Source organism: Streptococcus ictaluri 707-05 (assembly GCF_000188015.2).
GTDB classification, from domain to species: domain Bacteria; phylum Bacillota; class Bacilli; order Lactobacillales; family Streptococcaceae; genus Streptococcus; species Streptococcus ictaluri.
The window spans coordinates 57672-115342 of record NZ_AEUX02000007.1; the positions used below are offsets into that span (position 1 = coordinate 57672).

Genomic DNA, 57671 nt, shown 5'->3' on the forward strand with positions numbered 1-57671 from the left:
AAACTAAAACAAATTCAAAGAGAAAAAGGATTGCATGGACGTTCGTTAGACGATCCAAAGTCATGATTCTTAAGAGCCTCCGAGTGAGGCTTTTTTCTTGTTCACAAGACAAGCCCTTTTAGAGTTAGTTCTATTTTCTAATGCATATCTCTAGAAAAATAGAGCTTTTAAAATTATAGGTAGAGATGTGTCAAAGGGGAGGGCAATTCAAATATTAGAAAAAATTTAATTTTTAAGTTATAATAGAAGAAATTAAAGAAAGAAGATAGTAAGTATGACACTAAAAAAACTCTCAATGTTCGCCATAGCAAGCCTCTCTTTACTAAGTTTAGGGGCATGTGACATGGATAAAGATGATTAAGTCACTACTCAGAAACAATCAAATGTTCAAATGGACAAAACTAAAAAAGCTAAAGTTTCAGAAGAAGAAGCAAGATCGATTGCTTTGAAAGATGCTTCTGTAGCTGAAGCAGATGCCAAAATGCTTAACATCAAACAGGATAATGACGATGGCATGATGGTCTATGATGTGGAATTTGATCACGAAGATAAAGAATACAGTTATACCATTGATGCCACTTCAGGTGATATTCTTGAAAAATCATCTGAACCAATTAATGACTAGAAGAAACGGGGGATTTCCCCCGTTTTTTAGTTTTTATGGTTATCTTATCAGGAAATTTAGTCAAGTCTAAAATTTATGATAATACTTTTTCAATTTTTTTGGTTATAATAGAAACATAAAAAGAAAACGCTTACTTTTAGGAGGAATAGGCATGACAGAAGAAAAGTACATCATGGCAATTGATCAGGGGACAACGAGTTCTCGTGCGATTATCTTTAATAAAAAGGGAGAGCAAATCAGTAGTAGTCAAAAAGAATTTCCCCAGATATTCCCTCAAGCAGGTTGGGTAGAGCACAATGCCAATCAAATTTGGAATTCAGTTCAGTCTGTTATTGCAGGTGCTTTTATTGAGTCTAGCATCAAGCCAAGCCAAATTGAAGCAATCGGGATTACCAATCAACGTGAGACCACAGTGGTTTGGGATAAAAAAACAGGTATGCCTATTTATAATGCTATTGTGTGGCAATCACGTCAAACAGCCCCTATTGCTGAGCGTTTGAAACACGAAGGACATACAGAGCTCTTTCATCAAAAAACTGGTCTTGTTATTGACGCTTATTTTTCAGCCACAAAAATTAGATGGATTTTAGATCATATCCCTGGTGCCCAAGAAAGAGCCGAAAAAGGGGAGTTGCTCTTTGGAACAATTGATACCTGGTTAGTATGGAAACTAACAGATGGGGCAGTCCATGTGACTGATTATTCCAATGCGGCTCGTACCATGCTCTATAACATTAAAGACTTAACGTGGGATGATGAGATTTTAGAGCTCTTAAATATTCCAAAGGCCATGCTTCCAGAGGTTAAATCAAACTCTGAAGTCTACGGCAAAACAGCTGCCTTCCATTTTTATGGTGGGGAAGTGCCAATTTCAGGAATGGCTGGAGACCAGCAAGCGGCCTTGTTTGGACAGTTAGCTTTTGAGCCAGGTATGGTTAAAAATACCTATGGCACAGGTTCTTTCATTATTATGAATACAGGAGAAGAAGTTCAGTTATCTCAAAATAATCTTCTAACAACCATTGGCTATGGGATTAACGGTAAGGTTTATTATGCTTTAGAAGGATCTATTTTCATTGCTGGAAGTGCTATCCAGTGGCTTCGAGATGGTCTTCGTATGATAGAGTCTTCAAGTGAGTCTGAAGCCTTAGCTTTGGCTTCAACAAGTGATGATGAGATCTATGTGGTGCCAGCTTTCACTGGTTTGGGCGCTCCTTATTGGGATTCTGATGCTAGGGGTTCTGTCTTTGGATTGACACGTGGGACAAGTAAGGAAGATTTTGTTAAAGCGACCTTGCAGTCTATCGCTTATCAGGTGCGTGATGTTATTGATACCATGCAAATTGATTCTGGGATTGATATTCAACAGTTGCGCGTGGATGGCGGTGCTGCCATGAATAGCCTCTTGATGCAATTCCAAGCAGATATCCTAGGAAAAGACATTGCGCGTGCTAAGAACTTAGAAACCACAGCTTTAGGTGCAGCCTTCTTAGCAGGTTTAGCAGTAGGTTATTGGCAAGATTTAGACTCTCTTAAAGAATTGAATGCTACTGGTCAGCTCTTTAAAGCTAGTATGAACGAATCTCGTAAAGAGAAATTATACAAGGGCTGGAAGCGTGCAGTAAAAGCGACTCAAGTCTTTACCCAAGAGGCAGAATAAGAGGAGGAAAAGATGGAATTTTCAAAAGAGACAAGACGTTTAGCACTCCAAAAAATGCAAGAAAGAACCGTAGACTTGTTAGTCATTGGTGGCGGGATTACAGGGGCTGGAGTTGCCCTTCAAGCTGCCGCTAGTGGTCTAGACATCGGTTTGATTGAAATGCAAGATTTTGCCCAAGGCACGTCAAGCCGTTCAACCAAACTAGTCCATGGGGGTCTGCGCTATTTAAAACAATTTGATGTGGAGGTGGTTTCGGATACGGTTTCTGAGCGTGCTGTGGTTCAACAGATTGCGCCTCATATTCCAAAACCAGATCCTATGCTTTTGCCAGTCTATGATGAAGAAAGCAGCATCTTTAGCATGTTTCGATTAAAAGTAGCTATGGATTTGTATGACTTATTAGCAGGTGTTACAAATACCTCGGCTGCCAACAAGCTTTTAAGTAAAGAAGAGGTCTTGAAACGCCAACCAGATTTGCAAGAAGAGGGCTTGCTTGGAGGTGGTGTCTACTTAGACTTCCGAAATAATGATGCCAGATTAGTTATCGAAAACATCAAACGAGCTAACCGAGATGGTGCCTTAATTGCTAGTCACGTCAAAGCAGAAGATTTTCTTTTTGATGAGAATGGTAAGATTGAGGGACTTGTTGCCAGAGATTTACTAACAGATGAGCTTATTCACATTAAAGCGCATTTGGTCATTAATACCACGGGACCTTGGAGCGATACAGTTCGCAACTTTTCTAATAAAGGAGAACAAATCAAGGCATTACGTCCGACAAAAGGTGTCCACTTAGTTGTTGATCGTCACAAATTGAATGTTTCTCAACCCGTTTATATTGATACAGGACTGGGTGATGGACGAATGGTTTTTGTCCTTCCTCGTGAAGAAAAGACTTATTTTGGGACCACAGATACTGACTATGATGGTGACTTAGAGCATCCACAAGTGACCCAAGAAGATGTGGATTACTTGCTTGAAATTGTTAGCAGACGTTTTCCAAAAGCAAAGCTGACCATAGATGATATTGAAAGTAGCTGGGCTGGCTTACGTCCACTCTTATCAGGAAACAGCGCTTCAGATTATAATGGTGGAAATAGCGGTAAACTTAGCAACAGCAGTTTTGATCACTTAGTCGAAACTGTTCAGGCTTATCTCAATCATGATAAAAAACGTGAGGACGTGGAAGATGCTATCAAGCATGTCGAAGCTAGCACCTCTGAGAAAGCCTTAGACCCCTCAGCAGTATCTCGTGGATCAAGTTTTGAAAGAGATGACAATGGTTTGTTAACTTTGGCAGGTGGTAAAATAACGGACTACCGTAAAATGGCTCAGGGTGCCATGGAAACCATTATCACGATCTTAAAAGAAGAATTTGGCAAATCCTTTAAGTTAATCAATTCTAAAACCTATCCTGTTTCTGGAGGAGAGATCAATCCGGCTAATGTGGATACGGAAATTGAAGCTTATGCTCAATTAGGTACTTTGAATGGTTTATCTATTGATGATGCTCGCTATCTAGCTAATTTGTATGGCTCTAACGCGCCAAAAGTCTTTGCATTGACACGTCAGATTAAGGCGGCAGAAGGTCTGAGTCTCAGTGAGACCTTATCTCTTCATTATGCTATGGATTATGAAATGACTCTCAGTCCGACTGATTTCTTCTTGAGACGAACCAATCACATGCTCTTTATGCGCGATAGTCTTGAAGCAATGATAGTACCAGTCATTGATGAAATGGCAAGACACTTCAACTGGTCTCGTCAAGAAAAAGAAGTCATGGCTGCTCAGCTTAATCAAAACTTAAAAGAAAATGATTTAGAAGCCTTAAAAGAAAATGATTTAGAAGCCTTAAAAGAAAGATAATAGGAGATACAAATGGACCTTTTTGGAGAGTTTTTAGGAACAGCCCTTTTAGTTCTTATGGGGAATGGTGTTGTGGCAGGTGTCGTATTGCCAAAAACGAAAAATCATAACTCAGGATGGATTGTTATTACCATGGGTTGGGGAATTGCTGTGGCTATTGCAGCCTTTATCTCTGGTAAAATAGCACCTGCACATCTTAATCCTGCTGTTAGCTTTGCCTTTGCCTTAAAAGGAGATATTACTTGGCTACAGGCAGCCCTTTACAGTCTTGTACAGGTTTTAGGTGCCATGCTTGGTTCATTGCTAGTGTATTTGCAATTTAGACCTCACTACAATACCTCAGATAATCCTGCTGATATTTTAGCTACTTTTGCAACGGGGTCAGCCTTGAAGGACACCTTTGCCAATTTTATCAGTGAAGTTTTGGGAACCTTTGTGCTAGTCTTAGCCATTTTATCCTTTGGACTTTATGATATGCCCATGGGACTAGGGACACTAAGTGTTGGGATGGTAGTGATTGGAATTGGTCTTTCTTTAGGAGGAACAACCGGCTACGCCATTAATCCTGCTCGAGACTTCGGTCCACGCTTATTACATGCCATGTTACCTCTTAAACATAAAGGGGATTCTGACTGGTCTTATGCTTGGATTCCAGTTATCGGTCCCTTACTTGGAGCTGCTCTAGCTATCATTTTTTTTGGGGTAATAGCTTAATCAATGACAGTCATGAGAGAGTTTGGGACAATTTGCCTCAAACTCTTTTTAAACGCTTTCATTTTTGAAGAGTGATTGTTATAATAAAGACTATGAAGGATAAGAAGACAAAAATTGTTATTATCGGCGCTTCTTTTGCCGGAAGAGCCTGTGCTGAAAAAATCAGAGACTTAAGATACGATGTGGACTTAATTGTCATTGACCAAAGTCCCCAGACAGACTATTTACCAAATGGGCTCAATAAGCTTTACCGGCAAGATATCACCAATCTAAAAGAAGCTCATTGGGCTTCGACTCTTAATTCCAATTATCCGCCTCTTTCTTATCTGTTGGGTCAGGTGACAAGGATAGATAATCACTTAAAGCAAGTTACTGTCATAGATGATCACGGTCAAAAACAGCTGATTGCTTATGATTCTTTAGTTTGTGCTATGGGGTCCCACGGTCAGTCTTCTGTGATTAAGGGATCCAACCACCCGCAAGTTCTAACGACTAAGTCCTTTAAGGATAGTATAGCTGCCCATAAGCTTGTGCAAGACGCTCAGAAGGTTTTGGTAATTGGAGCTGGGCTCATTGGACTAGATATGGCTGATAGTCTGAGTCGGATTGGTAAAGAGGTTACGCTCATTGAAGCAGCTGATCAAGTGGATTCCTATCAAAGTGATCAAGACATGGTAGAACCTTTGCTTGATGCCATCAATGAATGTGGTATCCATTTGATTACCAATCAAAGGGTCAAAGCTATTGTGGAAACAGACAATGGGCAATTAAGAGTGGAGACTGGTGATAGCTATAGCTGGCAAGGAGATTTGGTTTTTCTAGCCATTAATTTTAGACCGACCAGTGATCTTTTGTCAGATCAAGTGGAGTGTTCGTTAGATCGCACGGTCATAGTTAATGACCATTTTCAAACCAGTGATCCAGACATTTATGCCATAGGTGATTTGATTGCTAGTCCTCTGACTGTCCTAGATAGCACTTATTACTTCCCTCTTATTAGTCATGCTATTAAGACGGGTCAGGCTCTTGCTTATCATTTGTCTGGCATTTCTGTTCCTAAAATCAGCCACAGTCGCTTGGTTGGAGCACATCATTTTGGCTATTTTCGTTCACGCGTGGGATTGACTGTTGAAGAAGCCTCATTTTACGATAAGGTTTATTCAGTGACTTACCAATCACAACTGTCTGAGTCTTTTGATTCCCCTCTACGGATTAAATTGATTGCGAAAAAATCAGACGGTACTTTGCTTGGGGCACAGCTTTTGTCAAAAGAAAACCATCTGTTACTAACCAATCAGCTATCACAAGCTATATTCAGTCAGCTAAAAGATCAAGACTTGGCCTCTCAAGATTTTATCTTTTCCTTAGACGACTGTCCCTTAGCCTTTCACTTACATCAAGCAGCTATTCAACTTTTTGAAAAGAGGGCTAGCTTATGAAGATAGATCACTTAATGACCAAAGATCGAAGTGCTCAATATCAGATGATGCGTTCCCTTCATAAGGTAAAAAACGGATTAGCTCTCAAAGACTTAATGACTCAGCTCAAGTTGTCTAAGGTAACCTTAATCAAGTACATTGATCAGCTTAATCACTTATTCAAAGATAAGGAGATAGTTGCTTGTCTCAGCAGTGATGAGGATTCTTTGTATTTGGAAATGTCTACTTACCTTAGCTGGACCAGCATCCAATCCCTTCTACTTGAAGATTCTCTTTCTTATCAAAATGAATAGGTTACACTAAACTAGACAGAATTTATAAAGTGTTCTACACTAAAGAAAATAGGAGAATATTATGTCTAGAAAAATACGTCGCCACTTCACCGATGACTTTAAGCAACAAATCGTTGACCTTCACAATGCAGGGATGAAACGAAGTGAGCTTATCAAAGAATATGAGTTAACCCCATCAACCTTCGATAAGTGGGTACGTCAGGCTAAAACAACTGGTTCCTTTAAAACTATTGATAATCTTACAGATGAGCAGCGTGAACTGATTGAACTCCGAAAGCGTAATAAAGAACTCGAAATGCAGTTAGATATCCTAAAGCAAGCGGCGGTGATTATGGCACGAAAAGAGAAGTAATCACTGCTAATAAAGACAAATATAGCATTTCAGCCATGTGTCGTTGGTTGAACATTCCTCGTTCTAGCTATTACTACAAGGCTGTTAAACCAGTCTCTGAAGCGGAACTTGAAGAAAATATCAAAGCTATTTTTCTCGAAAGTAAGGCCAGATACGGGGCTAGGAAAATCAAGAAATGTTTGGAAAATGAAGGCATCCAGCTGTCTCGTCGTCGGATTCGTCGCATCATGCACAAACTCAACTTAGTATCCGTTTATCAGAAAGCAGCCTTCAAGCCACATTCAAAAGGGAAGAATGTGGCAGCTATTCCTAATCACTTAGCCAGACAATTTCATCAAGAAAAGCCTCTAAATGCTTTAGTAACAGACTTAACCTACGTTCGTGTCGGTAATAGCTGGGCTTATGTTTGCTTGATTATTGATCTCTTCAATCGTGAAATCATCGGTTTGTCAGTTGGTTGGCATAAGACCGCCGAATTGGTTAAACAAGCGATTCAGAGCATCCCTTACGCTCTGACCAAGGTCAAGATCTTCCATTCTGATCGTGGGAAGGAGTTTGATAATCAGCTGATTGATGACATGTTGGAAGCTTTTGGAATCAATCGTTCTCTAAGCCAAGCAGGCTGTCCCTATGACAATGCGGTAGCTGAGAGCACCTATCGCGCTTTCAAAATTGAATTTATTCATCAAGAAACCTTTCAGTCACTGGAAGAATTAATCCTTAAAACGAAAGATTATGTGCACTGGTGGAATTACCATCGCATTCATGGCAGTCTCAACTACCAGACACCCATGACATGGAGATTAATTGCTTAAAGAAAAAAGCACTTTATAAATGTTGTACAGAAAAGTGTTGCCTTTTCAAATCTTAGTTTACCTTTTAACTAAGGAGCACTTCACAATCCCTTCTTTAGCAGAAACACTGATGATTAGTGAGGCTACTTTGAATAGGCAATTAGCTTATTTGAATCGCTTATTGGCTGAGTTTGGTTTATCCATCTCACAGGGGAAACAAGTGGGTTCTGAACTATCTTGGCGTTACTTTTACTACGAGCTATTAAGTCAGAGCATGACTAAGGAGCAAATTCAAGCCTTTTTTAGAGGAATGGACCACAGTCATCTAGCAGGTTTAGCAGAATATATTACGGGTAAGAGCCTAAGGTCAGAACAGGTGGACCAGCTGTCGCTATGGTTTTCCATATCTCAGATACGTTTCTTATTTAAAAGAGAGAAGCAATTGCCAGATGATGTAACTAAGGCTTTTATCAAAGATAATTTCTTTTTTCAAAAATTAAAGAAAGCTTTACGCCATTATTTTGGTCGTTACGCCCTTGAATTTGACGATTTTGAAGCTGAAAGTTTATTTGTCTTTTTAATTACTTATCCTGTTCTTCCTGTTTCAACCATGTCTCATGTGTTTGGTTTTGGAGGACCGATTGCGGAACATATTTCAGAGTCGCTATGGCTTTTGAAGCAAGCCGAGATGATTGCCAGTCAGACCAAGGAAGATATTATTTATGGCTTAGGAATGCTTTTTGCCAGGTCTTACTTTTTTCAAGGTTTAGTGGTTACTGGTAAAAAAGAAGTGGCTAGTTTATATGCTCTTTTAGCGGATGATAAAAAAGAACAGATGCAAGTTCTGATTAACCGACTGCTATTGGTAACTAATAAGCCATCAGCTGTTAGTGGCGATTTTTTAGCTTACTTATCTTATCATTTTTTGGAATTACTGATTTTCTCTCTTGAAAAACATCATCCGCCTTTGGCCATTGGACTTGACTTAGTCTCACAAAGGGCAGAAAATGCGATTTTAGAATTAAGAATCAAGCGTTTCTTGAAACATAATCAAAATTTTATTTTTATCCCTTATGAGGACAATCAAGTAGTGGATGGGGTAATCACTAATAAAAGAAAGTTAGATGCTTACTCTCTTCCTACTTATCAACTAAAAGAAGAAGTGGGAGCTTTTGATCTGAGACAGCTAGAACAGTTTTTAAAGACCTTGTGGCAGGAAAAAATAAGCCAAGATGGCTAACATCATAAGGACTTGGCTTGGTCTATTTTTGAACACTTAGGTGTGTGATACTTGGTCTTTATTATTATAGACAGGCAATCTATAATAAGTATTAGAGGCTTGCCGAGAGTTAATATTAGTTTTCGTTATTATTTTATAAACATACATTGGAGGAAACAAGATGAAATTTTTCTTAGATACAGCAAACGTAGCCGCTATTAGAACTATTAATGAACTTGGTGTGGTTGATGGTGTAACAACAAACCCAAGTATTATTTCCCGTGAAGGACGAGATTTTGAAACGGTTATTAAGGAAATCTGTGAAATCGTTGATGGACCAGTGAGTGCGGAAGTAACAGCTCTGAGTGCCGATGAAATGGTTGAAGAAGCAAGAGAAATTGCCAAATGGCATGACAATGTCGTGGTGAAAATTCCAATGACAACAGAAGGGTTAAAAGCTACTAACATTCTTTCTAAAGAAGGGATTAAGACCAATGTGACCTTAATCTTTACGGTTAGTCAAGGGTTAATGGCTATGAAAGCAGGAGCAACCTACATCAGTCCATTTATTGGACGTCTTGAAGATATTGGAACGGATCCTTACCAGTTAATCAGCGAATTGCGTAACGTCATTGATTTGTATGATTTCCAATCAGAAATCATTGCAGCAAGCATCCGCACAACAGCACATGTTGAGGCAGTAGCACAGCTAGGAGCACACATTGCTACTATCCCAGATCCTTTGTTTGCTAAAATGACACAGCACCCATTAACAACTAACGAAATCAAAACCTTTATGGAAGATTGGGCCTCTTTCAAAAAATAAGCCAAAAAGCTTAGCTCTTAGTAGCTAAGCTTGCTTTAACTCACTTGTATCTCTAAAGACAAAGATTTTCTTGTCTTTAACGGACTTTCTTAAATATCGTTCCTAAATTATGTTACAATAGACACTAGCAAACGATAATTTTAGTTGTAAAAAACAGAAAGGTTTTACTTATGACATTTGATGCAGTTGACCAGTTGGCAGTCAATACTGTCCGCACCCTATCTATGGATGCTATTCAAGCAGCAAACTCTGGGCATCCCGGTTTACCAATGGGAGCAGCGCCGATGGCTTATGTGTTATGGAACCATTTGATGAACATCAATCCAAAAACAAGCCGTAATTGGTCAAACAGAGACCGCTTTATTTTATCAGCAGGACATGGAAGTGCTATGCTTTATAGCTTACTTCACTTAGCTGGTTATGACTTGTCTATTGATGATTTGAAAAACTTCCGTCAATGGGGATCTAAAACACCTGGACACCCAGAAGTTAATCACACTGATGGTGTTGAAGCAACTACAGGTCCTTTAGGACAAGGGATTGCTAACGCTGTGGGTATGGCAATGGCAGAAGCTCATTTAGCAGCTAAATTTAATAAACCTGGTTTTGATATTGTAGACCATTATACCTATGCCCTTAATGGTGATGGGGATTTAATGGAAGGTGTCAGTCAAGAAGCTGCCAGCATGGCAGGCCATTTAAAACTTGGCAAATTGGTCTTGCTATATGATTCAAATGATATTTCACTTGATGGTCCAACCTCTATGGCCTTCACAGAAGATGTTAAAGGCCGTTTTGAAGCTTACGGTTGGCAACACCTTTTAGTGGAAGATGGTAATGATTTAGAAGCAATTGAAAAAGCAATCCAAGAAGCTAAAGCTGAAACAGAAAAACCAACCATCATCGAAGTTAAAACGATTATTGGATTTGGTGCTGAAAAGCAAGGAACATCTGCTGTTCACGGAGTTCCACTTGGTGCAGAAGGCATTACATTTGCTAAGAAAGCTTACCAATGGACACATGAAGACTTTGAAGTGCCAACAGAAGTGACTGAGCGATTTGCACAAGGACTTCAAGCGCGTGGTGAAAAAGCGGAGTCTGCTTGGAATGAGCTTTTTGCTAAATATGAAGCTGAGTATCCAGAATTAGCAGCAGAATATAAGGCAGCTTTTGCGAATGAGGCTTTTGAAGTAGAGCTAGCAGCTCATGATTTAGGGTCATCAGTAGCTAGCCGTGTGTCAAGCCAACAAGCTATTCAACAAATTTCTGAACAAGTAGCCTCATTCTGGGGTGGTTCTGCTGACTTGTCAGCTTCTAACAATACTATGGTAAAAGCTGAAAAAGATTTCCAACCTGGACAATATGAAGGACGTAACATTTGGTTTGGTGTTCGTGAATTTGCTATGGCAGCAGCCATGAACGGGATTGCTCTTCATGGTGGGACACGCGTCTATGGTGGTACCTTCTTTGTCTTTTCAAACTACCTCTTACCAGCAGTACGTATGGCAGCACTTCAAAGCTTACCAACCGTTTATGTCATGACTCATGACTCTATTGCAGTTGGTGAAGATGGTCCTACCCATGAGCCAGTTGAACAGCTAGCAAGTGTTCGTTCAATGCCTAATTTGAATGTCATTCGTCCAGCCGATGGCAATGAAACAAATGCCGCATGGAAACGTGCCTTGGCAGAAACTAACCGTCCAACCATGCTTGTCTTAACGCGTCAGAATCTTCCAGTTCTAGAAGGGACTAAGGAATTATCTGCAGAAGGGATTAATAAAGGTGCTTATATTCTTTCTGAAGCTAAAGGTGAACTTGATGGTATCTTGATTGCAACTGGTTCAGAAGTCAAATTAGCTCTTGATACACAAGCAGCTCTTGAAAAAGAAGGTGTCTTTGTTCGTGTCGTTTCTATGCCGTCACAAAATATCTTTGATGAGCAAGAAGCTGCTTACAAAGAGGAAATTCTTCCAGCAGCAATCACCAAACGTATGGCCATTGAAGCAGGTTCAAGCTTTGGTTGGGCAAAATATGTTGGCCTCAACGGCGCAACCCTAACAATTGATACCTGGGGAGCTTCAGCACCAGGCAACCGCATTTTTGAAGAATATGGATTCACTGTGGCAAATGCTTTGTCATTGTACCGTTCACTTTAATTCATAATAATCGATTAAGAAAGAGTCAAGGACTCTTTCTTTTTGTCTTTAAAAGAGGTTCTTATCAGACTTTCTTAAAGAAGACTTATTGGTAAATCTATTGACAAATTGGGCGATAAAGCTTATTATGTAACTAACAATTGTATTAGTGTAAAGGTACAAATGAGAAGGGAGGTTTTATGGAAAAAGCTATGAAGCGCTTATACGATCTGATTAAACAGGCTTATGATTTTCCTGAAAATCGCGAAAATCCTCAATTGTCAATATTATTTTTATCAGCTTCTAACAAGTTGATGAAAGACAATAATCCCTTGCTAGTTGCAGAAGAACTGAATCGAAAAATTAACCATTATTTAGCTATAAACGATCTCTTATTGCCTAAATCGCTTTGTCAATTTAAAAAAGGATTAGAAGATTATATGGCAAAACACTGAAGCATCAGCTGTTAGGACTCATCAAAAAGGTAAAGGTGTTGTGATGATAGAATTTAAACAAGTATCGAAAATTTATGGGGAAAAAGAAGCCCTTAGCAATTTAAATCTGACCATAAAAGATGGCGAAATATTTGGTCTTATTGGTCATAATGGTGCCGGGAAAACCACAACTATTAGTATATTGACTTCTATCATTGAAGCTAGTTATGGAGAGGTTTATGTGGATGGGCAGTTGTTAGAAGACAATCGTGATGCCATCAAAAAACAAATTGGTTATGTGCCAGACTCTCCTGATATTTTCTTAAACCTAACCGCCAATGAATATTGGCATTTCTTAGCTAAAATATACGGGGTGAGTGAAGAAGGTACAAAAGAACGGATTGACCATTTAACCCAATTATTTGAGTTAAGAGGAGAAATCGATCAAACTATTGATAGTTTTTCACATGGTATGCGTCAAAAAGTGATTGTTATTGGAGCACTTATTTCAAATCCTAATATTTGGATTTTAGATGAGCCTTTAACAGGTTTAGACCCACAAGCTTCTTTTGACTTAAAAGAAATGATGAAAGAACATGCAGCAAAGGGCCATACAGTCTTGTTTTCAACCCATGTCTTATCCGTGGCGGAACAATTATGTGATCGTATTGGAATCCTTAAAAAAGGTAAGCTCATTTTTGTAGGTACCATTAACGACTTAAAAGCTCATCATCCTGATAAAGATTTAGAAACGATTTACTTAGAGTTGGCTGGTCGTAAATCACAAGTAGAGGAGTAAAGAGATGAATTGGTCTACTATTTGGGAGTTAATCAAAATTAATATCCTGTATTCAAATCCTCAAACCCTGACAGCTATTAAAAGGAAGCAAGCTAAACATCCTAAAGAAAATTTTAAAGCCTATAAAAGCATGTTGCGCCAACAAGCATTCCTGATATTGCTTTTTTCAGTCATTTATATTTCGATGTTTATCGGGATAGACTTTAATCACTTTCCAGGTCTTTTCTCTTTTTATATTGCTACTTTCTTTGTTATGGCAACTATTACTGCCTTTACGTCTATGTATACCATCTTTTATGAGAGTAATGATGTCAAACTCTATGTTCATCTGCCGATAAAATCAGAAGAACTTTATATAGCAAAGATTATCTCCTCTTTAGGGATGGAAAGTGTCTTTCTTGTTCCCTTAATCTCTCTTTTTATCATTGCCTTTTGGCAGATGTTAGGAAATGTGCTAGCCATTCCTTTAGCCTTACTTCTCTTTTTCATCTTGCTAGTAAGTGCTAATGCTTTTGCTCTTTATTTAAAATGCATGGATTGGAAAAATCATCTTAAGAAGCCGTAAACGTAAGCTCATTTCAACTGCTTTAATGTTTGTGTCAACTTTTGGTGCCTTTGGATTGATTTTATATCTTAATTTTTCTAATACTAAGCGCCTTAGTATGCAAGAGGCCTTTTCTGACAGAGACCCTATACCTTACTTTAGAGGCTTTTATGATGTGGTCAAGGCACCTTTAGCGATGGAAGCAATTCTTAATTTTTGGTTGCCTTTACTCTTAGTGGCCCTTCTGATTTTTGGAATCATCAAACAGATTATGCCATCCTATTACAAAGAAGTGCTCTATACAAAACCTTCTGAGAAGGAAAAACCAGCTAAAAAAGGTGTTCTTAAGGCATATCAAAATAAGAATCTAGCACAATTGCTATGCAAGCATCATTTGTTAACCTTGCAAAACGCCACCTTATTAACCCAGACTTTCTTAATGCCATTACTCTATGTCTTTATTTTTATCACACTAAGTTTAACCTCGGGTGCGGATTTAAAAGGGATGTTTAGTGCAGATTATTTTGGCATTATGATGCTAATGGGTGGTTTACTTGGAAGTATGTGTGCTTTGCCAACGACTTTTGTAGGGGTTGGGATTTCTTTGGAAAAAGACAATTTCATCTTTATTAAGAGCCTTCCCATCTCCTTAAAAGCCTTTTTGATTGGGAAATACCGTTTATTGGTGACTCTTCAATTGATTGTTCCTCTGATTTTGTATACCGTTTTAGGCTTCTTTGTCTTAAAACTAGATCCCATCTTGACCTTATCGTTTTTACTTGGTTTTGCTTTGGTTGTGATTGTCCAAGGACAATTCATGTACCGTCGTGATTACAAGCTATTAGATTTGAAATGGCAAGATATGACCCAGTTGTTCACCCGAGGCAGTGGCCAATGGTATACTATGGGGTTGATGTTTGGTAATATTTTACTGGGAGCTGTTGTCATTGTTGTAGCTGTTATCTTATCAAGAGTGTCTGGACAAGCTTTGGTCATCGATAGCATTTTAGCCATTCTAATTGGACTAGGTCTCTTAGCGAGTCAAATTTATCTGTCTAAGAGTTTTTGGAAAAGCTTTGATAGGCTCTAAAGCAAGTGATAAAAAATAATCAAAAAAGACTGGAAATAATTTATCCAGTCTTTTTGCTCATCACGCGGCTTCTGTCTCTTCTTCTTTTATGCTATAATTTTGTTATGATGAAACGAGAATTTGAAGATGTTAAACGACTAGTAATAAAAATTGGAACCAGCTCTTTGGTGTTGCCAACGGGTAAAATTAACTTAGAAAAAATTGATCAACTGGCTTTTGTGATTTCAAGCTTGATGAATAAAGGAAAAGAAGTCATCTTAGTCTCCTCAGGAGCTATGGGTTTTGGACTTGATATCCTCAAAATGGATAAAAGGCCAAGTCAGTTAGCTAAGCAACAGGCCGTTTCCAGCGTCGGTCAGGTAGCTATGATGAGTCTCTACTCCCAGATTTTTTCTCATTATCAAACGCGAGTATCTCAGATTTTATTAACCCGTGATGTGGTGATTTTCCCAGAGAGTTTAAAAAATGTTACCAATGCCTTTGAAAGTCTACTGAGTTTGGGGATTGTCCCTATTGTTAACGAAAACGATGCGGTTAGTATTGATGAGATGGATCATTCGACTAAGTTTGGTGACAATGATCGCTTATCAGCCATTGTGGCTCGTATCACCCAGGGTGATTTATTAATCATGCTCTCTGATATCGATGGCCTTTTTGATAAAAATCCAACCATCTATGAAGATGCTAAGTTAAGAGAACAGGTGACTTGTATTACAGAAGAGATTCTAGCTTCTGCAGGTGGAGCAGGTAGCAAGTTCGGAACTGGTGGAATGATGAGTAAAGTTCAATCGGCTCAAATGATTTTTGAAGCCAAAAGCCAAATGGTTTTAATGAATGGAGCGAATCCTCGCGATATTTTAAGGGTTTTAGAAGGTGAAAAGATTGGAACGTGGTTTAAAGAAAACAAAGAGGAAAGTCATGACTAATATTCAAGATATGGGAAAGCGTGCTAAAGCTGCCAGTTTAGACTTGGCGCTTTTAGCCACTGCTGCTAAAAATAAGGTCTTAAAAGCACTGGCCACGGAGCTAGTTGAGCAAATTCCTTTTCTGTTAAGGGAAAATAGTAAAGATTTGGAACTTGCCAGTTACCATGGTATTTCAGAGGTTATGGTGGATCGCTTGCGCTTGACTGACAATCGCATTCAAGCAATAGCAGAAGGGGTCAGACAAGTGGCTGATTTGGAGGATCCTATCGGGCAAGTCATCAAAGGTTACACCAATCTAGAAGGTTTGAAAATCACTCAAAAGCGTGTGCCTTTAGGAGTCATTGCCATGATTTTTGAGAGCCGTCCGAATGTCTCGGTAGATGCTTTTAGTTTAGCTTTTAAAACCAATAATGCCATTATTTTAAGAGGTGGACGTGATGCCCTTCATTCTAATATGGCTTTGGTTGAGGTGATTCGTCACTGTCTTACGAAATCCGGTCTCAATCCCGATATGGTGCAGTTAGTGGAGGGTCCCTCCCATGCAGTAGCTGAGGAATTAATGCAGGCCACGGACTTTGTCGATGTGCTTATTCCACGTGGTGGCGCGCGTTTAATTCAAACGGTTAAAGAAAAAGCTAAAGTTCCTGTTATTGAAACGGGTGTTGGCAATGTTCATATCTACGTTGACAAAGAAGCTGATTTAGACATGTCTCTTAAGATTGTCATTAATGCCAAAACCCAAAGACCAAGTGTTTGTAATGCAGCTGAAAGTCTGATTATCCACGAAGCGATTGCTGAGACCTTTATCCCACGATTAGAAGAAGCTATTAAAAAGGTTCAAAAGGTCGAATGGCGTGCTGATGCAAAATCCTTAGCCCTCTTTAAGGAGGCTGTTCCAGCTACTGAAACAGATTTTGCCACAGAATTTTTAGATTATATCATGTCTGTCAAGGTTGTCTCTTCACTTGAAGAAGCTATCAACTGGATTAATCGATTTACTAGTCATCATTCTGAGGCTATTATCACAACTAATATCATTTCAGCTGAGACCTTTCAGGATCGCGTTGATGCAGCTGCTGTTTATGTGAATGCCTCAACTCGCTTTACAGATGGCTTTGTCTTTGGCTTAGGAGCAGAGATTGGTATTTCGACTCAAAAAATGCATGCGCGTGGACCTATGGGCTTAGAAGCCCTAACCAGCAATAAGTATTACATCACTGGAAACGGCCAAGTTAGAGAGTAAGCAGTAGGAGGTGTCAAATGACTGATAAGTTAGACCGACAAGAAGCTCTTCAAACATTGGAAGACTTATTAAAAGCGACAAGAGGGATTCAGGAGCAATTAAAAAAGGTTAAAAATTGGGGAATTTTTGACTTTCTTGCAGGTGATTTTTTGGTGAGTTGGATAAAACGTCAAAAAATTCGTCAGCTTAATACAGATCTTGAGGCTTTAAGAGTTGATGTTGAACGCTGTCAAAAGGAGCTATCAGATGTAGGTCTCTCCCTATTTTCAGGCAGTTCAGGCACGACTCATGATCGCATCTGGGACATTTGGGGAGATAATCCTTGGACAGATTGGCGTGTTATTAAAGAAACAAATCATTTGATAGAAGAGATGTCCCTTTTAGAGACTGCTATTTTATCTCTTAGACAATCTCTAAACGAGAGTTAACCTCAATCAAGTAATCAAGTAAGAAAAAGGGTAGAAGCTAGGACTTGAAACCCCTTTCTCTTACTTTTTCATTTATAAACCATTTGAAGTATGGTACAATAAAAATTATGACAAAAGAATTTCATCACGTAACGGTACTCCTTCACGAAACAGTTGACATGCTTGATATTAAGCCAGACGGCATCTACGTAGATGCAACCCTTGGCGGCTCAGGCCACTCAGCTTATTTATTATCTCAACTAAATGATAAAGGGCATTTGTATTGCTTTGATCAAGATCAAACAGCTATTGATAATGCACAAGTTAGTTTAGAGACTTATATTCAAAAAGGACAAGTGACCTTTATTAAGTCTAACTTTAGACATCTTAGAGAAGCTTTAGCCTTACATGGTGTTACCGAGATTGATGGAATTTTGTATGACCTAGGGGTATCCAGTCCCCAATTAGATGAAAGAGAACGTGGTTTTTCTTACAAGCAAGACGCTCCTTTGGATATGAGGATGGACCGCCAGGCTGATTTAACAGCTTATGAAGTTGTCAATCATTATGAGTTTAATGATTTGGTGCGTATCTTCTTTAGATATGGGGAAGACAAGTTTTCAAAACAAATTGCTCGTAAAATTGAGCAAGCGAGAGCCGTTAAGCCAATTGAGACCACAACCGAATTAGCGGAGTTAATCAAGTCAGCAAAGCCTGCCAAAGAATTAAAGAAAAAAGGGCATCCAGCTAAGCAAATCTTTCAAGCAATTCGCATCGAGGTCAATGATGAACTGGGTGCTGCTGAAGAATCTATTCAAGAAGCCATGGACTTGCTTTCTGTAGATGGCCGTATTTCGGTGATTACTTTCCATTCTCTAGAGGATCGATTGACCAAGCAGCTCTTTAAAGAGGCAAGTAGTGTCGATGTTCCTAAAGGAATTCCTTTTATTCCAGAAGACTTAAAACCAAAATTTGAATTAGTGTCTCGTAAACCTATTTTACCAAGCCAAGAAGAGCTACAACATAATAATAGAGCTCATTCGGCTAAATTACGAGTGGCCAAAAAAGTTCGGAAATAAGCTTATGACTAATGAAAAAAGAACCCAGGCAGTTTCAAATGCCCTTCAAAAAAGAATAAGAACTTTCTCCAGAATTGAGAAAGCTTTTTATGCTACCATTATTATCACAGCAATTACCATGGCTGTTAGTATTATTTACTTACAAAGTCGTAAATTGCAGCTTCAGCAAAATATCACAGGTTTAAATAGTCAGATTTCAGATAAAAAAACAGAACTAAATAATGCAAGACAAGAAGTGAATGAATTGACACGTCGGGATCGGATTGTGGATATTGCTGGAAAAGCCGGCTTAGAGAATCATAATGAGAATATCAAGAAAGTCGATTAATCCATGAAGAAATTACAGAAAAACTTTTTAGATTATGTAGTAAGAGACCGTAGAACACCTATTCAAAACCGAGTTAGAGTAGGGCAAAATATGATGTTGCTTACCATCTTTATGTTTTTTATCTTTATCATTAATTTTATGATTATTATTGGTACGGATCAAAAATTTGGAGTTAACCTCTCAGATGGGGCCAAAAAGGTTTATCAGGTAACCGTACCTGTTCAGGCAAAGCGAGGAACCATATATGACCGTAATGGCACAGCCATTGCAGTTGATTCAACAACCTATAGTATTTACGCGGTCTTAACGAAGACGTTTGTTTCTGCAACAGGAGAGAAGCTCTATGTTCAGTCTTCGCAGTTTAATACGGTAGCTGACATCTTAAAAGAACATTTGGGCATGAAAAAGAAAGATGTGCTCAAGCAATTGCATCAAAAGGGTCTTTATCAGGTTTCATTTGGTACTTCAGGTTCCGGTATTTCTTATAGCACCATGTCAGCTATCCAGCGTGCTATGGAAAAAGCAAACATCAAAGGAATAGGTTTCACTCCTAGCCCGGGACGAATGTATCCTAACGGTGTTTTTGCTTCCGAATTTATTGGCCTAGCTTCTCTTGTGGAAGATGAAAAAAAAGGCACTAAAAGTCTAGAAGGTAAATCAGGCCTAGAAGCTTCTTTAAATACCATATTAGCTGGACAAGATGGTATCATTACCTATGAAAAAGATAAAAATGGTGTTAAGCTTTTAGGAACTGGTAAAACTGTCAAGAAACCTAAAGATGGTAAGGATGTCTACACGACCTTGTCTGAACCTATCCAAACTTTCTTGGAGACACAGATGGATCTTCTCCAAGCAAAAGCTAAAGGAAAATTGGCTAGTGCCACTTTGGTCAATGCCAAGACTGGTGAAATTTTAGCCACGACACAAAGACCCACCTATAATGCCGATACTTTAGATGGATTGAAAAATTCTGACTACGTTTGGCGAAACATTCTTAATCAAAACCCTTTTGAGCCAGGTTCTACCATGAAGGTGATGACCTTGGCTTCTGCAATTGATGATAAAATCTTTAAACCAAACGATACTTTTAGTAATGCTAATGGATTGACTATTGCGGACGTTACTATTCAAGACTGGGATATTAACGAAGGGATTTCAACAGGCCAATACATGACCTATGCTCAAGGTTTTTCTCACTCAAGTAACGTGGGGATGACAAAGCTAGAGCAAAAAATGGGAAATGATAAATGGCTCAATTATTTGAAACGTTTTGGCTTTGCTTCTCCTACTCGTATTGGAATGGGCGGAGAAGAGGTAGGGATTTTTCCATCTGATAATACCGTTACCCAGGCTATGAGTGCCTTTGGACAAGGTATTTCAGCGACACAAATTCAGATGCTTAGAGCTTTTACAGCCATCTCTAATGATGGTGAGATGCTAGAGCCACAGTTTATCAGTCAAATTTACGATCCTAATACGGGACGCTTTAGAAGAGCTGATAAAGAAATTGTTGGAAAACCAGTGTCTAAAAAAGCGGCTAGTGAAACACGCAATTACATGATTGATGTCGGTACAGACCCTGTGTTTGGAACCCTTTACTCCAGATCAACTGGTCCAATTATTCAGGTAGGAAATTTACCTGTTGCCGTTAAGTCAGGGACAGCTCAGATTGCCAAAGAAGATGGTAGTGGGTATGAAGAGGGTGGATTGACTAATTATGTCTACTCTGTTGTAGCCATAGTTCCAGCAGATGAACCGGACTTTTTGATGTATGTGACCATGAAACAGCCCGAGCACTTTTCACCTATAGACTGGAATATGTTGGTCAATCCGGTTCTAGAAGAAGCTTACTTAATGAAAGATACCTTAACAAAACCTGTTGTGACAGAGGAAAAAGCCTCAGGACTTTATAGCTTAGAGGATTTCACTGGACAGGCGCCAGGAATTGCAGCTAATGAGTTGAGACGAAATCTCGTTCAACCAGTGGTTCTTGGAACAGGTAAAAAAGTGACGAAAATGTCTAAAAACGCTAAAAGTAAGTTAACAGAAAATCAGCAAATCCTTATTTTAACCGATCATTTTGCCGATTTACCGGATATGTTTGGTTGGACAAAAGCAAACGTCGCTAAGTTTAGTAAATGGACTGGTATTGAAGTTCATTACAAAGGCTCAGAAAAGGGTCGAGTGATTAAGCAGAGCATTGACGTTGGAAAATCACTTAAAAAAATCAAAAAAATCACAATAACTTTAGGAGAGTAACATGTTTTTAACCCTTATAGCAGGCTTCATAGCCCTTATGCTGACTGCTTTTGCCATGCCTCATTTTATTAAGTTCTACCAATTGAAAAAAATTGGTGGACAACAAATGCATGAGGATGTCAAGCAGCACCTAGCTAAGGCTGGAACACCTACAATGGGAGGAACAGTATTTCTTCTTGTTGCATCACTTGTTGCCTTTTTAATGTCCTTAATTGCCTTTCCTAGTGGAGATAGTTTTGGTTTGATTTCAGGCGTCTTATCTGTTGTTCTTATTTATGGTTTCATTGGCTTTTTTGATGATTTTTTAAAAATATTTAAGCAAGTTAATGAAGGTTTGACAGCTAAACAAAAATTAGCCTTGCAAATATTAGGCGGTTTCATCTTTTATGTTCTACATGTCAAACCAAGTGGAATTGAAGCCATTAATGTGTTTGGGTATTCCTTACATTTGGGCGTCTTTTACCTACTTTTTGTCCTCTTTTGGATTGTTGGCTTTTCCAATGCCGTTAATCTGACAGATGGTATTGATGGTTTGGCTTCTATTTCAGTCGTGATTAGTTTAATGGCTTATGCTATCATTGCTTTTGTTCAGGGGCAGTTTGATCTCTTGTTGATTATAGGAGCTACAATTGGCTCTTTGCTTGGCTTCTTTATCTTCAACCATAAACCAGCAAAGGTATTTATGGGGGATGTGGGAAGTCTTGCTTTAGGTGCCATGTTGGCTGTTATTTCCATTGCGCTTCGTCAAGAATGGACACTACTGATTATTGGTATTGTTTATGTATTAGAAACCAGTTCAGTGATGCTTCAGGTCTCTTATTTTAAATACACTAAGAAAAAGTATGGGGAAGGTCGACGTATTTTTAGAATGACACCTTTCCATCATCACTTGGAATTAGGTGGTTTAACTGGACGATCAAACGCTTGGTCTGAGTGGAAGGTCGACGCTTTCTTATGGGGGCTAGGTGCTTTAGCAAGCTTACTTGTTCTCTTATGTCTTTACTGGTAAGAAACAAAAGGGTGCTTAGGTACCCTTTTTGCTTGTCTAAGCGTTTAATGGTATAATATGATGAAGGAAAACGAGGTAAAACATGTCATTTAAAGATTATCAATTTAAAGCCTATATTCAGGAAGCACTGGATGAAATTGGGTTTAAAGAACCTACAGAAGTTCAAAAACGCCTAATCCCAGTAGTTGGTTCAGGTAGAGATTTAGTCGGTGAATCCAAGACGGGATCTGGTAAGACGCACACTTTTTTGTTGCCTATTTTTGAAAAGCTAGATGAAGACAAAGAGGATGTTCAAGTCGTTATCACTGCTCCAAGTAGGGAATTAGCCACTCAAATTTTTGAAGCCAGCAAGCAAATCGCTAAGCATTCTCCAAAGGATATTCGTTTGGTAAATTACGTTGGTGGGACTGATAAATTACGTCAAATTGAGAAATTAAAAGTCAGCCAACCACATATCGTTATTGGTACTCCAGGTCGGATCTATGACTTAGTGAAATCAGGTGATTTAGCCATTCATAAAGCTAGTACTTTTGTTGTTGATGAAGCCGATATGACAATGGACATGGGATTTTTGGATACTGTCGATAAGATTGCTTCATCATTGCCAAAAGCTGTTCAAATCTTAGTCTTCTCGGCAACCATCCCACAAAAGTTGCAACCTTTCTTGAAAAAATACCTGAACAATCCTTTGATTGAGCAAATTAAGACAGAGACTGTTATCGCTGATACTATTGATAACTGGTTAGTGTCTACCAAAGGTCGCGATAAAAATGGTCAGATTTTAGAAATCCTAAAAACCATGCAACCTTATTTGGCCATGCTCTTTGTCAATACTAAAGAACGGGCTGATGATCTTCATGCTTATTTAGTGGCCAATGGTTTAAAAGTGGCTAAAATTCACGGAGGAGTGCCACCTAGAGAACGTAAACGTATTATGAATCAGGTTAAAAAACTTGATTTTGAGTACATTGTAGCGACAGACTTGGCAGCGCGTGGGATTGATATTGAAGGGGTCAGTCATGTTATTAATGACGCCATTCCCCAAGACTTGTCATTCTTTGTTCATCGTGTGGGTCGAACAGGTCGAAATGGCATGTCAGGTACGGCTATCACCCTTTATCAACCTAGTGATGATTCTGATATTAAGGAACTAGAAAAGTTAGGTATTTCCTTTACCCCTAAAGTCCTTAAAGATGGAGAATTCCAAGATACTTATGACCGTGATCGTCGTCAAAATCGTGAAAAAGCTTATCAAAAGCTAGACACTGAGATGATTGGCTTGGTTAAAAAGAAAAAGAAAAAAGTTAAACCTGGTTATAAGAAAAAAATCCAGTGGGCTGTGGATGAGAAGCGTCGTAAAGAGCGTCGTGCGGAAAACCGCGCTAAAGGTAGAGCTGACCGTAAAGCTAAAAAACAAAGTTTTTAATATTAGCTATAATAGCTAAAAAGGTTAAGGGATACGTGAGTCCCTTAACCTTTTTTCTTTATGCTAAACTATGGCTGTGATTGGTACCATGCTAAAACAGCTTCTTGAAGCTCTCCCACACTAGTTGCCTCGGCACTGAAGAGATTTAATTCAGGGACACCGTTTGAATCTAATTTGACACTACCGTCACCTTCGGAACCTTCTTGGCAGGACCAGTAGCCTCCATCAGGATCAGCTATGATTCTCGCATTTTTGGAAAGAAAAGCATTCTTACTGGCAAAAATATAATCCATCAGATAATCTTCCGTCAGTATGCCATCTTCTTTGAGCTGATTTAATTGGATAATCATTTTATTGATTGTTCTATTGGTGTGATAAGTAGGCGTGATTTGTTTTTTCTGTTCAATGAGAAGTAAGATTTCTTTTTGATTGAGGTCAGAATAGTCGGTTGAATCGATGACTTTAGTTGTTAACGATAATGTGGTGATTAGTAAAACTAGTGGCATCAAAACTAATTTCTTCATAGAAAACCTCCTTCTTATTAATTATATTACATAAAAATGAATAAATCAACAGGACATTTGTGGAAGAAAGTCATATAAAATTTGAATGAAACCAATAATTTTAGACTAATTAGTAGTACTTTTGAAAATCAGAGTTGTCCCCTTCTTGAAAAATTATACTATTTGGAAATTATCTGTTTTAAAAAACTTGATATCATTTTTCTATTGCATTGATAAAGAATTAATATTAGTCATCATTGTCAGATTTTGTTAGAATGAATCTATGCTAAGGAGTATGGGGGAAATATAGATGATAAAGAATGATAAACTCTTAAGGATTTTACTAACAACGAGCCTGTTTTTGCTATCACTAGTCTCAGTGACCACGGTTATGACTAAAAGTCCAGAAGTGGTTGTGGTAGCTACTGATTCTGCGACAAAGCCTTTTACCTATAAAGAGGGTGAAAAATACACGGGTTATGATATTGAGGTTTTAAAAGAAGTCTTTAGAAAATCAAAAAAATACAAATTAAAGTTTGAAACGGTTGCCTTCCCCTCTATCTTGTCAGGGGTAGATGCAGATCGCTATCAAATCGCAGCCAATGATTTTGGCTATAGCCAAGAAAGAGCTTCGAAATACTTATTTTCTCGTCCTATCTCAAAATCAAATTTTGCTATTGCAACAAATGGCAATAAATCCTTTAAAGGCCTAGATGATTTATCAGGTAAAAAAACACAAGGCATGTCAGGCGCTAATTACATGCAGGTTTTGGAAAAATGGAATCAAGAAAATCCTGATAAAAAACCAATTGCCGTCTCTTATGCTTCAGGTTCAACGCCTTTTACACAACGATTGCAAATGCTTGAAAATAATCAATTGGACTTCCTATTTTATGATGCTATTTCCTTAAAAACAGCTATTAAAGATCAAGGATTTGATTTAAAGGTAACTCCTTTAAAAGAAAAAGTAGGAGATGATAAGGATGGTTTAGAATATTTCATCTTCACTGATGATGCCAAAGGCAAAGAATTGCAACAGTTTGTCAACAAACGCTTAAAGGTCTTACAAGGTTCAGGACGTTTGAAAAAATTGAGTCAACGCTTTTTTGATGGCGATTTTGTCTCACAGCTTAAATAAGAGAGAAGCCTATCCTATCCAGTGATAGGTTTTCCTTATTGCGCTTATACAGATTTCTTATTTTACAGGCTACTATAGGAATGTTAGAATATTAGAATAACTGATTTTGAAGGGAAACTAAATGTCATCAATTTTTTTGACCAGTGGTTGGTCCTGGTATGACCACCTCATTTCTTCTGTTCCCAAAGGGAAACTATTTAGCTGGTATGCCGTTTTAGACGCAATTCCAAAATTAATTGAACGTTTGCCAGTGACACTTGGCTTAACTGTTGCAGGTGCTTTTTTAGGTCTTCTTTTGGCTTTGTTATTTGCTATTGTCAAGATTAATAAAGTTAAAATCCTTTATCCGATTCAAGCTGTTTTGGTTAGCTTTTTGAGAGGCACCCCTATACTTGTGCAGTTGATGCTGACCTATTATGGCATTCCCTTACTCTTAAAATACCTCAATCAAACCTATGGTTTTCAATGGAATATCAATGCTATCCCGGCTTCTGTTTTTGCTATCACAGCTTTTGCCTTTAATGAAGCAGCCTATGCCAGTGAAACCATTCGAGCAGCTATTCAGTCTGTATCTTCAGGGGAAATCGAAGCGGCTAAGAGTCTAGGGATGACTACTTTACAGATTTATAAGAGGGTGATCATTCCAAATGCTGCAGTAATAGCGACACCGACTCTCATTAATGGATTGATTGGACTAACTAAAGGAACGTCCTTAGCCTTTAATGCAGGTATTGTAGAAATGTTTGCACAGGCTCAAATTCTAGGTGGATCGGATTATCGCTATTTTGAACGTTACATCTCAGTCGCTTTAGTTTATTGGGCTATTAGTATTATGATTGAGCAGGCTGGTCGTCTCATTGAAAACAAGATGGCCATTAAATCACCAGTTTATTCTGCTCAAAAAGAGATGGGAGAGTTGCGCTAATGATTACCATAAGAAATTTAAGCAAGGTTTTTTCTGGACAAAAAGTGCTAGACCATATTGATTTAGATATTGAAAAAGGTCAAGTAATTGCCTTAGTAGGTGCTTCTGGAGCTGGAAAATCCACTTTCTTAAGGAGTATGAACTATCTAGAAGAGCCAGATTCTGGAACTATCGCTATAGATGATTTTTCCGTCAATTTTGAAAGCATTAGTCAAGAAGAAATTCTCAAGCTAAGACGCAAATTAGCCATGGTCTTTCAACAATTCAATTTGTTTGAACGGCGCACAGCTTTAGAAAACGTAAAAGAAGGCTTAAAGGTTGTCAAAAAATTATCTGACCAGGAAGCGACTCGTCTAGCCAAAGAAGAATTGGCTAAGGTTGGTTTAGCAGATCGAGAAAATCACTACCCTAGACATTTATCAGGTGGGCAAAAACAAAGGGTAGCGATAGCTAGAGCACTTGCCATGAAACCAGATGTGCTACTTTTGGATGAACCTACCTCTGCTTTAGATCCTGAGCTTGTTGGTGAAGTGGAGCGCTCTATTGCTAATGCAGCCAAGGCCGGTCAAACCATGGTTTTAGTAAGCCATGATATGAATTTTGTGTATCAAGTGGCTGATAAAGTTCTTTTCTTAGATCAAGGTAAGATTTTAGAAGAAGGGTCTCCAAAAGAGCTCTTCAAATCACCTAAAGAAGAGCGAACCAAAGAATTTTTTGCAAGCTACTCAAAAACATACCTATAATGGGTTTCTTTTGATATAATAAAAAGGTCTAGGAATTCCTGGGCTTTTCTTATCCTTTTTCGTCTGATAAGAGCTCAGAAAAAAAGACCTTAATGAGGTGAAACCATGCTTATTGAAATTTTTAGTCTTTATCTGAAAGGGTTATTACTAGCAACTGTTACAATGCTAGTGGTTTGTTTGCTTTGGATAGTGTGGCGAGCAAAAACAAAACAAGATAAAACCATTAGTGAAAGACAATCCTTTCTTTATGAGATGATTATGATTGCTATTTTAACGATTCCCATCCTCTCTTTTGCTTACATGAGTATACTTGTTGTATTGAAAGCATAATGATTGCAATAAGCTAAGCAGATTGCTACAATGATGGCACGAAACTTGATAAAGGAGTCTAACAGAATGTTTGATACGTTAATTATCGGCTCAGGGCCTGCTGGAATGACAGCTGCCCTATATGCTGCTAGAAGTAACTTACGTGTAGGTATTATCGAACAAGGCGCCCCAGGAGGCCAAATGAATAATACCTCTGAAATAGAAAATTACCCAGGTTATGACAATATAACTGGGCCAGAACTATCCATGAAAATGTTTGAGCCTTTAGAAAAATTTAAGGTTGAAAACATTTACGGTATTGTGCACAAAGTCGAAGATCACGGTGACTTTAAGCGCATTTTGACAGAAGACCAAAGCTACGACACCAAGACTGTCATTATTGCTACAGGGGCAAAATACCGACTCTTAGGTGCTCCAGGTGAAGAAGAGTATACCAGTCGCGGGGTTTCTTACTGCGCGGTTTGTGATGGCGCTTTTTTCCGCAATCAAGAGTTGCTTGTTGTGGGTGGGGGAGATTCGGCAGTTGAAGAAGCTATTTATCTGACCCAATTTGCTAAAAAAGTCACTGTAGTACACCGTCGTGATCAATTGCGCGCTCAAAAAATCCTACAAGACCGTGCTTTTGCCAATGATAAGGTCGACTTTATCTGGGATTCAGTCGTCAAAGAAATCAAAGGTAACGACATTAAGGTCTCATCTGTTGTCATTGAGAATGTCAAAAATCAAGAAGTCAGTGAGCACGACTTTGGTGGTGTCTTTATCTACGTTGGTATGATACCAGTGACAAGTATGGTGGCTGACTTAGGGATTACGAATCAAGAGGGTTGGATTGAAACCGATGATCACATGCGTACTAGTTGTCCAGGAATTTTTGCCATTGGTGACGTTCGCCAAAAAGATCTTCGCCAAATCACGACTGCAGTGGGCGATGGTGCCATTGCAGGACAAGGGGTTTACCATTATTTGGAAAATCTTCCTTCATAATAGAGCTTAAGTCAGCAACTCTTTAGTTGCTGACTTTTTCCCCGCGTTGTAAAATGAAGTGCAACAAAAAAGACATGTTCGTCTGATATACTAGAATTCCCCAATTCAGTATGGAAAGCAGATGAACATGTCCAACATTAATTCTACCAGAAAATCATCCTATTCTCATCTTTCAGCCACAGAACGGGGTGAAATTGCTGCTTATCTTAAAATGGGAAAGAAACCCGCTGAGATTGCTCGACTCTTGGGTCGTCACCGTTCTACAATCTGCCGAGAAATAAAACGTGGTTCAGTAGAACAGGTAAAGGATAAGAATGGAAAACAAACCTTCTTCAACGCCTATTTCGCTGATAGTGGGCAACGTGTCTATGAAACCAATCGTCAAAAGAGTTCTTATCTCAAGTTGAATGACTGCTCCGCTAGGTTCATTGAACAATTAGAATCTGCCTTGACGGCTAACATTCGTCTCCATAGTGTGGATAGTTTTGTTCAGACTTACAAAGTGAACCATCCTGAAGAAGTCGTCCCCTCTACCAAAACGATTTATCGTTATATCAAAGAGGGGGTATTAGCTATTAAACCAATCGATTTGCCTAAGATGGTTAGTATCAGAAAACGTTCTAAGAAAGTCATGAAGACGAATAAGAAGACTTTAGGTAAATCTATCGAAGAACGTCCAGAATATATTAATGATCGTTCTGAATTTGGGCATTGGGAGATTGATTTGGTTCTCGGCAAGAAAACCAAAGGTGAAGCTGTTATGTTGACTTTGGTAGAGCGCCAGACACGCTATGCACTAGGAGTTAAGCTAGAAGACAAGCAGTCCCAAACCATTAACCGAGTTGTCACGCATCTCATCAGTCAGTATCCTATTGCATCCATCACAGCGGATAATGGTTCTGAGTTTAGTTTACTCTCAAACTTAGAAGCTGTTGAAGTTTACTTTGCACATCCCTATTCTTCACATGAGAGAGGAAAAAACGAGAACTTCAATGGCCTCCTCAGAGAATATGTCCCTAAAGGAGTCTCACTTAATCCACTAACCTCTGAAGAACTTGACAATTATATTACTGCCATCAATGAGCGCCCAAGACGACTTCTTCAATATCAATCCTCAAAATTCCTGTTTGAGCTATCCCGAACAGCTTAACATCTGGAACTCTAGTTATCTATGAACTGGTTGCACTTGACTTGACAACTTGCGTGCTGACTTTTTCTTTAATTTGAACTAAGATAAATATTGAAAATTTTCTGAAAAAAGGGTATAATAGGGAAGATTTTTAGTGAATGGAGCTTAAGATGTCTAAAGAAGAAAAAAAGACAATCAAGAATTAGAAAATGGAATGGTTAGGGGGTTAGAAAATCGACACGTCCAGTTGATTGCCATTGCAGGAACGATTGGTACGGGTCTTTTCTTAGGAGCAGGTCGCTCAATTGCCTTAACAGGACCATCTATTATTTTTGTTTATATGATTACAGGTGCCTTCATGTTTATGATGATGCGTGCCATTGGAGAAATGCTTTATTTTGATCCTGATCAGCATACTTTTATTAACTTTATTACCAAATATATCGGTCCAGGTTGGGGGTACTTTTCAGGTTTATCTTATTGGATATCCTTAATTTTTATTGGAATGGCTGAAATTACTGCCGTTGGTTCCTATGTTCAATTTTGGTTTCCTACTTGGCCTTCTTGGCTGATTCAATTGGTCTTTTTAGTCTTATTAAGTTCAATCAACCTTATCGCTGTTCGAGTCTTTGGTGAGACAGAGTTTTGGTTTGCCATGATTAAAATTGTTGCTATCCTTGCTCTAATTGCAACAGCTATCTTTATGGTTTTGACAGGTTTTGAGACGCATACTGGACATGCTAGCTTGTCAAATATTTTTGATCATTTCTCTATGTTCCCAAATGGGACATTGCAGTTCTTTATGTCATTTCTCTATGTTCCCAAATGGGACATTGCAGTTCTTTATGGCTTTCCAAATGGTTTTCTTTGCTTACCAAGCTATTGAATTTGTCGGAATTACCACTTCAGAAACCGCTAATCCGAGAAAAGTTCTTCCTAAAGCTATTCAAGAAATTCCGACTCGTATTGTGATTTTCTATGTTGGTGCTCTGATTTCTATTATGGCGATTGTTCCTTGGCATCAATTACCAGAAGATGAATCACCTTTTGTTATGGTCTTCAAATTGATTGGCATTAAATGGGCAGCTGCCTTGATTAACTTTGTAGTTTTAACATCTGCAGCATCAGCCTTGAATTCAACCTTGTATTCAACAGGACGTCATCTGTATCAAATTGATAATGAAACACCAAATGCTTTAACGAATAAGCTTAAAATCAATACGCTATCTCGTCAAGGCGTGCCTAGTCAAGCCATTATTGTTTCGGCAGTTGTAGTGGGAATATCAGCCTTAATTAATATTTTACCAGGTGTCTCAGATGCTTTCTCCTTAATTACAGCTTCCTCATCAGGGGTTTATATTGCTATTTATGCTTTGACTATGATTGCACACTGGAAGTATCGCCAGTCAAGTGATTTTATGGCAGATGGTTACTTAATGCCTAAGTATAAAGTGACGACACCATTAACTTTAGCTTTCTTTGCTTTTGTTTTTATCTCTTTATTCTTACAAGATTCTACCTTTATCGGTGCTGTTGGGGCAAGTATTTGGATCTTGATTTTTGGAATTTACAGCAACTGGAAATTTAAAAAATAATCCTCAAAATACTTGAGTTTTTCTCAAGTATTTTTTGTGTACTGTTATGAGGATTTCAGGTCAAGACTAATCGTGGCAAAAAGAAAATATGTTATAATAGTAACAATAATCTCTAATCAAAAGGAGTCACCTCTATATGTATTCAGATGACAGTTTAACACTCCATGCTGACTTATATCAAATCAATATGATGCAAGTCTATTTTGAACAAGGTATTCATAATCGTCATGCCGTGTTTGAAGTTTATTTCCGTAAAGAACCATTTGATAATGGCTACGCCGTTTTTGCAGGCTTGCAACGCATGGTTGACTACCTTAAACACTTAACCTTTTCAGATACAGATTTAGCTTACTTGAAAGATTTAGGCTATAAGAGCGATTTTTTGGCCTACTTAAAAGACTTAAAGCTTGAGCTGACTATTCGTTCGGTACGTGAAGGAGAGCTGGTATTTGCTAATGAGCCCATTGTTCAGGTCGAAGGTCCTCTTGGACAATGTCAGTTGGTGGAAACAGCCCTATTAAATATAGTCAATTTCCAAACCCTTATCGCAACAAAAGCTGCTCGCATTCGTTCTGTTATTGAGGATGAGCCACTTTTAGAATTTGGGACACGTCGTGCTCAAGAAATGGATGCTGCCATTTGGGGCACGCGTGCGGCTGTCATTGGTGGTGCTGATGCCACAAGTAATGTGAGGGCTGGCAAATTATTTGACATTCCTGTATCTGGAACACATGCACACGCGCTAGTTCAAGCTTATGGTAATGATTACGACGCCTTTAAGGCCTATGCCAGCACTCATAAAGATTGTGTCTTTTTGGTAGACACTTATGATACGCTTAAGGTGGGTGTACCAACGGCGATTAAAGTAGCTAAGGAAATGGGAGATAAGATTAATTTCTTAGGCGTTCGTTTAGATTCGGGTGACTTGGCTTACCTTTCTAAAAAAGTCCGTCAGCAACTAGATGATGCAGGATTTCCTAATGCTAAAATTTATGCTTCTAATGATTTAGATGAAAGCACCATTCTTAGCTTAAAAATGCAAAAGGCTAAAATTGATGTATGGGGTGTAGGAACCAAATTAATCACGGCCTATGACCAACCTGCCTTAGGAGCAGTCTATAAGATTGTTTCTATAGAAAGAGAAGATGGTAAAATGCATGATACCATCAAGCTTTCTAATAATGCCGAAAAAGTGTCTACACCAGGTAAGAAACAAGTTTGGCGTATTACAAGTCGTGAAAAAGGTAAATCAGAAGGAGATTATATCACCTTTACAGATATTGATGTCAATAAACTAACTGAAATTGAGATGTTCCATCCAACCTATACTTATATCAATAAAAAAGCAACTGATTTTGATGCGGTGCCACTCTTAATCACTATATTTGATAAAGGGCAATTGGTTTATGACTTACCAAGTCTGAAAGAGATTAAAACCTATGCGCGTCAAGCCTTTGATAAGCTTTGGGATGAGTATAAACGTTTGCTAAATCCACAGGACTATCCTGTCGATTTGGCACTGGATGTCTGGCAAAATAAAATGAATCTCATTGATCAAATTCGTAAAGAAGCGCAAGGAAAGAGTGATTTTAAATGACCTTACAAGATGATATTATCAAGCAATTAGGCGTCCAAGCTGTCAATGATCCTAAAGTAGAAATTCGTCGATCGATTGATTTTCTAAAAGCTTACATGTTGAAGCATCCCTTTTTAAAGTCCTATGTCCTAGGTATTTCAGGTGGTCAAGACTCAACCTTAGCAGGTAAGTTAGCTCAAATGGCTATTGAGGAATTGCGTTCAGAAACAGGTGATCAATCTTATCGATTTATTGCGATTCGCTTACCTTATGGTATTCAAGCTGATGAGGCGGATGCTCAAAAAGCTTTAGCTTTTATCAAGCCTGACCAGTCTTTAACCATTAATATTAAGGCAGCTGTGGACGGACAAGTTAAAGCATTGGCTGAAGCTGGTTGTGACATTTCGGATTTCAATAAAGGCAATATCAAGGCACGTCAACGCATGATTAGCCAATACGCTGTGGCAGGACAAGAAGCTGGTGCAGTTATTGGAACAGATCACGCTGCCGAAAATATTACAGGCTTTTTTACCAAATTTGGTGATGGAGGCGCTGATATTTTACCCTTATTCAGATTAAATAAAAGACAAGGAAAAGCTTTGTTACAAGAATTAAAAGCTGATCCATCCTTATATGAGAAAATTCCAGCCGCTGATTTAGAAGACAGTAAACCTGGTTTAGCTGATGAAGTGGCTTTAGGAGTGACTTATCAAGAGATTGATGATTACCTAGAAGGAAAAGTTATTGCTAAAAAAGCTCAAGAAACCATTGAAACTTGGTGGCGAAAAGGACAGCATAAGCGTCACCTTCCTATTACTGTTTTTGATCAGTTTTGGAAATAAGCGTTTAGAGAAGCGATTGTTCAAAAAAGTTAGGCGTGCCTAACTTTTTTTACTTGCAGAATTTTACTATAGGGATATAATAGAGAGGTATAGACTTTTAAGAGCTTACTATCAAAGCTCAAAAGGTAAAAAGCTAGCCTTATCTTAACTTTTGGAGGACAATAATGTCAGGAATTACAGAAACATTTACAGACAAACTTTATGTCAATTATCAATCAAATGCTAAATATCAAGCTATTGAAAATGCCGTCACCCATAATGGTTTGCTAAAATCCTTAGAAACTAGACAAAGTCAAATTGCTAATGATTTTGTATTTTCTATTGATTTAACCAAAGATAAGGTGTCCAACCAGAAAGCTTCAGGTCGTTGCTGGATGTTTGCGGCTTTGAATACTTTTCGTCATAAGCTCATCTCAGAATTTAAATTGGAGAATTTTGAATTATCACAAGCTCACACCTTCTTTTGGGATAAATATGAAAAATCCAACTGGTTTATGGAGCAAGTTATTCTCACAGCAGATCAAGAGTTGACTAGTCGTAAGGTTAAATTCCTTTTAGATACCCCACAACAAGATGGTGGTCAGTGGGATATGGTTGTGGCACTTTTTGAAAAATATGGCGTTGTTCCTAAATCTGTTTATCCAGAGTCAGTGTCGTCAAGTAATAGCCGAGAGCTCAATCAATTTCTAAATAAACTCTTACGTCAAGATGCTCAAATTCTGCGTGATGTGATAGCAAGTGGCGCTTCAAAAGAAAGTCTTCTTGCTAAAAAAGAAGAATTACTTCAAGAAATTTTCAATTTCCTTGCCATGAATCTTGGATTACCACCACGTCATTTTGACTTTGCTTATCGTGATAAAGAGGATAACTATCGCACCGAAAAAGAAATCACGCCTCAAGATTTTTATAAAAAATACGTTGGTCTAAGCTTATCAGATTATGTTTCTGTTATTAATGCACCAACGACAGATAAGCCATACGGAAAATCTTATACGGTTGATATGTTAGGTAATGTTGTCGGTAGTCGACCAGTGCGTTATCTCAATGTGGAGATGGACCGTTTTAAAGACCTTGCCATTAAGCAAATGCAAGCTGGTGAATCAGTTTGGTTTGGCTGTGATGTAGGGCAACTATCAGATCGTCAAAAAGGGATTATGGCTTTAGATACCTATGACTTTGACAAGGCTATGGATATTCAATTGAGCCAGGATAAGGCAGGACGTTTGGATTATAGTGAAAGTTTAATGACACATGCTATGGTTTTAACAGGTGTTGATTTAGACCAAGATGGCAACGCCCTTAAATGGAAAGTTGAAAATTCATGGGGCGATAAAGTGGGTGATAAAGGTTACTTTGTGGCTTCTGATGCTTGGATGGATGAATATACTTATCAAATTGTGGTCCGAAAAGAATTCTTAACAGCTCAAGAATTAGAAGCTTATCAGGCTGAACCACAAATCTTAGCACCTTGGGATCCAATGGGAGCTTTGGCTCAATAATAAAAAAGAATTCGAGTTTTTCTCGAATTCTTTTTTATTATTGATTTGTTTTCTTATCATCAGAATTACCAGATTCAGCATGTGAGTTGGCGTTATCACTTGTTTCAGTCGTGGTGTCACTTTCTGTATTAGCTTCACTTGAACTTTGAGTTGATGATGTTGTGGTGTTATTTCCATAAATATTGTTATAAACAGAGCCGGTCATATTACTATTATTGCTATAAGTACCGCTTAAGTATAGGAAACCTCCACTACGGTAAAGACCGCTAGGCATTGTCCAATCTTCACTATATCCGTCAGTCAGATAAGTCATCATATGACGATAAACATCTGTAGCAATCTGTAGGCCATAGCCATAGACAGGAGTCATTCGATTTTTATAACCAGTCCAAACTGCCATAGCATATTTGTTTGTATAGCCGACAAAGTTTTCATCTGGTGCTATTGTTCCTACATAATCAGGGTATAGACCATATGTTTCACCAATTTTGGCTAATTCCTCATCGGTGTAGTTTGAAGTACCTGTTTTACCAGCTTGAGCGACGCCAGGAATGGCAGCAGCCGTACCTGTACCATAAGTTAAAACAGTTTTTAACATGTCGGTCATCATGTAAGCTGTTGTTTCTTTCATAGCACGCTTGCCTTTATCTTCAAAGACTTTGCTTGTGCCATCACTAAACTCAATTTTATTAACATATTGAGGTTTGTAGTAAAGACCACCATTAGCAAAGGCAGAATAAGCAGCTGCCATTTTCTCACTACTAGCACCATATTTGATGTCTGTACTACTATTGTTACTTGAAATAGCGTTGGAGTAGTGCATTTCAGGGTAATGAATACCTAGACCGCCTAAGAAGGACTCAGCATAATCAAGTCCTGCGGCATCAAGTGCTCGAACTGCAGGGACATTACGTGACAGCATTAGTGCGGCTTGGATAGTCATCCAACCATTATACTTGCGGTCCCAGTTAAAGAGTTGAGTAGTGGTTCCAGGCCAGTAATAAAAAGAGTCATTGGTATTCTGAGCAGTAGAAGTATAGGCTCCGGACTCTATGGCTGGACCATAATCAGTGATTGGTTTCATGGTAGAACCCCAGTCTCTATCAGTTAGAACGGCTTGGTTTGTTCCAAAAGAGACATTGGTGTCTTGATTACGTCCGCCAAGCTGAGCAATGACATGACCATTGGTAACATCCATGATTGTTGAAGCTACTTGGAAATCAGCATCTGGGTAGTAGATATAGTCTTCAGAGTTGTAGATATTGTATAAGGTTTGTTGTGCTTCAGTGATAATATTGGTATAAACTTTTAAACCAGCTGTAAAGATATCTTTATTGGTTTCTTTTTTAACCTGTTCAATAACCTGTTTGAGGTAGTTATCCATGTATTTTGGATAAGTGGAGCGTTCTTGTAAAGGTTGCAAACCATCCGCAACAGGTGTTGCTAAAGCAGCATCAAACTCTTCTTGAGTAATGTTTTTTTCAGAAAACATTTGTTGTAAGACAACATTACGACGATTTTGAGCTGCTTCGGGTTGGGTATAAGGGTCATATTGGCTTGGGGCTTGAGGGATACCTGCTAATAAGGCTAATTGAGCATAGGATAAATCTTTAAGGTCTTTACCATAATAAGACTTAGCAGCAGTGAGCATACCATAGTTACCATTACCCATATAAACCTTATTGATATAGAAGGTTAAAATCTCTTGTTTGGTGTATTTACGCTCCATCTGAAGGGCTAGCCAAACTTCTTGGGCCTTACGTTTTAAGGTTTGATCTGATTCATTGGTTGAAAAGTAAGCCAGTTTGATTAACTGCTGATCAAGAGTGGAGCCCCCTTGAGTGGTTTTGCTGGTTAAATTATGAAAAGCTGCACCTAAGATACGATAGAGGTCTACCCCACGGTGATTGAAGAATCGTTTATCTTCAATAGAGGTAATGGCATTGACCAAGTTAATAGGAATACTATCAGCTGTCACATTTTCTCGTTTTTCAGATCCTAAGTCAGCGATTAAGTTGTTATTGCCATCGTATACAAGGCTTGAATTGGTTGATTTAAGCTCAGCTTCTGATAATTTTGGAGCACTGCTAATATAAAAAGCAAACAAAAGTCCGCCCAAAACGATTGTCACAATGATAAGACTAAGTATAGCGCCGAGTGCGTATTTTAGTAGTTTAAGAATTTTTGGATTTTTGATTGTAATCACCGCCTAAAAAATTTTGTTCTATAATGTCTAAGTAAGGGACCTGAGGAAATGCTCCCATTACTATCTCAAAGCCATGTTTTCTGATATAATCGAGTGGCATGGATTTGTTCCCGTGATCGATTTGATAAAAATCAATCAATGCTTTAGCAGGTAAATAATAGGTTTCCTTAAGAGTCGAAAAGTGAAGAAGGACAAAACAAATGCCTTGTTGCTCCAAGACGCTGGACATGTGCTCAATTTGGTGCGCATGAAAGTTTTTCATAGGCATAGCAGTCTTTTGTCTAGTCTCCTTGGCCTCAAAATCAAGATAAAAGCCCTTGTAAACCCCAGAATAATCCGTAGTAGATGCTTGTCTAAAGTAGGCTTCCACAATCTTGGCGCGACTACGCTTTGGGTAATCAACTTTAACAATTTGAACGGGGGTTGGTTTTTTATGAATAACAGCAATCTTCTTTGTCAAATAAAAGTCATTTGTGGCATTGATAGCTGCTTCAAAAGACATGCCTCGATTGGCAAAATTAACCTTTGATTTCTTAACTTGAGTAGGAATGGGACTTGTTTTTTTTCGAATAAGATTATGTGGGTAGTTGACCATTATTCTCCTAACATTAATCTACTTAATCATAAATTTAAGCATTTTTATTATAACATATTTTTAGGAAGGATAACACATAATGACTGAGATTCTAGTGACTGGTTATAAGAGTTTTGAACTAGGTATCTTTGATGATAAAGATAAGAAAATAGGCATTATTAAAAAGGCTCTGCGTAAAGATTTAGTGGCTTATTTAGACGAAGGGGTCGATTGGTTTATTCTGACAGGAAACTTAGGTTTTGAATACTGGGCTTTGGAAGTATTAAATGAGTTAAAGCAGGACTATCCCTTAAAGACAGCTACAATCTTTCCCTTTGAAAATCATGGAAGTCAATGGAATGAGAAAAATCAAGAAAAATTAGCTCTTTTTAAAGCTAGTGATTTTGTTAAGTTTAGTTTTCCCTCTTATGAATCACCTCAACAATTTAAACAGTTTAAACAGTTTTTGATAGAGAACACTCAAGGGGCATATCTTTTTTATGATAAAGAACATGAAAGCAATTTGAAATATATCCTTAATATGATGGAAGAAAGTCAGCGTTATCCCGTTAAAACCTTGACTTTTGAAGATTTAAATGAGGTTCTTGAAGACTGGTAACGCTTTTTTAGATACCACTGGTATTTTAATACTTGCTTTTTAAGGTATTTTTCTGTATTATTAAAAGTGATATCAAGGTGTGATATTTGAAAAAGATTGACCGTTTGGAGAGCATAGAATGACAAGTATTATTTATAGTCCAAAAGACATTTTTGAACAAGAATTTAAAACCAGCATGCGTGGCTTTGATAAGAAGGAAGTTGATGAGTTCCTTGATAATGTGATTAAAGATTATGAGAACTTTAATGCACAAATTGAGGCGCTAAAAGCAGAAAATGAAGCTCTTAAAAAAGCTAAAGCGCAAGCACGTCATTCTATGGGCAACCTTTCACAACAAACAATTGCACAGCCAACAAGGGTTGCGCAATCTGCTACTAATTTTGATATCTTGAAACGTATCAGTAAGTTGGAAAAAGAGGTCTTTGGAAAACAAATTATCGAGTAATTAACAAAGGTGCGATTTTTGGATAATCGCGTAGTATTTCAATACTATGAGGAAAGTCCATGCTAGCACTGGCTGTGATGCCAGTAGTGTTTGTGCTAGGCGAACAAATAAGCCTAGGGATGTGCTTTGCACATTACGGCGAGAGAAATGGCTAAGTCTTTGATATGCCAGAGTATTTCTGAAAGTGCCACAGTGACGCAGTTTTTATGGAAACGTAAGAAATGGAACGCGGTAAACCCCTCAAGCTAGCAACCCAAACTTTGGTAGGGGCATGGGATAGTTGGAAACGAACAAGCTATCCTGACTGTTTAAACAGTAGACAGATGATTATCGAAGGAAGTGAGACCTAGTCATTTCTGGAACAAAACATGGCTTATAGAAAATTGCATAATAGGTTAAGCTAGCTCATGCTAGCTTTTATTTGGTTAAAGAGAAAGAGTAAGATGAAAGAAACATTTAAATTAGTAGCAACGGCAGCAGCCGGACTAGAAGCTGTAGTTGGCAAAGAGGTCAAGGATTTAGGTATAGCCTGTCAAGTTGAAAACGGCAAGGTCTTTTTTGACGGAACTATAGAAACCATTGCCAAAACCAATCTTTGGCTACGTGCTGCAGATCGTATTAAGATTATAGTAGGACAATTTCCAGCTAGAACTTTCGAAGAATTATTTCAGGGAGTCTTTGCTTTAGACTGGGAAAATTACCTTCCTTTAGGAGCTAAATTTCCTATTTCAAAAGCAAAGTGCGTTAAATCAAAACTGCACAATGAGCCAAGTGTTCAAGCGATTACTAAAAAGGCTGTTGTAAAGAAATTGCAAAAGCACTTCCATAGACCAGAAGGTGTACCTCTTCAAGAAATTGGTGCTGAATTTAATATTGAAGTGTCAATCTTAAAGGATAAGGCAACGATTATGATAGACACAACTGGCTCAAGTCTCTTTAAAAGAGGGTATCGTGCACAAAAAGGTGGCGCACCAATTAAGGAAAATATGGCTGCAGCGATCTTACAACTATCAAATTGGTTTCCAGATAAACCTTTAGTCGATCCGACATGTGGTTCAGGAACTTTCTGTATTGAAGCTGCCTTGATTGGGATGAACATTGCTCCAGGATTTAACCGTTCTTTTGCTTTTGAAAATTGGAACTGGGTAGATAAAGATTTGGTTCAAAGAGTTCGTGATGAGGCTGAACAGGCTGCTAATTATGATATTGAGCTTGATATTTCTGGATTTGATATTGATGCTCGTATGATAGAGATTGCTAAAAGTAATGCTGAGGAAGCTGGATTAGCTGATGTGATTCAGTTTAAACAGATGCGACTTCAAGATTTTAAAACAGACAAAATTAATGGCTTCCTTATCTCAAATCCACCATATGGAGAGCGCTTGCTTGATGACAAAGCTGTTGACATCTTGTATAATGAAATGGGTAAAACTTTTGCACCATTGAAGACTTGGAGCAAATTTATCCTAACCAGTGATGAGCAATTTGAAAAGAAATATGGTCAGGTAGCTGATAAAAAACGCAAACTTTACAATGGTACATTAAAAGTTGATTTGTATCAATTTTACGGCGAAAGAGTTAAACGTCATCTAATCTAGAAAGGTAAGAAACGTGTCAGAAAAGAGTAAAGCATTTGAAAATGAATCGCAATCTTTAGAATTGAATGAAGCTAAAAATATGACTATCGGTGAAGCAGTCCGAAAAGATTCTGAGATAAAAGCAGGTGTGACTGAAGATGATAGTGTTTTAGATAAATACATAAAACAACACAGAGATGAAGTCTCTTCCCAAAAATTTGATTCTAAATTTAGTGAGTTGGATACCGCCACTTTAGACAATTTTATTAAAAAGCAACGTGAAGAGCTTAGTAAAGCAGGTTTAGTTGAAGCCGATACACATGAAAATGAATCGCCTGAGAATATAGAAGTTCAACCTGTCGTTCCTACAAGTGATTTTACAGAAAAGGGGCTAGCTGATATTTCAAAAGAAGACGTATCAGAAAATGTTCCAAGCAATCATAAGGGAACTGAAAGAGATAGCTTTTTAGTGTCTTCTAGACAAGAATCTAGAGAGCCAAAAAAGAAAAAAAAGATACTCATTAGTTTACTGTTATTACTGTTAACCCTATTAGCCATTTTATTTGCTTACCCTTATTTTAATGCGTCAACAAATCATTCTAAGGCTACAACAAATGCGACTAGCCAAAAACCAAAGGCAAGCAAAAAGTCAGCTTCTAACAAAGCTAAAACGAATGCTAAGGCCTTTGAGCAGTTATATAGTTCTTTTTATACGGATGCCGATAAAACAACATTAAAAAATAGTCAGTTTGATAAGCTTCCGGATCTAGAAGCTTCCCTTAAAGCATTGAAGGGGACAGCTTATTATGACAAAGCAAAAGATGAGTTAGCTACTTTGAAAAAGCAAATCACTGCTATTCAAGCAGTCAATGCTAAATTTATGACGGATGCTATTGTTGATGGTGAAAAGGTTGAAGCAAGTGTCAAAACGGATGCTAATTTTGATGACTTAGCAAGTGAGACCTTAAGTACTGGTAATGCTAGTTTAGATTCTCTATTGCAGGCAAGCGTTACAGCAGGTCGTCAACAATTAACGGCTAAAGCAGATGCTCAAAGAGCTGCACAGGAAGAAAATGCTAAGCAAGAAGCACAAGCTAACTCAGCAGCTCCAGCTCAGGCACCTTCACTTGCTCCATCAAGCTCTCCTTTAGTGGCTTACGGCATTAGAGAGTTTAACCCGTCAAGTCTACAAAGACAATTATCAAGAGTACCTTATAACCAAGACATGATTGCAGATAGCGCAAATAGTGCTTGGCTATTTAATCCTGGTATTCTCGAAAAAATTGTGGCAACCTCTCAAGCTAGAGACTATATTTCAGGTAATAATTACATCTTAGAGCCTGTTAATATTGTTAATGGCAACGGCTATTACAATATGTTTAAGCCAGATGGCACTTACTTGTTCTCCATTAATTGTAAAACAGGATACTTTGTTGGAAATGCTAAGGGCCACTCAGACGCTCTTGATTATTAAACGACAATGATGATTAGTAAAAAAGTCTATAGAAACCTTCCTTTGAGGGTGTTTCTATAGACTTTTTTTGTTAAGGCGGTGTCAAGAGTTTAAAAGATCAGACTGAATATTTTTCTTTAAATTAAATGACGTTCAAACGGATCATCTGAAATTCCTTGATCTAGAATTAGCTGTGCCCACTCTTTAGCCGCAAATAAACTGTGGTCTTTGTAATTACCACAAGATTCAATTGTGGTACCAGGAACATCATCCCAAGTAATAGCTGTAGCGATTTCTGTTAGGCTATCTTTGATGACTTTAGCAATCTCATTTGCAGAATGTCTGCCCCACATGATAAGATGAAATCCTGTTCGACAGCCAAATGGAGAGCAATCAATCATGCTATCAATACGTTGTCGAATTAGTTTAGCTAAAAGATGCTCGATAGTATGTAATCCAGCTGTTTCAATAGAATTCTGATTGGGTTGTACTAAGCGAACATCAAAGTTAGTAATAACATCACCTTTAGGCCCGAACCCTTCTGAAATAAGACGAATATATGGTGCTTTTACAATGGTATGGTCAAGTTCAAAACTTTCAACAATAACTTCTTTTGTCATGGGTGACTCCTTTTCTTTCTATGTAATATGATAGCATAAATCTAACTTATTGAACATGCTCAAGAAGGGAGATAGATGGTTATCAAAAGAAAAAGTTCAATGGTTGGTACATTGAACTTTTTTTGGTATAAGTTGGTAATTTTGGTTTTATGCTCATCTAAGTGTAGGAGATTTGCCACTAGATAAGTATGGTTTTATCAGAACCTATTGTGATAAGGATGAATAGGTTGGTGTCTTATTGCCGATTGTTATCTTAAAAAAGGAGATAAATAATGGCAATAACAGTAATAATCAATACACTTGGGATAGTGTAGGCAACGATTTGGTTGAATTTCAACTTGAAGTTTGACAAGTATGATAATGCCCAGAATGGAACAATAAGGTTTGTTGTCGCATCACCAAGTTGGTAAGCTTGAAGGATTTTCCCTAAATCATTACCAACTGCCAAGGTAGCAGGAACGATGTAAGGTGCTTCAATAACGAATTTTGATCCGCCTGAAGGAACAGCAATGTTTAATAAAGCTGAGTAGACATAAGCAAATACTGGCCAAGTTCTACCGTTTGAGATGCTTACAAAGAAGTGAGAGATTTCAAGTCCAAGTCCAGTACTTTGGATAATACCAAAGATACCAGCATAGAATGGGAATTGAAGAACCAGTCCCCATGAAGACATAACACCTGCTTTAAATAAAGAAGCATAGTATTCAGGACCTTGTTGACCACAAAGAAGCAGTCCAAGACCTAGGAATAAGAAATTGAAACTGTTAAGATCAAGTCCAGCAAGTCCTACGATTGAGAAATTATAAACGCTGTAGCCAAAGATTGCACCACCAATAAGGTACATAACAAGGCGAGAAGAGTTCATTTTTTCTGCTGGAGTGTTACGTGCAATTGAAATATGTGAGGTATTGTTAAGACTATTTTGGTAGATTTCTTCATCAAGCTCTTCAATCTTAGCTTCATCTTTTGGATGAGCAAAGAGAGCAAAGACAAGAGGAACCATCATACACACTACTAATAGGCTAATAAATTGGATGTTGAAGACAGAGTCTGTAAGTGGTACACTTTCAGGCACCAAGTTTTTGTAGCTTTCTGCCACACTGTTTTTAAGGTAGTTAGGCGTTGCAGAATAAAGTACAGCAGCACCTGAGATACCTGAAGTCGCTGGTAAGAAGGTGAAGAAAAGTGTTGCCACAAAGAGTGGTGTGTGAACTTTAATACCTTTTTGTCTTGCTTGAACGAGCAATTCTTTACCAAAAACGATGGCAACCATCATTCCTAGTCCCCAGTGGAAGTAACCAAAGAATGCTCCCACGATGATTGAGAAGATGAAGATTTGTGCACGTGAGCGAGGCAATTTTGCCAAGAATTTGAACATTTTGTGGGCAGGAGGTGAACTAGCAACGGCATTACCAGTTGCTAATAGGATCGTCATCTGCATGGCAAATGATAAGAGACCCCAGAATCCGTTTACCCAACCGTGGATGATACCACCAGTTTTTTCAGTTCCAATAAATGATGCATCTGTCATGAAGAATGCCATGGTAACAACGATGAATGTTAAAATGAAACAGATAAATAAGGATTGAGGCATCCATTTCATAAACCCATCAATGTATCGGTCCATGAAGCTTTTCTTTGTAGTATTAGTCTTCATTATATCTTTTTATTTCCTTTCAAATAGAAATTGTAATAGTTTTTAGATGTAATAGGTAGGTTTGATAATAATGATAGGAGGAAATAAAGCATGGTAGTAACTTTATTTTAAATTGATTATTAATAAGGGAGTAACTTCTAACCAAGCACCATGTTAGAAAGGATAATCACAACTAATGCAATTGAGGTGCTTCCTGCAACCGAAATGAATGTTTCTTTAAAACCTGTTTTGTGGTTTAAACCAGTCAAGGCTAAGAAAGTAAGTAGAACACCACTTTGTGGTACCACTGTAAAGATATTTGAGGCAATGGCAGACACACGGTGAATCATTTCTGGTTCGATACCTTTATCTAAATAAAATTGAGCAAAGTTTGGTAGGACAATTCCTAAAGATCCTGAAGATGATCCTGTGATAGTTGTAATAGAAGATGTTAAAACAGTCAAACTGATTAAAGGATCACCAGGTAGGTTTAAGATAAGTTTTGAAAAGACGTTAAATCCAACAGATGTTACAACAACTGATCCAAAGGCAACAGCAGAACCAGTTGCAAAAATAGGACTAATAGAAGCAACAGCACCTAAGTTGATGGTTTTAAGGGTTTCAGCGATGAAGTTCTTAAAGAGAACAACTGCTAATAAGATAGCCACAAGAAGTGCAATGTAGATAATGTTTTTCTTTAAGAACTCTCCACCAAAGATACTACCAGCTAAAGCAATCACAATGAGTGACGCAAGGGGTGCAATACTTGGTAAGAATTTTGGAAGTTCTCTTTCTTCCACCACTTCAGCAGTATCTAAAGCATAAGTGGCGTATGTTTCACCTTTTGCAATACTCTTATTTAGGCAATGTTTCATATAGAATAAGCCAAAGACCACACAGCTGATAGAACCCAAAACACTTGGGATAGCTGCCGCTGTTAGGGATGTATTAAGGTATTGAATAGGGATAACGTTTTGAATTGAGGGAGTACCTGGAAGGATTGTCATTGTAAAGGTTGCAATACCAAGCCAAAGTGGTGATTGAACCAAGTGCCAAGACAAGTCAATTTTTTTGAAGAGGCTACGTGCCAAAGGTAAGACAGCAAACATAACCACAAATAGGCTAATGCCACCACAAGTTAGAATTGAGCTAATAACAAAGATGGCTACCATGATTTTATAAGGACTATCATGGCCAACTTTTTCTAAGATATAGTTAGCAATTGAAGTAGTCGCTCCACTAGCTTCCATTAATTTCGCTAAAATAGAACCTAGTAAGAAAACAGCGAAGTAGTTAAGTATATAGCCTGAAAGGGCACCCATATACTGATTTGGCTCTTTTCCAAGTAGTGTAACGACCGGATTCATTTGATTAAAAATGATAACGATAGCAGTTGCTAGAGGTGCAGCTACTAAAATATTAATTTCCTTTAATGAGAAATAGATAATGGCTACGATAGCTAATAAGACACCGATAGAACCGAGAATTTCCATAATTATTGTTTCTCCTTACAAGATTAAAACAAAGAAAATGGGCCTAGACCTGTACTCCTTTAAAAGTTTGATAGTAGCTATCTCACTTAGATTTGGCTGTTTACTTGACAAGTCCAAAGGCGCAGTGCATAATCTAGTCCCATTTCTTCATTTACATGTTATTATTGAGCAGTGTAACCACCGTCTAAGATACATGCTTGACCAGTAACACCTTTAGCTTTATCGCTAGCAAGGAATGATACGTAATCAGCAATTTCTTGAACGTCAATTAAACGTTTTTGAGGTACAAGTGGGTACAATACTTCTTCTAAAACATTTTCTAAAGCGATATTACGTGTTTTAGCAAGGTCTTCGAATTGACCACGAACAAGTGGTGTGTCAACATAACCTGGGCAAACCGCATTAACTGTGATACCAGATGCAGCACCTTCAAGTGCAGTAACTTTAGTAAGACCTAAAAGACCATGTTTTGCTGAGTTGTAAGCTGATTTACCAGCAAATCCGATAACACCGTTGATTGAAGCCATGTTGATAACGCGTCCACGTCCTTGAGCTTTCATTGTTGGGAAAGCACGTTTGATAGCGATGAATGGAGCAGTAAGCATGATTTTGATCATGAATTCAAATTTTTCAACTGGGAAATCTTCAATCATTGAAACGTGTTGAAGTCCAGCGTTGTTGACAAGGACATCAATACGTCCGTATTTTTCAACAACAGTATCGATAGCATTGTTGATAGCTTCTTCGCTAGTAACATCACATACTACGCCAAAAGTATCATAACCAGCTGCAGTGTACTCAGCAACAACTTCGTCTAATTTAGCTTGGTTGATATCTGAGAAAACAACCGTTTTATCTTCTTTAAGGAAAGTTTCCCCGATTTGTTTACCAATACCGCTAGCTGCGCCTGTAATAAATACAACTTCTTTAGAATGACTCATAATTCTTCCTCACATATCCTTTATTTGTTTTTATTATTTACCCGTGGTGCTAGTTAATCTCAAAATACAATAAAAAGCCCAAAAGGACTATACTGTAAGTGCCTACACAAACAGGAGGTTAGTCCAAACGAGCCACTTACAGTATACAGCTAAATCCCATCACTTACAATGGAATATGCGTCAATTATCAAAAATTTGTTCTCAGTTTTATCAAGATTATTGTCCGGAAGACTTCAAACACCGTCGTAACGTCTGTCTGTCCAAAGTTTCAGACCAATCTCTTCTAGTTTTACTGCTATTACAAGCTGAACTAGGTATTAAATCACAACGTCACTTTTATAGGATTTGTCAGCTATTTCCCTGCGGTACATTACTAGAAAGAAGTCGCTTTAATAGGCGTGCAAGACAGTTGATTTGGCTGGTTCAAGTGATTCGTCAGGCAATGAACACTCAAATTTCTCCCAATACCATTGTTATTATAGACAGCTTTCCTTTGCCACTTTGTCAATCTATTCGTAACCACAGGGTCAGACTTTTCAATGGGATAGCTAATATTGGTTACACCGCCTCTAAACATATGTGGTTTTACGGTTTTAAGGTTCACATGCTAGTGACCTTATCAGGCTACATTCTGAATTATGTTGTCAGCCCAGCCTCTGTTCATGATATTAAGGCAGTTTACGAGTTGCTAGAAAGGTGTGAACAATCCGTCATTTTAGCAGACTTAGGTTACCTTAACCGTGAGCTGAAAGATGAGTTGAAGCAAAATGGCTATCACCTCTGGACTCCCTTGCGTCAAAATATGGAAGGGGCTAAACAGCATAATCATTGGAAACTAATGGCTATGAGACGAACCATTGAGACTAGATTTTCAGAACTTTGTTCCCTTTTTGATATGGAACGAACACTGGCTAGGGGCATGACAGGGCTGCAATTGAGGATTGAACAAATCATACTAGCTTACAATTTGAGATATTTTGAAATTAACTAGCACCATGGGTATTATTTAGTTTTGTCAATTAGTTTAGCTTCTGTAGCTTCTTGAACTTGCTCAAATGTGAAATCTGGATGGATTTCGATGGCACATAGTCCTTCTTCTTGATATTCGAAGACACCCATTTCTGTAATGATCATGCTAACAACATTTTTAGCTGTTAATGGTAATGAGCATTCGTTAAGGATTTTGTGCTTACCTTTGTTAGTGTGCTCCATGGCAACGATAACTTTTTTAGCTCCAACAAGCAAGTCCATGGCACCACCCATACCTGGAACCATTTTTCCTGGGATAAGGTAGTTAGCAATGCTTCCATACTGGTCAACTTGAAGAGCACCAAGTACAGTAGCAGCAACGTGGCCACCACGGATGATACCAAATGATGTTGAGCTGTCAAAGAAAGCACCGCCAGGGATAATGCTAACAGGTTGTCCACCAGCATTAACGATAGTTGGGTCGAAAGTTTCTTCAGTAGCAGCTGTTAAACCAACAAATCCATTTTCAGATTGAAGTGTGATTGTTACACCTTCAGGGATGTAGTTAGCTACTTTTGTAGGTAAACCAATACCAAGGTTAACCAATGTATTGTCTTCGAGTTCTTGTGCAACACGTTTTGCAATACGTGCTTGAATTTCATCTTTTGATAGGACGATTTCTTCTACGGCCATTTTTATTCTCCTTTCACCAAATAGTTTACAAAGACACCTGGAGTGTGTACGAAGTTAGGATCCATTTCGCCTACTTCAACAATCTCTCTTGCTTCAACTATTGTGGTAGTAGCATTTGCTGCCATAACGTGGTTAAAGTTGTTTTCTGATCCAGCGTATTGTAGGTTACCAAGTTTATCTGCTTTGTTAGCAAAAATAAGGGCAACATCTGCTTTAAGAGGTGTTTCAAGAAGGAAATCTTTACCGTCAACTGTGATGACTTCTTTGCCTTCTGCAACAAGAGTACCGATACCAGTTGGTGTTAAGAAACCACCAAGTCCGAAGCCACCTGAACGAATACGTTCAGCAAGTGTTCCTTGAGGAACAAGGTGAATAGTAGTTTCACCTTCATTCATTTGGCGACCAGCTTCACGGTTCAAACCGATATGAGAAGCGATGATAGTTGAAAATTGCTTGTTAGCAACCATTTTACCAACACCTTTATCTGGGAAACCAGCGTCGTTACAGATAAGAGTTAAATCTTTAACTCCTTTTTCAACTAGAGCATCGATAAGCTTTTCAGGTGTTCCATTTGTCATGAAACCACCAACCATGATAGTGTCACCATCATTAATGTGTTTAATAGCTTCTGCGATTGTTATTTCTTTACACATTGTTATTCTCTCTTTCCTTCAATTATTGTTCGTTTTTAACAATAACGGCAGTACCTTGTCCGCCACCGATACACAAAGTAGCTAGACCATTTTTAGCTTGACGTTTTTTCATTTCGTGAATCAATGTAACAAGGATACGAGCTCCACTTGCACCGATTGGGTGACCAAGAGCGATAGCACCACCATTGACGTTGACGATTTCTGGGTTTAATTCTAAGTCTTTCAAAACAGCAAGTGATTGAGCTGCAAAAGCTTCATTTGATTCGATTAAATAAAGATCAGATACTGATAAACCAGCTCTTTCAAGGGCTTTTTTAGAAGCAGGAATAGGACCAGTTCCCATTAGTTCAGGAGCAACCCCTGCACTAGCATAGCTTGTAAGTGATACAAGTGGTTTAAGTCCAAGTTCTTTAGCTTTTGTTTCTGTCATCAACATCACCATAGCAGCACCATCATTAATACCTGATGCGTTACCAGCTGTCACAGTACCATCAGTTGGCATGAATGCTGGGCGTAGTTTAGCAAGTGTTTCAACAGTTGTACCTGGTTTTGGATACTCATCTTGAGCCATAAGAATTGGATCTTTTTTACGTTGTGGAATAGAAACGGGAACGATTTCTTCTGCAAAACGATTTGATTCAAGAGCTTTAGCTGCTTTAGCTTGGCTTTCTTCAGCAAATTTGTCTTGATCTTCACGAGTAATACCATATTCTTTAGCAACGTTTTCAGCTGTGATTCCCATATGGTAGTTGTTGAAGGCATCAGTTAAACCGTCATTAACAAGTGTGTCGCTAACTTTGCCGTTTCCTAAACGTTGTCCTAAACGTTGGTTTTGAAGAACATAAGCTGCTTGTGACATGTTTTCGACACCACCAGCGATAACGATTTCTGAATCGCCAACCATGATGCTTTGAGCTGCCAACTCGATAGCTTTAAGACCAGAACCACAAACCATATCAAGAGTGAAGGCTGTTTTGTCGTTTGGAATACCTGCATGAACGGCAACTTGTCTAGCAACGTTTTGTCCCAAACCAACGTGAAGAACATTTCCTAAAATGACTTCATCAACCATTTCTGGTTTCACTTCAGTTGTTTCAAGGATACGTTTTAAAACAGTTTTACCAAGCTCTACTGCAGAGATATTTTTAAATGATCCCCCAAAGGCACCAATAGGTGTACGTAATGCTTCAACAATGACAATTTTTTCCATAATGTTAAAAGTTCCTTTATTTGATTAGAGAGCGCTTTCCTTATAACTATGATATCAGAAATACTTTCACAAAAAAATACAGAAATTTTATATCTCTATAAATTTTTTTGATAGTATTAAAAATAGATGTATAGATTTTAATAAGAAGTTACCCGTGGTGCTAGTTAATCTCAAAATACAATAAAAAGCCCAAAAGGACTATACTGTAAGTGCCTACACAAACAGGAGGTTAGTCCAAATGAGCCACTTACAGTATACAGCTAAATCCCATCACTTACAATGAAATATGCGTCAATTATCAAAAATTTGTTCTCAGTTTTATCAGGATTATTGTCCGGAAGACTTCAAACACCGTCGTAACGTCTGTCTGTCCAAAGTTTCAGACCAATCTCTTCTAGTTTTACTGCTATTACAAGCTGAACTAGGTATTAAATCACAACGTCACTTTTATAGGATTTGTCAGCTATTTCCCTGCGGTACATTACTAGAAAGAAGTCGCTTTAATAGGCGTGCAAGACAGTTGATTTGGCTGGTTCAAGTGATTCGTCAGGCAATGAACACTCAAATTTCTCCCAATACCATTGTTATTATAGACAGCTTTCCTTTGCCACTTTGTCAATCTATTCGTAACCACAGGGTCAGACTTTTCAATGGGATAGCTAATATTGGTTACACCGCCTCTAAACATATGTGGTTTTACGGTTTTAAGGTTCACATGCTAGTGACCTTATCAGGCTACATTCTGAATTATGTTGTCAGCCCAGCCTCTGTTCATGATATTAAGGCAGTTTACGAGTTGCTAGAAAGGTGTGAACAATCCGTCATTTTAGCAGACTTAGGTTACCTTAACCGTGAGCTGAAAGATGAGTTGAAGCAAAATGGCTATCACCTCTGGACTCCCTTGCGTCAAAATATGGAAGGGGCTAAACAGCATAATCATTGGAAACTAATGGCTATGAGACGAACCATTGAGACTAGATTTTCAGAACTTTGTTCCCTTTTTGATATGGAACGAACACTGGCTAGGGGCATGACAGGGCTGCAATTGAGGATTGAACAAATCATACTAGCTTACAATTTGAGATATTTTGAAATTAACTAGCACCATGGGTAAGAAGTTATGTCATAATGATAGGAAAGAGGTATTTAGATATTAACATAATTTATATATAAGGTGGTAATACTTTGGATATTAAACAAATTAGGTATTTCCTTGCCATAGTTGAAAATCACTTCAACTTAAGTCAGGCGGCAGAGTTGTTGTATGTGTCTCAACCAACATTGAGCATGATGATTAATGAGTTTGAAAAGCGAGAGGGTGTTAAACTTTTCAAGCGAAAGAGTGGTCGGATTGTTGGATTAACCTATTTAGGAGAGAATTATTACAAAGATGCTCAGAATGTTTTGAGCCTCTATGATGAGATGTTTCTTAACCTACATGATCAATCAAAAGGAGTTAAAGGTAGTATAAATATTGGTATTCCTGATAATTTAGTAGAAACTTATGAAATTCAGCGTTCTGAGCTGTCTGTTTATTTGTCTCCTAAGCATCGTTTAGCTAATAGAGATTTAGTTAAATAGGAAGATTTAAATAATGAAAAATTAGCGCTATTTGATTCTTCTTTTATGGTCCACCATTTGGTTTTGGATAACTGCGAGCGTCAACAGGTCAGACCTGATATTGTTTTGACATCGACGTCTTGGGATTTTATGCTTAATTCAACTAAAATCAATCATAATATTATGACCATCTGCCCTAAACCTATCACGGATATTTATCCCTTGAAAGATGTGATTTGTATTCCGATGGAGCATCCAGTTTCTTGGCGTGTGGTCTTAACCCGTATGCAAAAAGAAAGCTATTCTGAAATTGAATCCTATATTATGGATACCTTGGTACAGTCATTTATTAGACAATAGTGTTTTTTGAAGGTTTAGACAATTGCTTTCAGTCACGACTGGCGATTGTCTAAACCTTCTTTTTGTGGTAAACTAAGAATTGGCTTTCTATTAAGAAAACTAAAATATTTTGAGGTAAAAACATGTTAATTAATATCATATTGTTAATGGTTTGTGCCCTCATTGGTTTACTATTAGGTTATGTGCTGATTTCGTTAGGACTTAAGTCTTCGAAAGAAGCTGCAGAGTTGACTCTTTTAAATGCTGAGCAAGAAGCTGTGGATATTCGTGGAAAAGCAGAACAAGATGCTGAACATATTAAAAACACAGCCCAACGCGAAAGTAAAGCAAATCGTAAAGAATTACTTTTAGAGGCAAAAGAAGAGGCAAGAAAATATCGTGAAGAAGTTGAACAAGAATTTAAATCTGAAAGACAAGAGCTAAAACAATTAGAGACCCGCTTAGCAGAGCGTGCCTTGACTCTTGACCGTAAAGATGAAAATTTATCTAGTAAAGAAAAAGTATTAGATAGTAAAGAGCAAAGCTTGACCGATAAATCTAAACATATTGATGAGCGCCAAACACAAGTTGAAAAACTTGAAGAAGAAAAGAAAAAAGAGCTTGAACGTGTCGCTGCAATGACCATTGCAGAAGCAAGGGAAGTTATTTTAATGGAGACAGAAAACAAGCTGTCTCATGATATTGCAACTCGCATCCGAGAAGCAGAGCGTGAAATTAAAGATAAATCGACTAAGACAGCTAAGGATTTGTTAGCACAAGCTATGCAAAGACTAGCTGGAGAGTATGTCACTGAGCAAACGATTACGAGTGTTCATCTACCAGATGATAATATGAAAGGTCGTATTATCGGTCGAGAAGGACGTAATATTCGGACTCTTGAAAGTTTAACAGGGATTGATGTCATTATTGATGATACTCCAGAAGTTGTTGTTCTGTCAGGATTTGATCCTATTCGTCGTGAAATTGCAAGGATGACATTAGAATCTCTTATCGCTGATGGTCGTATCCATCCAGCTCGTATTGAAGAGTTGGTTGAAAAGAATCGTCTTGAAATGGATAACCGTATTCGTGAGTATGGGGAAGCAGCAGCCTACGAGATTGGAGCTCCAAACCTTCATCCTGACTTAATTAAGATTATGGGTCGCTTGCAATTTAGAACTTCCTTTGGACAAAATGTTTTAAGACATTCTGTCGAGGTTGGTAAGTTAGCAGGTATTTTAGCAGGTGAGCTAGGTGAGAATGTCGCCTTGGCAAGGAGAGCTGGTTTCCTTCATGATATGGGAAAAGCTATTGACCGTGAGGTTGAAGGTAGCCACGTTGAGATTGGAATGGAATTTGCCCGCAAGTACAAAGAACATCCAGTTGTTGTGAATACCATAGCCAGTCACCATGGTGATGTGGAGCCGACTTCTGTGATTGCGGTGATTGTAGCTGCAGCAGATGCCCTAAGTTCTGCAAGACCTGGAGCTCGAAATGAGTCTATGGAAAACTACATCAAACGACTTCGTGATTTAGAAGAAATAGCGACTAGCTTTGATGGCGTCCAGACCAGCTTTGCCCTACAAGCAGGACGTGAAATTCGAATCATGGTACAACCTGAGAAAATTTCAGATGATCAAGTCGTGATTCTATCTCATAAAGTAAGAGAGAAAATCGAAGCTAACTTAGATTATCCAGGGAATATTAAAGTAACAGTTATTCGTGAAATGAGAGCTGTCGATTATGCTAAATAAAAAAAGAGGATTATTCCTCTTTTTTAGTTGGAAGATAGTCACTGAAAATACTCTTGAAAAAGGTCCCTCTTTTTGATAAACTATTAGAAAGCAATTAATAAGGAGAACATAATGTCTGAACGCGGTTTGTTAATCGTCTTCTCGGGACCATCTGGTGTCGGAAAAGGGACGGTGAGACAAGAAATTTTTTCAACGCCAGATCATAAATTTGAATATTCTGTTTCCATGACAACACGTCCACAGAGACCAGGGGAAGTTGATGGGGTTGATTATTTCTTCCGCACACGTGAAGAATTTGAAGAATTAATAAAAAATGGTCAAATGCTAGAGTATGCCGAATACGTAGGTAATTATTATGGGACACCCCTGTCTTACGTAAACGAGACGCTTGACAAGGGAATCGATGTCTTTTTAGAAATTGAAGTGCAAGGTGCCCTTCAGGTGAAAACAAAAGTACCTGATGGTGTTTTTATTTTCTTGACACCTCCTGATCTAGAAGAACTACAAGACCGCTTAGTGGGTCGAGGCACAGATAGCCAAGAGGTTATTGCCAAACGTATTGAACGAGCTAAAGAAGAAATTGCTCTAATGCGAGAATATGATTATGCCGTTGTCAACGATGAAGTGCCGCTGGCTGCAGAACGTGTGAAACGAATCATTGAGACTGAGCATTTCCGTGTTGAGCGAGTGATTGGTCGTTATGATAACATGATTAAGGCAACGCCTTCTTTTGATAATAGATAGAAAAGAGACTAAAAGTTATGATGTTAAAACCTTCCATTGATACCTTATTAGATAAAGTACCTTCAAAATACTCACTGGTTATTTTACAAGCTAAACGTGCTCACGAACTGGAAGCTGGTGCAACACCAACTCAAGGATTTAAATCAGTGAAATCAACTCTTCAAGCTTTAGAAGAAATCGAATCTGGCAATGTGGTTATCCATCCAGATCCTTCTGCTAAACGTGCAGCCGTTCGTGCTAAAATTGAAGCAGAACGCTTGGCTAAAGAAGAAGAAGAGCGTAAAATAAAAGAGCAGATTGCTAAAGAAAAAGAAGAAGAAGGAGAAAAAATCTAAGGTTGTTAAAATCTTAGATTTTTTCATATTAATCCTCTAGTTTTAGTTTGGAAAGGAATAGCGATGCAACAGATAGCTCAGATTATTGTGGATATCCCTTTGATGCAGACGGATAAGCCTTTTTCATATAAAGTCCCTGAAGAACTACAAGAATTAGTCAAAGTTGGCTCCAGAGTTCATGTGCCTTTTGGAAAGGGAAATCGACTGTTACAAGGATTTATACTGGCTTTGGAAGATTCTGAGGATAGGCTGCAAGAACTCAAAAGTATTCAATCTGTTTTAGATGCTGAACCTGTTTTGAATCAGGAACAACTTGATTTAGCCGATCAGCTAAGAAAAACCGTTTTTTCTTATAAAGTCACCTTACTAAAGGCAATGATTCCAAGCTTGTTAAATTCCAATTATGATAAAGAATTAGTGCCTGCTGAGTCAATCGATCCTGAATTGAAGGAACTTTTATTTGGTCATAAAGAGTCAATTCGTTTTTCCAACTTAACAGAAGAAGAAGCTAAGTTGGCCTTAAAAGCCATTCAAGCTAAGAAGGTTGCTGTTTCTTATATTGCAGAAGACAAAAAACGAATCAAAACGCAAAAATATTTTAGCGTCAATAAAGAGCAATTGGTTGAGCATTCTATTTCTAAACGTGCTAAAAAGCGTCAAGCCTTAAAAGATTATCTTTTAGCTAATTCTGAAGATGGTAAGCTGTCAGAACTTCACCACTTATTTTCAAGAGAGATTGTATCTTATTTTAAAGAACATGGCTTAATCACTATTTGGGAGAAGCAAATCAACCGAAGTGATGATTATTTTAAACATGTTGATAGTACAAAGGCCTTAGAGCTAAATGATGAGCAGGCGAAGGCTGTTGACAAAGTGGTTTCGGCCATTGGAAGGCCCTCAAAACCCTTTTTGATTGAAGGGATTACAGGATCTGGTAAGACAGAAGTCTATTTGCATATTATTGATGTGGTGCTTAAAAAAGAGAAAACCGCTATTGTTTTAGTCCCTGAAATCTCTCTAACCCCGCAAATGACGCAGCGTTTTATTGCTCGTTTTGGAAAACAGGTAGCTATTATGCATTCTGGTCTATCGGATGGGGAAAAATTTGATGAGTGGCAGAAAATCAAAAAGGGACAAGCTAGAGTGGTTGTAGGAGCGCGTTCCGCTATTTTTGCACCGTTAAGGGATATCGGAGCTATTATCATTGATGAAGAGCATGAATCCACTTATAAACAAGAAAGCAATCCTCGCTATCATGCCAGAGAAGTGGCTCTTTTAAGGGCTAGGCATCACCAAGCAGTCTTAGTGATGGGATCAGCTACACCTAGTATTGAAAGTCGTGCTAGAGCCAGTAAAGGTGTTTATCATTTTATTCAGTTAACTCAAAGAGCTAACCCCAAAGCACAAATACCTCAGGTAGAAATCGTTGATTTTAGGGATTATATTGGTCAACAAAGTTCAGGGAACTACACCCCTTATCTGATTGATAAAATCAAGGAACGCTTAAGAAAAAAAGAGCAGACGGTTCTGATGTTGAACAGGCGAGGATATTCTAGCTTTATGATGTGCAGAGACTGTGGTTATGTCGATCAATGTCCTAACTGTGATATTTCACTAACTTTGCATATGGATAGTAAGTCAATGAACTGTCATTATTGTGGCTTTCAAAAAGCAATTCCTCAGACATGTCCTTCTTGCCATAGTAAGAGTATTCGCTACTATGGAACGGGAACACAAAAGGCTTATGATGAATTACAAGAACTCATCCCAGAAGCCAGAATCCTAAGAATGGATGTTGATACTACTCGTCAAAAAGGCAGTCACGAGTCTATTTTAAGAGAATTTGGAGACGGTAAAGCAGATATCTTATTAGGAACACAAATGATTGCTAAAGGCTTAGATTTTCCCAATGTCACTTTGGTGGGTGTTTTAAATGCGGATACGTCTCTTAATTTGCCCGACTTTAGATCATCCGAAAAAACCTTCCAACTCTTGACGCAGGTGGCAGGTCGAGCGGGAAGGGCACATAAACCTGGAGAAGTACTGATTCAAACCTACAATCCAGAACATTATGCCATTCAATTAGCTAAGAAGCAAGATTATGAAGCTTTTTATGCCTATGAGATGACTATAAGACGCCGTATGGCTTATCCTCCCTACTATTTTACAGTAGGATTGACTTTATCACATCGCTCTGAGCAAGAAGTTGCAAAGAAATCATATGAGGTTCTGGCTCTCTTGAAAGATGGTCTTAGTTCCAATATTAAAATTTTGGGACCAACGCCAAAACCGATTGCGAGAACTCATAACCTTTTCCATTATCAGATTATTTTAAAATACCGTTTTGAAGACCATTTAGTGGATACTTTAAATCTGATTTTGGATTGGAGTCAAGACGCTGACAATCGTGAATTAAAGGTAGTTATTGATCAAGAACCTCAGCAGTTTATGTAAGTGCCAATTCCTAAGCTATTTTTAAAGCTATGGTATAATGAAAAAGAAGAGATAAAGAGGAAGTTTATGACAAAAATAATATTTATGGGGACTCCCCAATTTTCAGCCACTATTTTAAAAGGCTTGTTAGAAACAAGAGCATATGACATTTTAGCCGTGGTAACACAACCAGACCGAGCTGTTGGTCGTAAAAAAGAGATTAAAATGACACCTGTTAAGGAATTGGCTTTAGCATATGGCTTACCTGTTTTTCAACCAGAAAAATTATCAGGTTCAACTGAATTAGAAGAATTGATGGCACTTGGAGCAGATGGGATTGTGACAGCCGCTTTTGGACAATTTTTGCCAACCAAGTTATTAAATGCTGTTGATTTTGCCTTGAATGTCCATGCTTCTTTATTGCCCAAATACCGTGGTGGAGCACCTATTCATTACGCGATTATTAATGGTGAAAAAGAAGCTGGTGTGACTATCATGGAGATGGTCAAAGAAATGGATGCTGGTGATATGGTGTCCAAAGCCTCAACCCCAATTACGGATTCTGACAATGTCGGAACCATGTTCGAAAAATTGGCCATTATCGGGCGTGATTTGCTCATTGAAACCTTACCAGGATACCTCTCAGGAGACATTAAACCCATAGCTCAAAATCATGACGAAGCAAC

Annotated in this window: 51 protein-coding genes, 1 other RNA gene and 3 pseudogenes (2 of these 55 cut by a window edge); 45 read left to right on the forward strand and 10 right to left on the reverse strand. The window is 38.2% G+C overall.

Annotation, left to right across the window (positions count from 1 at the left end; all coding sequences use genetic code 11):
• The 22 genes and pseudogenes from STRIC_RS07990 to STRIC_RS08100 form a co-directional block, all read left to right on the forward strand.
• A protein-coding gene (locus tag STRIC_RS07990) for a DUF896 family protein (RefSeq protein WP_008089901.1) crosses the window boundary here: on the forward strand, positions 1-66 show its 3' end. 192 nt of this gene lie to the left of the window's left edge; only the last 66 of its 258 coding nucleotides appear in the window; its start codon lies off the left edge, out of view; it ends in the stop codon at positions 64-66.
• Between the two features lie 325 nt (positions 67-391).
• The gene (locus STRIC_RS07995; protein ID WP_008090161.1) at positions 392-625 is read left to right on the forward strand and encodes a PepSY domain-containing protein; all 234 of its coding nucleotides are present in this window, start codon (positions 392-394) and stop codon (positions 623-625) included.
• Between the two features lie 151 nt (positions 626-776).
• Positions 777-2285: a glycerol kinase GlpK gene (gene glpK / locus STRIC_RS08000; protein ID WP_008090081.1), complete on the forward strand. Its 1509-nt coding sequence runs from the start codon at positions 777-779 to the stop codon at positions 2283-2285.
• 12 nt (positions 2286-2297) lie between these two features.
• On the forward strand, positions 2298-4151 hold the full coding sequence (glpO, locus tag STRIC_RS08005; RefSeq protein WP_008090436.1) for a type 1 glycerol-3-phosphate oxidase: 1854 nt from the start codon (positions 2298-2300) through the stop codon (positions 4149-4151).
• 12 nt (positions 4152-4163) lie between these two features.
• Positions 4164-4865, forward strand: coding sequence for an MIP/aquaporin family protein (locus tag STRIC_RS08010; protein ID WP_008090267.1), 702 nt, complete (start codon positions 4164-4166; stop codon positions 4863-4865).
• A gap of 92 nt (positions 4866-4957) precedes the next feature.
• Positions 4958-6304 carry an NAD(P)/FAD-dependent oxidoreductase gene (locus STRIC_RS08015; protein ID WP_008090149.1) on the forward strand — a complete coding sequence of 449 codons (1347 nt, stop codon included), beginning with the start codon at positions 4958-4960 and terminating at the stop codon, positions 6302-6304.
• Positions 6305-6318: 14 nt separating this feature from the next.
• Positions 6319-6597 carry a helix-turn-helix domain-containing protein gene (locus STRIC_RS08020; RefSeq protein WP_162097588.1) on the forward strand — a complete coding sequence of 93 codons (279 nt, stop codon included), beginning with the start codon at positions 6319-6321 and terminating at the stop codon, positions 6595-6597.
• Between the two features lie 61 nt (positions 6598-6658).
• Positions 6659-7764 (forward strand): IS3 family transposase gene (locus tag STRIC_RS08030; RefSeq protein WP_156033570.1). Its coding sequence is split into 2 segments (ribosomal slippage): positions 6659-6935 and positions 6935-7764, totalling 1107 coding nucleotides; the frame shifts between segments, so codons are not numbered across the junction.
• A gap of 19 nt (positions 7765-7783) precedes the next feature.
• A complete protein-coding gene (locus tag STRIC_RS08035; RefSeq protein WP_008089868.1) occupies positions 7784-8983 on the forward strand; it encodes a helix-turn-helix domain-containing protein in 1200 nt (399 codons plus the stop codon).
• Positions 8984-9143: 160 nt separating this feature from the next.
• The gene (fsa, locus tag STRIC_RS08040) at positions 9144-9788 is read left to right on the forward strand and encodes a fructose-6-phosphate aldolase (RefSeq protein ID WP_008089770.1); all 645 of its coding nucleotides are present in this window, start codon (positions 9144-9146) and stop codon (positions 9786-9788) included.
• Positions 9789-9958: 170 nt separating this feature from the next.
• Positions 9959-11944 carry a transketolase gene (gene tkt, locus STRIC_RS08045; protein WP_008089636.1) on the forward strand — a complete coding sequence of 662 codons (1986 nt, stop codon included), beginning with the start codon at positions 9959-9961 and terminating at the stop codon, positions 11942-11944.
• 179 nt (positions 11945-12123) lie between these two features.
• Positions 12124-12378, forward strand: a complete 255-nt coding sequence (locus STRIC_RS08050) for a bacteriocin immunity protein (protein WP_008089687.1) — start codon at positions 12124-12126, stop codon at positions 12376-12378.
• Positions 12379-12421: 43 nt separating this feature from the next.
• Positions 12422-13156, forward strand: coding sequence for an ABC transporter ATP-binding protein (locus STRIC_RS08055; RefSeq protein ID WP_008090291.1), 735 nt, complete (start codon positions 12422-12424; stop codon positions 13154-13156).
• A gap of 4 nt (positions 13157-13160) precedes the next feature.
• A pseudogene (locus STRIC_RS08060) lies at positions 13161-14790 on the forward strand (ABC transporter permease).
• Positions 14791-14894: 104 nt separating this feature from the next.
• A complete protein-coding gene (gene proB, locus STRIC_RS08065; RefSeq protein WP_040832405.1) occupies positions 14895-15716 on the forward strand; it encodes a glutamate 5-kinase in 822 nt (273 codons plus the stop codon).
• Positions 15709-16959: a glutamate-5-semialdehyde dehydrogenase gene (locus STRIC_RS08070; protein ID WP_008089640.1), complete on the forward strand. Its 1251-nt coding sequence runs from the start codon at positions 15709-15711 to the stop codon at positions 16957-16959. Before proB ends, STRIC_RS08070 begins: the two co-directional genes overlap by 8 nt.
• 17 nt (positions 16960-16976) lie before the next feature.
• Entirely contained in the window at positions 16977-17387 is a 411-nt protein-coding gene (locus tag STRIC_RS08075) for a hypothetical protein (RefSeq protein ID WP_008089823.1), read from the forward strand.
• A 107-nt stretch (positions 17388-17494) separates the two neighbouring features.
• The gene (gene rsmH / locus STRIC_RS08080) at positions 17495-18445 is read left to right on the forward strand and encodes a 16S rRNA (cytosine(1402)-N(4))-methyltransferase RsmH (RefSeq protein ID WP_008090263.1); all 951 of its coding nucleotides are present in this window, start codon (positions 17495-17497) and stop codon (positions 18443-18445) included.
• A 4-nt stretch (positions 18446-18449) separates the two neighbouring features.
• On the forward strand, positions 18450-18773 hold the full coding sequence (gene ftsL / locus STRIC_RS08085) for a cell division protein FtsL (RefSeq protein ID WP_008089639.1): 324 nt from the start codon (positions 18450-18452) through the stop codon (positions 18771-18773).
• Between the two features lie 3 nt (positions 18774-18776).
• Positions 18777-21032 carry a penicillin-binding protein PBP2X gene (pbp2x, locus tag STRIC_RS08090; protein ID WP_008090437.1) on the forward strand — a complete coding sequence of 752 codons (2256 nt, stop codon included), beginning with the start codon at positions 18777-18779 and terminating at the stop codon, positions 21030-21032.
• A gap of 1 nt (position 21033) precedes the next feature.
• Positions 21034-22041 carry a phospho-N-acetylmuramoyl-pentapeptide-transferase gene (gene mraY / locus STRIC_RS08095; RefSeq protein WP_008090307.1) on the forward strand — a complete coding sequence of 336 codons (1008 nt, stop codon included), beginning with the start codon at positions 21034-21036 and terminating at the stop codon, positions 22039-22041.
• An 82-nt stretch (positions 22042-22123) separates the two neighbouring features.
• On the forward strand, positions 22124-23467 hold the full coding sequence (locus STRIC_RS08100; RefSeq protein WP_008090229.1) for a DEAD/DEAH box helicase: 1344 nt from the start codon (positions 22124-22126) through the stop codon (positions 23465-23467).
• Positions 23468-23535: 68 nt separating this feature from the next.
• Here the strand turns inward: STRIC_RS08100 and STRIC_RS08105 are convergent, their stop codons facing one another.
• A complete protein-coding gene (locus STRIC_RS08105) occupies positions 23536-23991 on the reverse strand; it encodes a hypothetical protein (protein ID WP_008090254.1) in 456 nt (151 codons plus the stop codon).
• A 289-nt stretch (positions 23992-24280) separates the two neighbouring features.
• Between STRIC_RS08105 and STRIC_RS08110 the strand changes: the two genes are divergently transcribed.
• From STRIC_RS08110 to pepC, 10 genes and pseudogenes are all read left to right on the forward strand, one after another.
• A complete protein-coding gene (locus tag STRIC_RS08110; protein WP_008089989.1) occupies positions 24281-25108 on the forward strand; it encodes a transporter substrate-binding domain-containing protein in 828 nt (275 codons plus the stop codon).
• Positions 25109-25229: 121 nt separating this feature from the next.
• The gene (locus STRIC_RS08115; protein WP_008090068.1) at positions 25230-26033 is read left to right on the forward strand and encodes an amino acid ABC transporter permease; all 804 of its coding nucleotides are present in this window, start codon (positions 25230-25232) and stop codon (positions 26031-26033) included.
• Entirely contained in the window at positions 26033-26776 is a 744-nt protein-coding gene (locus tag STRIC_RS08120) for an amino acid ABC transporter ATP-binding protein (RefSeq protein ID WP_008089751.1), read from the forward strand. The genes STRIC_RS08115 and STRIC_RS08120 overlap by 1 nt, the downstream gene beginning before the upstream one ends.
• 105 nt (positions 26777-26881) lie before the next feature.
• Complete coding sequence (locus tag STRIC_RS08125; RefSeq protein ID WP_008089845.1) at positions 26882-27106, forward strand: DUF4059 family protein; 225 nt, start codon at positions 26882-26884, stop codon at positions 27104-27106.
• Between the two features lie 66 nt (positions 27107-27172).
• On the forward strand, positions 27173-28090 hold the full coding sequence (gene trxB, locus STRIC_RS08130; protein ID WP_008090240.1) for a thioredoxin-disulfide reductase: 918 nt from the start codon (positions 27173-27175) through the stop codon (positions 28088-28090).
• 127 nt (positions 28091-28217) lie between these two features.
• Positions 28218-29240: an IS30 family transposase gene (locus STRIC_RS08135; RefSeq protein ID WP_200857383.1), complete on the forward strand. Its 1023-nt coding sequence runs from the start codon at positions 28218-28220 to the stop codon at positions 29238-29240.
• A 193-nt stretch (positions 29241-29433) separates the two neighbouring features.
• Positions 29434-30814: pseudogene (locus STRIC_RS08140) on the forward strand (amino acid permease).
• 136 nt (positions 30815-30950) lie between these two features.
• Positions 30951-32411: a nicotinate phosphoribosyltransferase gene (locus STRIC_RS08145; RefSeq protein WP_008090082.1), complete on the forward strand. Its 1461-nt coding sequence runs from the start codon at positions 30951-30953 to the stop codon at positions 32409-32411.
• On the forward strand, positions 32408-33232 hold the full coding sequence (gene nadE / locus STRIC_RS08150; protein WP_008089846.1) for an ammonia-dependent NAD(+) synthetase: 825 nt from the start codon (positions 32408-32410) through the stop codon (positions 33230-33232). Before STRIC_RS08145 ends, nadE begins: the two co-directional genes overlap by 4 nt.
• 164 nt (positions 33233-33396) lie before the next feature.
• Positions 33397-34731 carry an aminopeptidase C gene (pepC, locus tag STRIC_RS08155; protein ID WP_008090196.1) on the forward strand — a complete coding sequence of 445 codons (1335 nt, stop codon included), beginning with the start codon at positions 33397-33399 and terminating at the stop codon, positions 34729-34731.
• A 37-nt stretch (positions 34732-34768) separates the two neighbouring features.
• Here the strand turns inward: pepC and pbp1a are convergent, their stop codons facing one another.
• Both pbp1a and recU read right to left on the reverse strand, forming a co-directional pair.
• On the reverse strand, positions 34769-36937 hold the full coding sequence (gene pbp1a, locus STRIC_RS08160; protein ID WP_040832303.1) for a penicillin-binding protein PBP1A: 2169 nt from the start codon (positions 36935-36937) through the stop codon (positions 34769-34771).
• Positions 36906-37532 (reverse strand): Holliday junction resolvase RecU, encoded by a 627-nt coding sequence (gene recU, locus STRIC_RS08165; protein ID WP_008090331.1) that lies wholly within the window; start codon positions 37530-37532, stop codon positions 36906-36908. The genes pbp1a and recU overlap by 32 nt, the downstream gene beginning before the upstream one ends.
• Before the next feature lie 79 nt (positions 37533-37611).
• On the opposite strand from recU, the gene STRIC_RS08170 reads away from it, so the two are divergent.
• The 5 genes from STRIC_RS08170 (at position 37612) to STRIC_RS08185 (ending at position 41626) form a co-directional block, all read left to right on the forward strand.
• Positions 37612-38130 (forward strand): SLOG family protein, encoded by a 519-nt coding sequence (locus STRIC_RS08170; protein WP_008089786.1) that lies wholly within the window; start codon positions 37612-37614, stop codon positions 38128-38130.
• A 118-nt stretch (positions 38131-38248) separates the two neighbouring features.
• Complete coding sequence (gene gpsB, locus STRIC_RS08175) at positions 38249-38575, forward strand: cell division regulator GpsB (RefSeq protein WP_008089675.1); 327 nt, start codon at positions 38249-38251, stop codon at positions 38573-38575.
• Positions 38576-38589: 14 nt separating this feature from the next.
• An RNA gene (gene rnpB, locus STRIC_RS11930) (RNase P RNA component class B) lies at positions 38590-38956 on the forward strand.
• Positions 38957-39018: 62 nt separating this feature from the next.
• Complete coding sequence (locus STRIC_RS08180) at positions 39019-40173, forward strand: THUMP domain-containing class I SAM-dependent RNA methyltransferase (protein WP_008089965.1); 1155 nt, start codon at positions 39019-39021, stop codon at positions 40171-40173.
• 13 nt (positions 40174-40186) lie between these two features.
• Positions 40187-41626: a cell division site-positioning protein MapZ family protein gene (locus tag STRIC_RS08185; protein WP_008090194.1), complete on the forward strand. Its 1440-nt coding sequence runs from the start codon at positions 40187-40189 to the stop codon at positions 41624-41626.
• Between the two features lie 116 nt (positions 41627-41742).
• Here STRIC_RS08185 and STRIC_RS08190 read toward each other — a convergent pair whose 3' ends face one another.
• From STRIC_RS08190 to STRIC_RS08205, 4 genes are all read right to left on the reverse strand, one after another.
• Positions 41743-42225: an S-ribosylhomocysteine lyase gene (locus tag STRIC_RS08190; RefSeq protein ID WP_008089921.1), complete on the reverse strand. Its 483-nt coding sequence runs from the start codon at positions 42223-42225 to the stop codon at positions 41743-41745.
• 253 nt (positions 42226-42478) lie between these two features.
• Positions 42479-43882 (reverse strand): short-chain fatty acid transporter, encoded by a 1404-nt coding sequence (locus STRIC_RS08195; protein WP_040832305.1) that lies wholly within the window; start codon positions 43880-43882, stop codon positions 42479-42481.
• A 137-nt stretch (positions 43883-44019) separates the two neighbouring features.
• The gene (locus tag STRIC_RS08200; protein WP_008090062.1) at positions 44020-45354 is read right to left on the reverse strand and encodes a GntP family permease; all 1335 of its coding nucleotides are present in this window, start codon (positions 45352-45354) and stop codon (positions 44020-44022) included.
• Positions 45355-45515: 161 nt separating this feature from the next.
• Positions 45516-46295: a 3-hydroxybutyrate dehydrogenase gene (locus STRIC_RS08205; RefSeq protein ID WP_008089857.1), complete on the reverse strand. Its 780-nt coding sequence runs from the start codon at positions 46293-46295 to the stop codon at positions 45516-45518.
• Positions 46296-46470: 175 nt separating this feature from the next.
• Between STRIC_RS08205 and STRIC_RS08210 the strand changes: the two genes are divergently transcribed.
• Entirely contained in the window at positions 46471-47286 is an 816-nt protein-coding gene (locus STRIC_RS08210; protein ID WP_008089930.1) for an IS982 family transposase, read from the forward strand.
• 11 nt (positions 47287-47297) lie between these two features.
• On the opposite strand, the gene STRIC_RS08215 is transcribed toward STRIC_RS08210, so the two are convergent.
• From STRIC_RS08215 to STRIC_RS08225, 3 genes are read right to left on the reverse strand one after another with little or no spacing between them, the layout of a single operon-like run.
• Positions 47298-47957: a 3-oxoacid CoA-transferase subunit B gene (locus STRIC_RS08215; RefSeq protein WP_008089686.1), complete on the reverse strand. Its 660-nt coding sequence runs from the start codon at positions 47955-47957 to the stop codon at positions 47298-47300.
• Positions 47958-47959: 2 nt separating this feature from the next.
• Positions 47960-48610 (reverse strand): CoA transferase subunit A, encoded by a 651-nt coding sequence (locus STRIC_RS08220; protein WP_008089709.1) that lies wholly within the window; start codon positions 48608-48610, stop codon positions 47960-47962.
• Positions 48611-48632: 22 nt separating this feature from the next.
• Positions 48633-49820: an acetyl-CoA C-acetyltransferase gene (locus STRIC_RS08225; protein ID WP_008090258.1), complete on the reverse strand. Its 1188-nt coding sequence runs from the start codon at positions 49818-49820 to the stop codon at positions 48633-48635.
• Positions 49821-50106: 286 nt separating this feature from the next.
• On the opposite strand from STRIC_RS08225, the gene STRIC_RS08230 reads away from it, so the two are divergent.
• The 7 genes and pseudogenes from STRIC_RS08230 to fmt form a co-directional block, all read left to right on the forward strand.
• A complete protein-coding gene (locus STRIC_RS08230) occupies positions 50107-50922 on the forward strand; it encodes an IS982 family transposase (RefSeq protein WP_008089930.1) in 816 nt (271 codons plus the stop codon).
• 83 nt (positions 50923-51005) lie between these two features.
• Positions 51006-51740, forward strand: a pseudogene (locus tag STRIC_RS08235) (LysR family transcriptional regulator).
• A gap of 122 nt (positions 51741-51862) precedes the next feature.
• Positions 51863-53473, forward strand: a complete 1611-nt coding sequence (locus STRIC_RS08240) for a ribonuclease Y (RefSeq protein WP_008090256.1) — start codon at positions 51863-51865, stop codon at positions 53471-53473.
• A gap of 111 nt (positions 53474-53584) precedes the next feature.
• A complete protein-coding gene (gene gmk / locus STRIC_RS08245) occupies positions 53585-54217 on the forward strand; it encodes a guanylate kinase (protein WP_008090145.1) in 633 nt (210 codons plus the stop codon).
• 17 nt (positions 54218-54234) lie between these two features.
• Positions 54235-54552, forward strand: a complete 318-nt coding sequence (gene rpoZ / locus STRIC_RS08250) for a DNA-directed RNA polymerase subunit omega (RefSeq protein WP_003056768.1) — start codon at positions 54235-54237, stop codon at positions 54550-54552.
• Between the two features lie 63 nt (positions 54553-54615).
• A complete protein-coding gene (locus STRIC_RS08255) occupies positions 54616-57006 on the forward strand; it encodes a primosomal protein N' (protein ID WP_008090367.1) in 2391 nt (796 codons plus the stop codon).
• A 66-nt stretch (positions 57007-57072) separates the two neighbouring features.
• Positions 57073-57671 carry the 5' portion of a methionyl-tRNA formyltransferase gene (fmt, locus tag STRIC_RS08260; protein ID WP_008090017.1) on the forward strand. 337 nt of this gene lie beyond the right edge of the window, so only the first 599 of its 936 coding nucleotides appear in the window; it begins with the start codon at positions 57073-57075; its stop codon lies beyond the right edge, outside the window.

Coding starts and splice junctions, on each gene's coding strand:
- STRIC_RS08070 (WP_008089640.1), top strand. CDS start 15,709: ATGACTAATATTCAAGATATGGGAAAGCGTGCTAAAGCTGCCAGTTTA.
- STRIC_RS08145 (WP_008090082.1), top strand. CDS start 30,951: ATGTATTCAGATGACAGTTTAACACTCCATGCTGACTTATATCAAATC.
- STRIC_RS08110 (WP_008089989.1), top strand. CDS start 24,281: ATGATAAAGAATGATAAACTCTTAAGGATTTTACTAACAACGAGCCTG.
- fsa (WP_008089770.1), top strand. CDS start 9,144: ATGAAATTTTTCTTAGATACAGCAAACGTAGCCGCTATTAGAACTATT.
- pbp2x (WP_008090437.1), top strand. CDS start 18,777: ATGAAGAAATTACAGAAAAACTTTTTAGATTATGTAGTAAGAGACCGT.
- STRIC_RS08015 (WP_008090149.1), top strand. CDS start 4,958: ATGAAGGATAAGAAGACAAAAATTGTTATTATCGGCGCTTCTTTTGCC.
- STRIC_RS08210 (WP_008089930.1), top strand. CDS start 46,471: ATGCGTCAATTATCAAAAATTTGTTCTCAGTTTTATCAAGATTATTGT.
- STRIC_RS08115 (WP_008090068.1), top strand. CDS start 25,230: ATGTCATCAATTTTTTTGACCAGTGGTTGGTCCTGGTATGACCACCTC.
- STRIC_RS08105 (WP_008090254.1), bottom strand. CDS start 23,991: ATGAAGAAATTAGTTTTGATGCCACTAGTTTTACTAATCACCACATTA.
- tkt (WP_008089636.1), top strand. CDS start 9,959: ATGACATTTGATGCAGTTGACCAGTTGGCAGTCAATACTGTCCGCACC.
- STRIC_RS08195 (WP_040832305.1), bottom strand. CDS start 43,882: ATGAAGACTAATACTACAAAGAAAAGCTTCATGGACCGATACATTGAT.
- STRIC_RS07995 (WP_008090161.1), top strand. CDS start 392: ATGGACAAAACTAAAAAAGCTAAAGTTTCAGAAGAAGAAGCAAGATCG.
- ftsL (WP_008089639.1), top strand. CDS start 18,450: ATGACTAATGAAAAAAGAACCCAGGCAGTTTCAAATGCCCTTCAAAAA.
- STRIC_RS08170 (WP_008089786.1), top strand. CDS start 37,612: ATGACTGAGATTCTAGTGACTGGTTATAAGAGTTTTGAACTAGGTATC.
- STRIC_RS08190 (WP_008089921.1), bottom strand. CDS start 42,225: ATGACAAAAGAAGTTATTGTTGAAAGTTTTGAACTTGACCATACCATT.
- STRIC_RS08020 (WP_162097588.1), top strand. CDS start 6,319: ATGACCAAAGATCGAAGTGCTCAATATCAGATGATGCGTTCCCTTCAT.
- STRIC_RS08135 (WP_200857383.1), top strand. CDS start 28,218: ATGTCCAACATTAATTCTACCAGAAAATCATCCTATTCTCATCTTTCA.
- STRIC_RS08180 (WP_008089965.1), top strand. CDS start 39,019: ATGAAAGAAACATTTAAATTAGTAGCAACGGCAGCAGCCGGACTAGAA.
- STRIC_RS08215 (WP_008089686.1), bottom strand. CDS start 47,957: ATGGCCGTAGAAGAAATCGTCCTATCAAAAGATGAAATTCAAGCACGT.
- trxB (WP_008090240.1), top strand. CDS start 27,173: ATGTTTGATACGTTAATTATCGGCTCAGGGCCTGCTGGAATGACAGCT.
- STRIC_RS08075 (WP_008089823.1), top strand. CDS start 16,977: ATGACTGATAAGTTAGACCGACAAGAAGCTCTTCAAACATTGGAAGAC.
- STRIC_RS08035 (WP_008089868.1), top strand. CDS start 7,784: ATGTTGTACAGAAAAGTGTTGCCTTTTCAAATCTTAGTTTACCTTTTA.
- rsmH (WP_008090263.1), top strand. CDS start 17,495: ATGACAAAAGAATTTCATCACGTAACGGTACTCCTTCACGAAACAGTT.
- pepC (WP_008090196.1), top strand. CDS start 33,397: ATGTCAGGAATTACAGAAACATTTACAGACAAACTTTATGTCAATTAT.
- rpoZ (WP_003056768.1), top strand. CDS start 54,235: ATGATGTTAAAACCTTCCATTGATACCTTATTAGATAAAGTACCTTCA.
- STRIC_RS08220 (WP_008089709.1), bottom strand. CDS start 48,610: ATGTGTAAAGAAATAACAATCGCAGAAGCTATTAAACACATTAATGAT.
- STRIC_RS08255 (WP_008090367.1), top strand. CDS start 54,616: ATGCAACAGATAGCTCAGATTATTGTGGATATCCCTTTGATGCAGACG.
- gpsB (WP_008089675.1), top strand. CDS start 38,249: ATGACAAGTATTATTTATAGTCCAAAAGACATTTTTGAACAAGAATTT.
- proB (WP_040832405.1), top strand. CDS start 14,895: ATGATGAAACGAGAATTTGAAGATGTTAAACGACTAGTAATAAAAATT.
- STRIC_RS08200 (WP_008090062.1), bottom strand. CDS start 45,354: ATGGAAATTCTCGGTTCTATCGGTGTCTTATTAGCTATCGTAGCCATT.
- nadE (WP_008089846.1), top strand. CDS start 32,408: ATGACCTTACAAGATGATATTATCAAGCAATTAGGCGTCCAAGCTGTC.
- STRIC_RS08205 (WP_008089857.1), bottom strand. CDS start 46,295: ATGAGTCATTCTAAAGAAGTTGTATTTATTACAGGCGCAGCTAGCGGT.
- mraY (WP_008090307.1), top strand. CDS start 21,034: ATGTTTTTAACCCTTATAGCAGGCTTCATAGCCCTTATGCTGACTGCT.
- STRIC_RS08125 (WP_008089845.1), top strand. CDS start 26,882: ATGCTTATTGAAATTTTTAGTCTTTATCTGAAAGGGTTATTACTAGCA.
- STRIC_RS08120 (WP_008089751.1), top strand. CDS start 26,033: ATGATTACCATAAGAAATTTAAGCAAGGTTTTTTCTGGACAAAAAGTG.
- STRIC_RS08225 (WP_008090258.1), bottom strand. CDS start 49,820: ATGGAAAAAATTGTCATTGTTGAAGCATTACGTACACCTATTGGTGCC.
- STRIC_RS08100 (WP_008090229.1), top strand. CDS start 22,124: ATGTCATTTAAAGATTATCAATTTAAAGCCTATATTCAGGAAGCACTG.
- gmk (WP_008090145.1), top strand. CDS start 53,585: ATGTCTGAACGCGGTTTGTTAATCGTCTTCTCGGGACCATCTGGTGTC.
- STRIC_RS08055 (WP_008090291.1), top strand. CDS start 12,422: ATGATAGAATTTAAACAAGTATCGAAAATTTATGGGGAAAAAGAAGCC.
- recU (WP_008090331.1), bottom strand. CDS start 37,532: ATGGTCAACTACCCACATAATCTTATTCGAAAAAAAACAAGTCCCATT.
- glpO (WP_008090436.1), top strand. CDS start 2,298: ATGGAATTTTCAAAAGAGACAAGACGTTTAGCACTCCAAAAAATGCAA.
- STRIC_RS08240 (WP_008090256.1), top strand. CDS start 51,863: ATGTTAATTAATATCATATTGTTAATGGTTTGTGCCCTCATTGGTTTA.
- STRIC_RS08230 (WP_008089930.1), top strand. CDS start 50,107: ATGCGTCAATTATCAAAAATTTGTTCTCAGTTTTATCAGGATTATTGT.
- glpK (WP_008090081.1), top strand. CDS start 777: ATGACAGAAGAAAAGTACATCATGGCAATTGATCAGGGGACAACGAGT.
- STRIC_RS08010 (WP_008090267.1), top strand. CDS start 4,164: ATGGACCTTTTTGGAGAGTTTTTAGGAACAGCCCTTTTAGTTCTTATG.
- STRIC_RS08050 (WP_008089687.1), top strand. CDS start 12,124: ATGGAAAAAGCTATGAAGCGCTTATACGATCTGATTAAACAGGCTTAT.